49 protein-coding genes (1 of these 49 only partly in view) are annotated in these 57671 nt (G+C 39.1%); 24 read left to right on the forward strand and 25 right to left on the reverse strand.

The window, feature by feature from the left end; genetic code table 11:
* The 3 genes from J678_RS12945 to J678_RS12955 form a co-directional block, all read right to left on the reverse strand.
* On the reverse strand, window positions 1–152 hold the 5' portion of the coding sequence (locus tag J678_RS12945) for a GNAT family N-acetyltransferase (protein ID WP_017392947.1). Its footprint begins 133 nt before the window's first position; only the first 152 of its 285 coding nucleotides appear in the window; the start codon lies at window positions 150–152; its stop codon lies off the left edge, out of view.
* A gap of 143 nt (window positions 153–295) precedes the next feature.
* On the reverse strand, window positions 296–1255 hold the full coding sequence (locus tag J678_RS12950; protein WP_017392948.1) for a response regulator transcription factor: 960 nt from the start codon (window positions 1253–1255) through the stop codon (window positions 296–298).
* On the reverse strand, window positions 1252–4716 hold the full coding sequence (locus tag J678_RS12955) for an ATP-binding protein (protein WP_025466114.1): 3465 nt from the start codon (window positions 4714–4716) through the stop codon (window positions 1252–1254). The genes J678_RS12950 and J678_RS12955 overlap by 4 nt, the downstream gene beginning before the upstream one ends.
* 195 nt (window positions 4717–4911) lie before the next feature.
* Between J678_RS12955 and J678_RS12960 the strand changes: the two genes are divergently transcribed.
* Entirely contained in the window at window positions 4912–6528 is a 1617-nt protein-coding gene (locus J678_RS12960; RefSeq protein ID WP_004709366.1) for a purine-cytosine permease family protein, read from the forward strand.
* Window positions 6529–6584: 56 nt separating this feature from the next.
* Here the strand turns inward: J678_RS12960 and J678_RS12965 are convergent, their stop codons facing one another.
* A complete protein-coding gene (locus J678_RS12965; protein WP_017392950.1) occupies window positions 6585–7040 on the reverse strand; it encodes an Lrp/AsnC family transcriptional regulator in 456 nt (151 codons plus the stop codon).
* 156 nt (window positions 7041–7196) lie between these two features.
* On the opposite strand from J678_RS12965, the gene J678_RS12970 reads away from it, so the two are divergent.
* Window positions 7197–7808: a LysE family translocator gene (locus J678_RS12970; RefSeq protein ID WP_017392951.1), complete on the forward strand. Its 612-nt coding sequence runs from the start codon at window positions 7197–7199 to the stop codon at window positions 7806–7808.
* A gap of 72 nt (window positions 7809–7880) precedes the next feature.
* On the opposite strand, the gene J678_RS12975 is transcribed toward J678_RS12970, so the two are convergent.
* Window positions 7881–8492: a LexA family protein gene (locus J678_RS12975; protein ID WP_002048408.1), complete on the reverse strand. Its 612-nt coding sequence runs from the start codon at window positions 8490–8492 to the stop codon at window positions 7881–7883.
* Between the two features lie 282 nt (window positions 8493–8774).
* Here J678_RS12975 and J678_RS12980 point away from each other — a divergent pair, with 282 nt between their 5' ends.
* Window positions 8775–9011: a hypothetical protein gene (locus tag J678_RS12980; RefSeq protein WP_004709372.1), complete on the forward strand. Its 237-nt coding sequence runs from the start codon at window positions 8775–8777 to the stop codon at window positions 9009–9011.
* Window positions 9012–9073: 62 nt separating this feature from the next.
* Here the strand turns inward: J678_RS12980 and J678_RS23940 are convergent, their stop codons facing one another.
* A complete protein-coding gene (locus J678_RS23940; protein ID WP_032027342.1) occupies window positions 9074–10372 on the reverse strand; it encodes a KGG domain-containing protein in 1299 nt (432 codons plus the stop codon).
* A gap of 485 nt (window positions 10373–10857) precedes the next feature.
* Here J678_RS23940 and J678_RS12990 point away from each other — a divergent pair, with 485 nt between their 5' ends.
* Both J678_RS12990 and J678_RS12995 read left to right on the forward strand, forming a co-directional pair.
* Window positions 10858–11259: a DUF6367 family protein gene (locus J678_RS12990; RefSeq protein WP_017392953.1), complete on the forward strand. Its 402-nt coding sequence runs from the start codon at window positions 10858–10860 to the stop codon at window positions 11257–11259.
* A 141-nt stretch (window positions 11260–11400) separates the two neighbouring features.
* Complete coding sequence (locus J678_RS12995) at window positions 11401–12279, forward strand: SDR family oxidoreductase (RefSeq protein ID WP_017392954.1); 879 nt, start codon at window positions 11401–11403, stop codon at window positions 12277–12279.
* Window positions 12280–12335: 56 nt separating this feature from the next.
* Here J678_RS12995 and katE read toward each other — a convergent pair whose 3' ends face one another.
* Both katE and J678_RS13005 read right to left on the reverse strand, forming a co-directional pair.
* Window positions 12336–14480 carry a catalase HPII gene (katE, locus tag J678_RS13000; protein ID WP_079378179.1) on the reverse strand — a complete coding sequence of 715 codons (2145 nt, stop codon included), beginning with the start codon at window positions 14478–14480 and terminating at the stop codon, window positions 12336–12338.
* 52 nt (window positions 14481–14532) lie between these two features.
* Window positions 14533–15942, reverse strand: coding sequence for an iron-containing redox enzyme family protein (locus tag J678_RS13005; protein ID WP_032027344.1), 1410 nt, complete (start codon window positions 15940–15942; stop codon window positions 14533–14535).
* A 315-nt stretch (window positions 15943–16257) separates the two neighbouring features.
* Between J678_RS13005 and J678_RS13010 the strand changes: the two genes are divergently transcribed.
* From J678_RS13010 to surA1, 3 genes are all read left to right on the forward strand, one after another.
* Complete coding sequence (locus J678_RS13010; protein ID WP_004709389.1) at window positions 16258–16737, forward strand: CinA family protein; 480 nt, start codon at window positions 16258–16260, stop codon at window positions 16735–16737.
* 275 nt (window positions 16738–17012) lie between these two features.
* The gene (locus J678_RS13015) at window positions 17013–17234 is read left to right on the forward strand and encodes a hypothetical protein (protein ID WP_000108365.1); all 222 of its coding nucleotides are present in this window, start codon (window positions 17013–17015) and stop codon (window positions 17232–17234) included.
* A 105-nt stretch (window positions 17235–17339) separates the two neighbouring features.
* Window positions 17340–17657 carry a surface antigen protein 1 gene (gene surA1 / locus J678_RS13020; RefSeq protein WP_002048358.1) on the forward strand — a complete coding sequence of 106 codons (318 nt, stop codon included), beginning with the start codon at window positions 17340–17342 and terminating at the stop codon, window positions 17655–17657.
* Between the two features lie 69 nt (window positions 17658–17726).
* Here surA1 and J678_RS13025 read toward each other — a convergent pair whose 3' ends face one another.
* The 3 genes from J678_RS13025 to J678_RS23675 all read right to left on the reverse strand — a co-directional run bounded on the left by J678_RS13025 (window position 17727) and on the right by J678_RS23675 (window position 18877).
* A complete protein-coding gene (locus tag J678_RS13025; RefSeq protein ID WP_002048363.1) occupies window positions 17727–17948 on the reverse strand; it encodes a hypothetical protein in 222 nt (73 codons plus the stop codon).
* Window positions 17949–18034: 86 nt separating this feature from the next.
* Window positions 18035–18463 carry a hypothetical protein gene (locus J678_RS13030; protein ID WP_031950626.1) on the reverse strand — a complete coding sequence of 143 codons (429 nt, stop codon included), beginning with the start codon at window positions 18461–18463 and terminating at the stop codon, window positions 18035–18037.
* 270 nt (window positions 18464–18733) lie between these two features.
* Window positions 18734–18877 carry a hypothetical protein gene (locus J678_RS23675; RefSeq protein WP_004887681.1) on the reverse strand — a complete coding sequence of 48 codons (144 nt, stop codon included), beginning with the start codon at window positions 18875–18877 and terminating at the stop codon, window positions 18734–18736.
* 963 nt (window positions 18878–19840) lie between these two features.
* Between J678_RS23675 and J678_RS13040 the strand changes: the two genes are divergently transcribed.
* Window positions 19841–20131 (forward strand): hypothetical protein, encoded by a 291-nt coding sequence (locus tag J678_RS13040; protein WP_004709395.1) that lies wholly within the window; start codon window positions 19841–19843, stop codon window positions 20129–20131.
* 1 nt (window position 20132) lies between these two features.
* On the opposite strand, the gene J678_RS13045 is transcribed toward J678_RS13040, so the two are convergent.
* Window positions 20133–21038 (reverse strand): LysR family transcriptional regulator, encoded by a 906-nt coding sequence (locus J678_RS13045; protein WP_002048352.1) that lies wholly within the window; start codon window positions 21036–21038, stop codon window positions 20133–20135.
* Window positions 21039–21149: 111 nt separating this feature from the next.
* On the opposite strand from J678_RS13045, the gene J678_RS13050 reads away from it, so the two are divergent.
* A complete protein-coding gene (locus tag J678_RS13050) occupies window positions 21150–22388 on the forward strand; it encodes an SGNH/GDSL hydrolase family protein (RefSeq protein WP_017392957.1) in 1239 nt (412 codons plus the stop codon).
* 45 nt (window positions 22389–22433) lie between these two features.
* On the opposite strand, the gene J678_RS13055 is transcribed toward J678_RS13050, so the two are convergent.
* From J678_RS13055 to J678_RS13070, 4 genes are all read right to left on the reverse strand, one after another.
* Complete coding sequence (locus tag J678_RS13055) at window positions 22434–23717, reverse strand: DcaP family trimeric outer membrane transporter (RefSeq protein WP_079378141.1); 1284 nt, start codon at window positions 23715–23717, stop codon at window positions 22434–22436.
* Between the two features lie 243 nt (window positions 23718–23960).
* Window positions 23961–24632 (reverse strand): class I SAM-dependent methyltransferase, encoded by a 672-nt coding sequence (locus J678_RS13060; RefSeq protein ID WP_004709403.1) that lies wholly within the window; start codon window positions 24630–24632, stop codon window positions 23961–23963.
* 71 nt (window positions 24633–24703) lie between these two features.
* On the reverse strand, window positions 24704–26398 hold the full coding sequence (locus tag J678_RS13065) for an AMP-binding protein (RefSeq protein WP_017392959.1): 1695 nt from the start codon (window positions 26396–26398) through the stop codon (window positions 24704–24706).
* A 110-nt stretch (window positions 26399–26508) separates the two neighbouring features.
* Entirely contained in the window at window positions 26509–27126 is a 618-nt protein-coding gene (locus J678_RS13070) for a TetR/AcrR family transcriptional regulator (protein ID WP_000120687.1), read from the reverse strand.
* 144 nt (window positions 27127–27270) lie between these two features.
* Here J678_RS13070 and J678_RS13075 point away from each other — a divergent pair, with 144 nt between their 5' ends.
* Genes J678_RS13075 through J678_RS13095 form a run of 5 tightly spaced genes read left to right on the forward strand, consistent with a single transcriptional unit; the run spans window position 27271 to window position 33784 of the window.
* Window positions 27271–28443, forward strand: coding sequence for an isovaleryl-CoA dehydrogenase (locus J678_RS13075; RefSeq protein ID WP_017392960.1), 1173 nt, complete (start codon window positions 27271–27273; stop codon window positions 28441–28443).
* A 24-nt stretch (window positions 28444–28467) separates the two neighbouring features.
* On the forward strand, window positions 28468–30069 hold the full coding sequence (locus J678_RS13080) for a carboxyl transferase domain-containing protein (RefSeq protein WP_001072769.1): 1602 nt from the start codon (window positions 28468–28470) through the stop codon (window positions 30067–30069).
* Between the two features lie 9 nt (window positions 30070–30078).
* Entirely contained in the window at window positions 30079–30882 is an 804-nt protein-coding gene (locus J678_RS13085; protein WP_017392961.1) for an enoyl-CoA hydratase/isomerase family protein, read from the forward strand.
* 11 nt (window positions 30883–30893) lie between these two features.
* Window positions 30894–32885, forward strand: a complete 1992-nt coding sequence (locus J678_RS13090; RefSeq protein ID WP_017392962.1) for an acetyl/propionyl/methylcrotonyl-CoA carboxylase subunit alpha — start codon at window positions 30894–30896, stop codon at window positions 32883–32885.
* Entirely contained in the window at window positions 32882–33784 is a 903-nt protein-coding gene (locus J678_RS13095) for a hydroxymethylglutaryl-CoA lyase (protein ID WP_017392963.1), read from the forward strand. The genes J678_RS13090 and J678_RS13095 overlap by 4 nt, the downstream gene beginning before the upstream one ends.
* Before the next feature lie 251 nt (window positions 33785–34035).
* On the opposite strand, the gene J678_RS13100 is transcribed toward J678_RS13095, so the two are convergent.
* A complete protein-coding gene (locus J678_RS13100; protein WP_017392964.1) occupies window positions 34036–34977 on the reverse strand; it encodes a LysR family transcriptional regulator in 942 nt (313 codons plus the stop codon).
* Window positions 34978–35183: 206 nt separating this feature from the next.
* On the opposite strand from J678_RS13100, the gene J678_RS13105 reads away from it, so the two are divergent.
* On the forward strand, window positions 35184–38666 hold the full coding sequence (locus J678_RS13105; protein ID WP_017392965.1) for an indolepyruvate ferredoxin oxidoreductase family protein: 3483 nt from the start codon (window positions 35184–35186) through the stop codon (window positions 38664–38666).
* Between the two features lie 60 nt (window positions 38667–38726).
* On the opposite strand, the gene J678_RS13110 is transcribed toward J678_RS13105, so the two are convergent.
* A complete protein-coding gene (locus J678_RS13110) occupies window positions 38727–39530 on the reverse strand; it encodes a thioesterase family protein (RefSeq protein ID WP_017392966.1) in 804 nt (267 codons plus the stop codon).
* 196 nt (window positions 39531–39726) lie between these two features.
* The gene (locus J678_RS13115) at window positions 39727–41529 is read right to left on the reverse strand and encodes an acyl-CoA dehydrogenase C-terminal domain-containing protein (RefSeq protein WP_017392967.1); all 1803 of its coding nucleotides are present in this window, start codon (window positions 41527–41529) and stop codon (window positions 39727–39729) included.
* A gap of 320 nt (window positions 41530–41849) precedes the next feature.
* Between J678_RS13115 and J678_RS13120 the strand changes: the two genes are divergently transcribed.
* Window positions 41850–42284: a PaaI family thioesterase gene (locus J678_RS13120; protein ID WP_017392968.1), complete on the forward strand. Its 435-nt coding sequence runs from the start codon at window positions 41850–41852 to the stop codon at window positions 42282–42284.
* A 20-nt stretch (window positions 42285–42304) separates the two neighbouring features.
* Here the strand turns inward: J678_RS13120 and J678_RS13125 are convergent, their stop codons facing one another.
* Genes J678_RS13125 through J678_RS13150 form a run of 6 tightly spaced genes read right to left on the reverse strand, consistent with a single transcriptional unit; the run spans window position 42305 to window position 48760 of the window.
* Window positions 42305–43522 (reverse strand): MFS transporter, encoded by a 1218-nt coding sequence (locus tag J678_RS13125; RefSeq protein WP_017392969.1) that lies wholly within the window; start codon window positions 43520–43522, stop codon window positions 42305–42307.
* Window positions 43523–43540: 18 nt separating this feature from the next.
* The gene (dcaP, locus tag J678_RS13130; RefSeq protein WP_017392970.1) at window positions 43541–44857 is read right to left on the reverse strand and encodes an outer membrane trimeric porin-like protein DcaP; all 1317 of its coding nucleotides are present in this window, start codon (window positions 44855–44857) and stop codon (window positions 43541–43543) included.
* Window positions 44858–44894: 37 nt separating this feature from the next.
* Window positions 44895–45548, reverse strand: coding sequence for a 3-oxoacid CoA-transferase subunit B (locus J678_RS13135; RefSeq protein ID WP_000116037.1), 654 nt, complete (start codon window positions 45546–45548; stop codon window positions 44895–44897).
* A complete protein-coding gene (locus J678_RS13140) occupies window positions 45548–46216 on the reverse strand; it encodes a 3-oxoacid CoA-transferase subunit A (protein ID WP_002048307.1) in 669 nt (222 codons plus the stop codon). Before J678_RS13140 ends, J678_RS13135 begins: the two co-directional genes overlap by 1 nt.
* A gap of 47 nt (window positions 46217–46263) precedes the next feature.
* A complete protein-coding gene (locus J678_RS13145) occupies window positions 46264–47547 on the reverse strand; it encodes an MFS transporter (RefSeq protein WP_002048335.1) in 1284 nt (427 codons plus the stop codon).
* Window positions 47548–47605: 58 nt separating this feature from the next.
* A complete protein-coding gene (locus tag J678_RS13150) occupies window positions 47606–48760 on the reverse strand; it encodes an acyl-CoA dehydrogenase family protein (protein WP_002157175.1) in 1155 nt (384 codons plus the stop codon).
* Between the two features lie 312 nt (window positions 48761–49072).
* Between J678_RS13150 and J678_RS13155 the strand changes: the two genes are divergently transcribed.
* From J678_RS13155 to J678_RS23095, 7 genes are all read left to right on the forward strand, one after another.
* Window positions 49073–49861: an enoyl-CoA hydratase gene (locus tag J678_RS13155; RefSeq protein WP_016805020.1), complete on the forward strand. Its 789-nt coding sequence runs from the start codon at window positions 49073–49075 to the stop codon at window positions 49859–49861.
* 29 nt (window positions 49862–49890) lie between these two features.
* Complete coding sequence (locus tag J678_RS13160; RefSeq protein WP_002048283.1) at window positions 49891–50652, forward strand: SDR family oxidoreductase; 762 nt, start codon at window positions 49891–49893, stop codon at window positions 50650–50652.
* A gap of 61 nt (window positions 50653–50713) precedes the next feature.
* On the forward strand, window positions 50714–52237 hold the full coding sequence (locus J678_RS13165; RefSeq protein WP_017392971.1) for a 3-hydroxyacyl-CoA dehydrogenase: 1524 nt from the start codon (window positions 50714–50716) through the stop codon (window positions 52235–52237).
* Window positions 52238–52251: 14 nt separating this feature from the next.
* Window positions 52252–53457: a 3-oxoadipyl-CoA thiolase gene (locus tag J678_RS13170; RefSeq protein ID WP_014206435.1), complete on the forward strand. Its 1206-nt coding sequence runs from the start codon at window positions 52252–52254 to the stop codon at window positions 53455–53457.
* Between the two features lie 109 nt (window positions 53458–53566).
* On the forward strand, window positions 53567–54409 hold the full coding sequence (locus J678_RS13175; protein WP_000081482.1) for an IclR family transcriptional regulator: 843 nt from the start codon (window positions 53567–53569) through the stop codon (window positions 54407–54409).
* Between the two features lie 689 nt (window positions 54410–55098).
* Window positions 55099–57012: a hypothetical protein gene (locus tag J678_RS13180; RefSeq protein ID WP_017392972.1), complete on the forward strand. Its 1914-nt coding sequence runs from the start codon at window positions 55099–55101 to the stop codon at window positions 57010–57012.
* Between the two features lie 298 nt (window positions 57013–57310).
* Window positions 57311–57472: a LysE family transporter gene (locus J678_RS23095; protein ID WP_017392973.1), complete on the forward strand. Its 162-nt coding sequence runs from the start codon at window positions 57311–57313 to the stop codon at window positions 57470–57472.
* Window positions 57473–57671: the final 199 nt, after the last annotated feature.

The following is a 57671-nucleotide window of genomic DNA, read 5'->3' on the forward strand; positions in this document are numbered from 1 at the left end:
CCTTGTCCGCGATAATTTTCATTCACATCTGTCGAATCAATAATCAGCATGCTTTCGCCTGCCCATGTATAAGTCATTTCACCTGCAACGGTTTCACCATCAAGTAAGCTAAAGCTGCCGTGTTTTGTATCATCTTTTTGTTGAATATTCACAATGAATTCCTCGTATTACGACTCATATTTATTTAGAAATGACTTTGTATAATCTTTATCTATAAGAACAAATTTAACTGTAAAAAAATAGCCTGTTTTTAGCAGCGAGTCTGTATGCTTTTTAAATACAATCTTCAATTTACTTAATGAAACTCTTGTACCAAGCTATTAATGTGGGCAACAGCAGCAGTTCGGTTTTCAACGCAAAGTTTTTCAAAAACATGCTCTAAATGTTTGTTCACCGTCCGTGGGCTAAGCTCCAAAATTTCTGCAATATCCTTATTGGTTTTCCCCAACAACAACCAGTGCATGACTTCTGCCTCACGTTGAGTCAACTGTGGGCAATATTTCAAAATATCAGCCATTTCCAAAGCTGGTGTAGAAGTTTTTATCTGGATAAGATAATTTTTAGCCACACTTGGCTCGGTCTCCCACGGCGTGAGCAATAAAAGCTGTAATTGCTGAGATGGTGTTGAATAAGAACAGCTGGTTAATTTTTTGGGGTCTTTTTCTTGCTCTAAGTCTGAAAACCAAGCTTTTAAACCTGCCTCAAAACCCTCTAATTCAGGTAAATATTGATTCAGTAAATCGCTGGCTTTTTGAGTTTTCCACACAATTTTACCGTGAACATCTAGCGCGAGAATGGCTGTTTCAGTTGCATCAATCACCTGTTTTTGTTGTTGCAATAATTTGGCATGTGCCAAATGTGTTTTTACCCTTGCTAATACTTCTTCAATATTTAAGGGCTTGGTTACATAGTCCACTCCACCGACCTGAAAACCACGCACGATATGTTCTGTCTCAGACAAACCTGTCATAAAAATGACGGGAATAAACTGCGTAATTGGGCTCGCTTTAAGCTGTATACAACTTTCAAAACCATCCATATGTGGCATATTGCCATCGAGTAAAATCATATCCGGTAAGCATCGGTGTGCAATTTCAATAGCACTTAATCCATCCGTTGTAACAAGCACTCGATAACCTGCCTGATCCAGACTTTCATGTAACAAGCCCAAATTTTCCGGCACATCATCCACAATCAGGATAACAGCCTGCTCGTTTGGCGAAGCTTGCTGAAAAGAAACATGTTGCGTACTCATTGCTTATCCTGAATCAATCGTTGCGCGTGTTTTAAATCAAACTTTTGAATAGCCTGTTCAAGCTGTTCCCATAACTCGTTATGATCTGGAAAATTTTGACGGCATTGCGTTAAAGTCTGTTGAATTCCACGAATATAACCCTGCCCAATCAAATCATTTAACTGTTGCAAGCTTTGTGGTAAATCAAACAGATCATTATTTTCTGGTTGTTGGATTGGCGTATGAACAACAGCTTGCTCCTGCTTAAACACCTTTACATCAAGTGCTTGAACTTCATTATTTTCAAGGAATGTCTCTGATTTAGAATCAATCCACACCAAGCCTAACTTGTCTCCAATTTTACTGAGCAACAAATTCAGATCGATTGGTTTTAGCATAAAGTCTTCACTTAAGACCGCATCTTGTGGATTGACTTCACGCTCACCTGCATTGGCTGAAATAATTAAGATCGGCACATTGGTAATATTATTCTGACGTAATAACCGCGCTGTTTCCCAGCCACCCATCAAAGGCATATTTAAATCCATCAAAATCAGATTAGGCTGAAAAATAGGTACACGTCTTAAACAGTCAATGCCCGACTCGGCTTCTTCAATTATAAATCCCAATGGTTTTAGAAAATTAGCGACTAAACCTCGGTCCACCGCTTCATTATCGACAACCAAAATTCGTTTTCGCTCGCCTTGATAACCCGTAATCTGGTTGGAGTAAACATTAGAAATTGGATGAACTACTTCTTTTGAAGGTAAATAAAACTTAATCTTAAATTGTGAGCCCTGATTGAGCTGACTAGTCACAGATAGCTGTCCGCCGAGTAAATCGACCAATAATTTTACAATTGGTAGTCCAAGCCCTGTTCCGGTAAATCCGCCTTGTACTACATTACTGCCCCGTTCAAACGGGTTAAAAATTCGTTCTAAATCTGCCTCTGCAATACCACAGCCCGTATCTCTAATTTCAAAATACGCCGTTTGAAAACGGTACTCGACTTTTAAAGTAATTGTACCGCTCGTTGTAAACTTTAAAGCATTGCCCAGCAAATTGATGAGCACTTGCTCTAAGCGTTTTTTGTCGGTACGCACATAATGCGGTAGGTTCTGTCCAATTTCATAAACAAACTGTAAATTCTTCTGTTCAAACTGCGGCTGGAACATTTGAATAATCTGTTCAATAAAATTGGGGAAATGAACGTCTACTGCATTTAAAGAAATTTTACCTGTTTCAATTCGTGCTAAATCGAGTAAACCGTCAATGAGTGAAGTCAAATGCTGTCCACTACGGCTAATTACTCCGAGCGCCATTTTGCCTTGTTCTGAAAGTTGCTCTTGTTTTTGAAGTAATTGGCTATAGCCCAAAATACTATTTAGAGGTGTCCGTAGTTCGTGACTAATACCAATGACATAACGGCTTTTTGCATCATTTGCCCGTTCTGCAGCTATTCTGGCATCTTGTAAGTCTTTTGAAGTGACTTCATGGGCAGCAATTTCGTCAATCAATAATGCTGTTTGTTGATGTGTCTCAATTTCAGCATTACGACGGCTTTCATCGTTTAAAACTAACCACCACGCAGCAACGCTCATCAATAAAAATAAAATCGTGTAAATTTTGACAAATAGCGTAAATAACTGCGGAACGGCTGCAGCATTAATGGTTTCCAAATAGGTTTTTTCTTGGATATAAACCAGACTTAAACTCACTGCCAGAACAATAGACAACCCCAGAGTCAGTAATAAATACAAACTGACCCTGCTATTTAAACGGCTAGCCCAACGTTCTGGTAAATAGTGCCAAATGGCTTTTTTGAGTTGTACTGACCAACGTGCATCGGGTTTACATAAATCGTGACAGCGTGCTTCAAGTGAACAGCATAGAGAGCAAATCGTACCGTTATAAGCTGGGCAGCCCGCCATATCGGCAAGTTCATAGTCCCGTTCACATACCACGCAGTTAGCAACCGAAGTTGCCTGAATTTTTTCAGGTTGGCGTGCAATGTAATATTTGCCTTTGGTTAAGTAAGCAATAACAGGCACACATAACACCGCACTTCCTAGAGCAACAAAACTCGCCAAACCTTTCGCCATGAGTCCAAAAAAGCCCAAATAACTCAGCATCGATAGCACTGAAGCAATCAGTAAAGCACCCACACCTACGGGGTTAATGTCGTATAAATAAGCACGGCGAAATTCAATTCCTTTCGGGCTTAAGCCTAAAGGCTTACAGATAATTAAATCGGCGACAACGGCACCAATCCATGCCAAAGCGATATTGCTATATAGTCCCAAAATGCGTTCAACCGCATGGCTAATGCCCATTTCCATCAAAACAATGGCAATAAACACGTTAAAAAGAAGCCAGACAATTCGTCCCGGATGGCTATGAGTTAAACGGGCAAAAAAGTTAGACCATGCCAATGAACCAGCGTAGGCATTGGTCATATTAATTTTAATTTGCGCCAAGCAAACCAGTGCTAGAGTCAATATTAACGCTAGCTGAGGATTTGGAATAAATTGTTGATAGGCAACCCAATACAGATAAGTCGGATTGTCTAGTTCAGATACAGGAATAAATAGCTGAAAAGCCAACACCATCAGCAGCATGCCCATCAAGACTTTTAGAAATCCAAAAATAATCCAAGATGGGCCACCTAAAAAAACGGCAAAACGCCATGCGGTTCTGTTCTTTTCTTTTTGCGGTAAGAAACGTAAATAGTCGGCTTGCTCACCAATTTGGATCACAAATGAAAAAATAAGAGTGCACGCCGCACCAAAGTAATACAGGTTAAAATCGGTCGAGTTTGAAACTGCCCCAACAAAATGCAGACTACTACTTAAAATTTGTGGTTGTTTCCAAAGTACAAAAAACCACGGTAATAACAGCAATAAGAGCCAGATTGGTTGTGTGATCGCCTGAACTTTATTAATAAAACCAATGCCTTTGACCACTAAAGGCAAAATGACTAATGCAGAAATTAAGTAACCAATAACTTGCGGAATGCCTAAGGCAAGCTCAAGTGCCATCGCCATAATGGCGGCTTCAAACGCAAGCAGAATAAAGGTAAAGCTGGCATAAATCAGAGACGTAATGGTCGAGCCAATATAGCCAAAACCCGCACCACGAGTAAGCAAATCGACGTCTACATTATATTTTGCGGCGTAATAACTAATCGGCCAACTGGTCAAAAATATGATGGTACATACGACAACTGCTGCCCATAACGCATTGCTAAAGCCATATTGCCAAAGCATGGTCGCCCCAATGGCTTCCATCGCCAAAAAGCTGACTGTCGAAATTGCGGTATTGGTCACCGTCCAAGGTGACCATTTACGTACTGAGGTGGGTGCGTAGCGGAGCGCATAATCTTCGATACTTTCATCTGCTACCCAAATATTATATTCACGGCGTGTTTTGATCACACGTTGTGGCGCTTGTTGGGGGCGTGAAGAATCTGGCATAACACTCATGTTTGGCATGTGGCTGCATTAAACCCAGCAATCCTTATGCCAAAAGTCATTTATCATGGCGATTTTTTCTAATACGCACATATACGCAAAATAACGTATTTTCAATTTTTCCCAAAAATCACACACTCAAAACCATCAAAAAACAATGATCAATATTTGTGTTGATTGACCGAAAATAATTGGGAGATTGATGTTATGAGTGTATCTGAACATCCAAATCTGGACACTGTGCAAGGTACAGATTCACAAAAAGCAGTGAATGAAACCTTAGAAGATTATACTTTACGTTATGCTCCACACAGCTTTCGGCGCTGGAGTCCCAAAGTTGTCGCTATTACTGCACTTGGTGGTATTGCCTATCTTGCTGACTTTTCTATTGGTGCCAGTATTGGTATGTCTTATGGAACAACCAATGCTGTTTTCTCCATTTTATTTGCAGCGATTATTATCTTCTTAACTGGCATTCCTTTAGCCTACTACGCAGCGCGCTATAACATCGACCTTGACTTGATTACCCGCGGTGCAGGTTTCGGTTATATTGGCTCGGTTCTTACCAGTATCATTTTCGCCAGTTTCACATTTATTTTCTTTGCCCTTGAAGGTTCAATCATGGCGCAAGGGTTATTACTCGGTTTAGGCATTCCGCTATGGGCAGGTTACCTCATCTCAACCATTATGGTCATTCCACTGGTCATTTACGGTATGAAAGCTTTAAGTAAATTACAAGTCTGGACTACCCCACTTTGGCTCGTTCTAATGATTGGTCCTGTAGCCTATCTGATTTACCAAGAACCTACCTTAGTTAGCCAGTTTGCAACGTTTACAGGTCATGAAGGTTTTGCACCTGTAGATATGGCAGCGATTATGCTTGGTGCGGGTATATGTTTATCTTTAATCATGCAAATTGGTGAGCAAATTGACTACCTACGCTTCATGCCTGCAAAAACAAAAGAAAACAGCAAGGCATGGTGGGCTGCGGTTATTTCAGCAGGTCCGGGTTGGGTAATTTTAGGGGCAATCAAACAAATTATTGGGGCATTTTTAGGATTCTATTTACTCACTAAAATACCGGGCGTAAACAGCACAGAACCTGTTCAACAGTTTAATGCAGCGTTTCATGACATGCTTCCGGGCTGGGCTGCTTTAACACTTGCGGTTATTTTAGTGGTTATTTCTCAAATTAAAATTAATGTGACCAATGCTTACTCTGGTTCCCTTGCATGGACAAGTGCCTACACTCGTATTAGCAAACATTATCCGGGGCGTATTGTCTTTGTGATCGTAAACTTGGCAATTGCGCTTGCCTTAATGGAAGGCAACATGTTTGCGGTATTGGGTAAAATCTTAGGGTTCTATTCAAACTTCGCGATTGCTTGGGTGGTGGTGGTTGCAACAGATATTTCAATCAACAAATATGTTTTAAAACTTTCACCAAAAGAACCGGAATACCGCCGTGACATGCTCTACAACGTAAACCCTGTTGGTATGGTTGCGTTCCTTGTATCAGCAGGCTTATCAATTGCAGCATTCTTCGGCTTACTGGGTAGTTTCCTAGCGCCTTACTCTCCAATTATTGCGCTTGTACTTGCCTTTGTATTAACACCAATCATGGGCCTACTAACCAAAGGAAAATACTACATCAAGTCACACGATGACGGCGTTAAAGAACCACGTTACGATGCTGAAGGTACACCAGTAGCAACTGTTTATCACTGCCGTGTATGTGAGCAAGGCTATGAGCGTCCAGATATTATGTTCTCTCACAAACATAACGGTACGATTTGTTCTTTGTGTAAAACACTCGATGCTTAACCCCCTTTACCAATAAAAAAAGAAGCTTTAAAGCTTCTTTTTTTACATCTGATGATTTAGCCAATCGGAAATAAACGCTCAGGCACCACATCTTTCATCACAATAGTTGAGATGAGCCGTTGCACACTTGGAATAGCAGATAATTTTTCATCGTACAAACGCTGAAAAGCCGGTAAATCTTTAGCGACAACATGTAGCAAATAGTCAGGTTCACCAAACAAACGCTGCGCCTGAATAATTTGCGGAATCTCCATAACGGCATTTTCAAACTTCTCGACTGCCTGTTTATCGCCTTCTTTAAGCGTAATAAAAACAATCGCTGAAAACTCAAAACCGACTAAATTCGGGTCGAGCTCTGCCCGATAGCCTTTGATAGCTCCCGACTCTTCTAAAGCCTTCACTCGTCTGTGACAAGGTGAAATGCTCAAACCAACTTTTTCTGCCAACTCAGTGATAGATAATCGGCCATTTAATTGCAATTCAGCAAGAATCTTTTTATCTGTGCGATCCATTTAGAAAAATTTACCCCAAATGCATGTGATATGAGCAAACATTTAAAAGCACATTCTAAATACATGAGCATATTATTTTCAACAAGCTCGCATAAATAGGGATTTTTTCTAAACCACGAGCGAAACCTTCGAAAAATAGTTTGCCGAGATAAGCATATGGCTTTTAACATTTTTATTGCATTTTGGAGTGTCTCTATTCTTTTTATTATTACGCCAGGGGCAGACTGGGCCTACGCCATTTCCGCAGGTATTAAGGGTAAAGTCGTCGTCCCCGCTGTTGCAGGTATGCTATTTGGGCACTTTATTACGATTTTATTGGTAGCGGCTGGGGTTGGCCTACTGGTAGCAAATAACCCAACTGCTCTGATGATCCTTACTGTTGCGGGTTCTGCTTATTTATTATGGATGGGAATAAATTTATTACTCACCCCTCCTACTCCGAACGAGTCTGGTTCTGAAAAGACTCAGTCATGGTTGAGATGGGCTACCAAAGGCGTTTATGTGAGTGGATTAAACCCGAAAGTTTTTTTACTCTTTTTAGCTCTGCTTCCTCAGTTTATTGATACTACTGCTTCATGGTCAGTGACAACGCAAATTCTTGCCTTTGGTGTTGTCCATATGATTAGCTGCGCCATTATTTACTTAATGGTGGGTTATGGTTCAGAAGCCATTTTGAAAACCAGACCGCAGGCAGCACAGTTAGTCGGCCGTTTTTCAGGTGGTTTGATGGTCGTTATCGCTACCTGTCTATTGATTGGGCAAATTTAAAAAGTCATTCAACGAAAAGTTACTGGCCTCTATTTCAGGTCAGTAACATGAATAATAAAATATAAGAAAAATTTATCTCATACGTTTGAGGTTATACGTCACAACGCCCCAGATGACCAACTCCTGTCCATCTTCAATATAAATATTTTGATAATCAGGATTTTCTGCTTTTAGCCAGACTTTAGGTGGATGAAATTGAGTATCAATCATTAATCGCTTAACAGTGAAATCATTGTCGATAAGTGCAATCACTATATCGCCCGATTTAGCTGGAATACTACGGTCCACAATAAGCGGATCATCAATATCGATTCCGGCATCTAACATGGACAACGAATTGGCTTTGACAATAAAGGTGGCATTTTCATTTCTAATTAAGTACTCATTTAAGTCGAGTGCTTGTTCAATATCATCTTGTGCTGGCGATGGAAAACCCGCAGCCACACGTTCTGTCGCCAAAGGGATATGGTAAATTTTATCGTTGTTCGGATGCACCTGCTGTATTTTTAGTTTTGAGGTGAAATCTGTCTGGTTATCGGTTTTGACATTATTCAGTAACCAATTTTTGATAAAATTGACTTGAGATTCTGGAACACGAATCACTTTGGTGGGTTCATTGAACTGTGCTTTACGGCCAGCGTTTTCTCGTGCACCGCCATGCTCGAATTCTTTCTTCTTTGGCATATCGCCTCCATTTCACCGTTCAAATCCTACACAAACAATGTAACTTGAAAAAGTTACATTTTCAAGTTGACGAAATATTTTTTTTGCATAACAATAAATTTCATGATCAGATTTTAATCCATTTTGCTTTTAACAGGGATGTTAAAACGGAAATGGTAATTTGAAGAGAATCAAAACCTATTGTGAAATAGTCCTTATTACTGACTGTTTTGATTTTTATCAATGAAATTCTGAACACTTAAATATGAGTTAGATTCAGTTTTTGGTATGGAGACATGCGAAATGAAAAATCAACGTGATGCAGTTTTAGGTTATGCGAATGAACAACATGCCTACTATATCCGTCTTATTGAAAATGATGCGGTATTAGGCGAAAGCTATGGAATTTTCTGTGAAAATCCGGAAAGTGAAGCAGCCGAAAGTATTATGACGACATTATTTTTAAAGAAATCTTTTTGGATAAACGGCTCAGAATTTACAGATATTGTAAAAGGCCTACACCCTCTTACTCATTCATAAGTTTAAAAATAATAAAAAATAAAGGAGGCATAATGCCTCCTTTATTCTCAAAAACTGGTTGCTTAAGACGTAAAGCGCCCATAAGCATCGCGTTTTTGATTACGAGAGTTTTGTCCACGGCCATCTGAACGACCACGGCGATCATCGTCGTCATCGTCATCATAACGGCTACGGCCACGACCTCGGCCACCTGAACGGCCACGATCATCGTCTTCATCGTCGTCATCACGGCTGCGACCACGACCTCGGCCACTTGAACGGCCACGATCATCATCTTCGTCGTCGTCATAACGGCTGCGACCACGACCTCGGCCACCTGAACGGCCACGATCATCATCTTCATCATCATCGTCACGACGGCTGCGACCACGACCTCGGCCACCTGAACGGCCACGATCATCGTCTTCATCGTCGTCATCATAACGGCTGCGACCACGACCTCGGCCACCTGAACGGCCACGATCATCGTCTTCATCGTCGTCATCATAACGGCTGCGACCACGACCTCGGCCACCTGAACGGCCACGATCATCGTCTTCATCGTCGTCATCATAACGGCTGCGACCACGACCTCGGCCACCTGAACGGCCACGATCATCGTCTTCATCGTCGTCATCATAACGGCTGCGACCACGACCTCGGCCACCTGAACGGCCACGATCATCGTCTTCATCGTCGTCATCATAACGGCTGCGACCACGACCTCGGCCACCTGAACGGCCACGATCATCGTCTTCATCGTCGTCATCATAACGGCTGCGACCACGACCTCGGCCACCTGAACGGCCACGATCATCGTCTTCATCGTCGTCATCATAACGGCTGCGACCACGACCTCGGCCACTTGAACGACCGCGATCGTCATCTTCATCGTCGTCATCATAACGGCTACGACCTCGGCCTCGGCCACCTGAGCGACCGCGATCATCATCTTCGTCATCGTCATCACGACTGCGACCACGGCCTCGGCCACTCGAACGACCACCGCGATCATCATCTTCGTCGTCATCGTAACGACTGCGGCTACGGCCTCGGCCACCTGAACGACCGCGATCATCATCTTCGTCATCGTCATAACGGCTGCGACCACGACCATTGCGATCATCATTCTTATGACTTAAAGCACCAGCTTCACGAGCCTCTTCCGAGGTAAATTCATGTGCATTACCACTAGCGTGTGCAGCTCGACCAGCTTCACGAGCTTCTTCTGAAGTAAATTCATGTGCATTACCACTTGCATGCGCAGCACGCCCACCTTTACTGGCTATTTCTCTTACTCTTTCAGGATCCATACTTGCAAATCCACGATTTGAAGTACCTGAACTATTGTTATCGTGATCTTCATATCTAGTATTAGCCATAGTTATATCTTCCTATATTTAAATTATAGTAGCTACCGCTTTTGTTGAACGGATAAATTTAAGATAAGAGATTTAAAATATTTTTATACCTATGCTATGTTTCAACCTTTTTAAATGTATATAAATTAAAATACGCAAAAAACTCTAAGATGATTATTTAAATAAAGATTTTATCAATTAAAATATTTATAAAATATTCTATAGTTTTACTTTTTAAATACTGGCCATACTTATTATTACTCAATCCTACATAATAATATATTTTTACAAATGCCTTTAAAAGATCAATGTGAATAACATAAACTTTCACAATGTACAAATCAATAATAAACAAAAACATCTTAACAATTGAAGAAACAAATAAAAAATACAATTAAAATTATTTAAAAACAATAACATAATCAATTACTTTTTCAGAAAAAATTTACTTGAGTGAGCAAAATCAAGATTTAAAATTAAAATATAATATTTATGAGAGATGAATCATGCAATTACCTCAAACTCAGTCATCGCTACAATACATTCATATTTCTGTACCTGAAATTTTACTTAGCAATATACAAATTAAAAATATTTGGCAAGATTATAACCAAGAATGGAGCTATAGATTAGATCCACCTCATGCAAGCCATCCTTTCCAAAGAGATTTACATATTATTAAATCAAAAAACATTGAGAAAGAAGATATAAAAGAACCATTTGATAATTTAGTAGCTAAAAATAAACCAGAATTAAAATCTATAGTAGAAGCAGAAACCGTAATAAAAGAAATTTTATATTTATCGGATTATATATCTATAGAAAATTGGTTAGAGGATACAGGTAATCGATCAATTATTGAAAGTATGATTGATAAAAACAAGGTTAAATTATTGGATATTATTTAATAAAAATTTAGGTGTTATATTTTTTTACATCCTTATATATAAAATAACAAAGACAACTTTTTAAAAAAGACTATTTACTTATATTCACGTGCAGATTAATCACTATAAAGGGACTGAAATTTAAATAGAGGTAGTCTAGACATGGAAAATACAACAAATGAGTATCCATCAGCAGTTCCAGCACAAGTTCAACCTCATCAGCCAGGCGATCAGGAGAAGATGCATCCTGAACCAGAAATCATTAAAGCATCTCATAAAGGTAGTGAGAAACTAAAAGGTAAAGTTGCTGTGATTAGTGGTGGTGATAGTGGTATAGGCCGTTCCGTTGCCGTATTGTTTGCCCGTGAAGGCGCCGATATTGCGGTACTGTATCTTGAAGAGGATCAAGATGCTGAAATCACCAAACAACTTGTTGAAAAGGAAGGACAGCACTGTCTTCTATTAAAAGGTGATATTTCCGATGCAGACCTTGCAAAACAAAATATTGATAAGGTTTTACAGCATTTTGGAAAAATTAATATTTTAGTAAATAATGCTGGAGTTCAATATCAGCAAAAAGAAATTGAAAGTATTAGTAATGAACAATTAGAAAAAACATTTAAAACAAATATTTTTGCCATGTTTTATTTAACCAAAGAAGCGATTCCTTATATGGAAGAAGGTGATAGTATTATAAACACCACCAGCATTACCAGTTATCAAGGTCATGATGAGCTCATCGATTATGCGAGTACTAAAGGTGCGATTACCTCTTTTACTCGTAGCTTGTCGAACAACTTAATGAAACAGAAAAAAGGTATTCGCGTAAATGGTGTGGCACCAGGGCCAATTTGGACTCCTCTCATTCCAAGCAGTTTCGATGCAGAAACGGTTGAGAAATTTGGTAGAGATACCCCAATGGGTCGCATGGGTCAGCCAAGTGAAGTCGCCCCTGCTTACCTTTTTCTTGCTTCAGATGATGCAAGTTATATTACGGGTCAGGTAATTCATGTAAATGGCGGTCAAATTGTTAATGGCTAAGCGCTAACGTCATTTAGAAAAAGCCCTGAAAGCTTCAACTTTCAGGGCTTTTTTATTTAAGCCGGTACGTGTGCGGCTATTTGTTCTCGTGACCAAACACGATGAGTTTTAATCAGATTTTTAAATTTTTCTGCAATATGCTGGAACTCATCCTCAACCAAAGTTCCTTCATCTGCAACTAAACCGAGTGGTTCAAGCAAATCAGATTTATTGCCTAAAAATGCAATTGGTTTTAAATGCTTATAAGCTTCTAGTACATAATGGCGCGCTACACCATCTTGCATCACTGCATTTAAATTATCGCCATCTGGAACAATTACAGCATCATAAGCAATTGAAGGTTCAGCCATTTGCATACCATCAGCTACAATAATATTGTCTTTATGGTCTTTTACTGGAGCCAAGCTCGGCGCTAGTAAATGAACAACTACACCTTCTTTAATTGCCCAATTTTTAATTGCTTCAAGTGTATCTGACTTCACAAGATTATGAATAAGCACAGCGACTTTTCTACCTTGAATGTCTTCAGGAGGGAAAGCTAAAAAAGACAACTTGGCAGATTTTTCAATTGCTGTTTTCTTATAATCTAAGGTTAAATCCGGCACTTCAATACCTAAATTCGCACCGACTTGACGTGCCAGATCGAGGTCGATATTTGCCAAAATTTGTTGAACTTGGCGCTCACGAATATGTTTTCTTTGAACTTTACTTAACTCAAAAGTATAGGCATCGACCACATGTTTTTGCTCATGCGGCGCAAGGCTTTTGTAATAAAGTCGAGGCTGTGAGAAATAATCAGAGAATGTCTCACTTCTTTGACGAAGTTTATGTCCACTAATTTTTTCAGGATAACTTTCAAAACCACCATTTGATGCTGCTGGCGGTGTCTCAACTGGCCAATTTCCATCGATCGAGTTTGGTTGATATGAAGCTTGACCTTTATGAATGGTATGTTGATGAATGCCATCACGTTGATTGTTATGGAATGGACACACAGGTTTGTTAATCGGAATTTGGTGGAAGTTTGGTCCACCTAAACGGCTTAACTGGGTATCTGTATATGAAAATAGACGCGCTTGTAAAAGTGGGTCATCTGTAAAATCAATACCAGGCACTACATGACCCGGACAGAAAGCCACCTGCTCTGTTTCAGCAAAGAAGTTATCTACATTTCTGTTTAAAACAAATCGACCAATTGGCGTAACAGGGACTAATTCTTCAGGAATAATTTTTGTTGGATCAAGCAAATCGAAGTCAAAGTTCATTTCATCTTCTTCTTCGACAATCTGCACGCCGAGTTCCCATTCTGGATAAAAACCTTGCTCAATCGCTTCATAAAGATCACGACGGTGGAAATCTGGGTCTTTACCAGCAAGTTTTTGAGCTTCGTCCCATACCAGCGCACTTAAACCTTGTTTTGGTGTCCAGTGAAATTTCACAAAGTGTGATTTACCTTCGGCATTAATTAAACGGAAGGTATGCACACCAAACCCTTGAATTGAACGTAAATTACGTGGAATCGCACGGTCTGACATTGCCCAAATTACCGCATGTGCAGATTCAGGTACTAAAGACACAAAATCCCAGAAAGTATCATGTGCAGTTGCACCAGTCGGGATTTCTGTATCTGGTTCAGGTTTTACTGCATGGACAAAGTCCGGAAACTTAATACCGTCTTGCACAAAAAAGACTGGGGCGTTATTACCAACTAAGTCGAAATTACCTTCTTGGGTATAAAACTTAATTGCAAAACCGCGAATATCACGGACAGTGTCGGCTGAACCACGCGGCCCTTGCACTGTTGAAAAGCGTACAAAAATTGGAGTTTGAATGGTTGGGTCTGTTAAGAACCCAGCTTTGGTCAAACGTTCATTTCCTTCATAAGCCTGAAAATAACCATGCGCCCCTACACCACGAGCATGCACAATACGCTCAGGTATACGCTCATGGTCAAAGTGGGTGATTTTTTCTCTTAAGATAAAATCTTCCAACAAGGTCGAACCACGAATACCCGCTCTTAAGCTATTTTGGTTATCAGCTATTTTAACACCTTGATTTGTGGTTAATGCCTCATTGGTTGCATCATCTCTTACTGTGTCTAACTGTTCAGTTTTCTGGGTAGTATTGGCTTTATTTGCTGCATCGGCGCCAGCCATTTCACTTGTTTTATTAGTTAATTTAGTTTTGTCGTTCATGTCCATTACCTATGTTTTGAAAGTTAAACTTGGGTTGAAGTTGAAAACGTTTATCAAACTAGTTTTTAAACGTCCCTAAATAAGGAAAAAGAAGTTCTACGTATTTACGAGTACTCCAAAGACCAATACTTTTATGATGAGAATCAGGGGCTAGAAACGGAGTAAGTTTGCATATTTTTATTGCAAGATCGCTTGATTGCAGCACGCGCTCTTGCAGTGCATCAAGCTCACCATCAGAGATATAGCTAAACAGATAATCTTGAATACGCTGGCTATTCTTTAGTTCTCTGCTGTACGCCAAGAAGTTAGAAGAATGATCACTACCAGCGATCCAGTCATGAATAATTTGACGCTCTACAGGGTTAAATACCCCAAACATTTTTCCATTTTCTTCATTAATCATCCGCCAGAACACGCTCTGTTCAGGGTCGGTATTAAACTTAATCCATTTCTGTTCAGTTAAATGATTGATCAATCCTGCAATATCATCGGGGTTTGATAACCATTGATTAATAGTTTTGCAGCCAAACTGTCTGGTTTCGTTATGAATTAACTGACCGACAAGTGCTTTTCTTTTCAAAATTTTATGAACAAAGTCTTCAAGACTTAAATTCTTTATAATATTTGAAGAAGATTCACCACGGTTATTCAAGGCAAAACCTTGTTTTAACTTGGTAAAGAAGAGCTCTTTATCCCTGTATTTATTGTAAATATCTTCAATAACCTTAATCGCTTTATAAGCATGACCATTGTCAATATTGTCGATAGTAATGTGTAAATTAAAGTATTTAGAATCGATACCTAATTCAGCAAGCTCATAATTTGAAATTAAAAGATGCAGAGGAAGCTGCTCATAACCTAAGTTAAAACCAACAATTTCTGGAATAAACTCAGGCGGTGCATACCCTAGTGCAAGCTGTACTACGGCTTGATGGGAATAATCATCTTCTAAAAGCAGGTCGAAACTGTCGAGTCCAAGACTACGTAAAAGATCATCATAGATACACACATGATTCGCTTTCGGTTCACCTAATCCAAGCTCTTCTAGATAAGTAATAATAAGTTCATGAAAGACAGGATCATTCCAGTAATGTACAGAGCTATATAGCCAAGCACCATCTACTTTTTTGGTCGGAGATACCTTTATTAAAAACTCAAACGCCTGAGCAACATTCTGAAAATACTCTCTACCATGACCATCTTGTCTACGATTTAAATATGCCTGAAATTCCTGACAATTTTTTTTATTATCGTTTTCACACCATTCTTTAATCGAATCGATACTTGAAGGAAAATCTATTTCCGTCATCTCTAGTTTATCTATTTCTTTAATAAGAAAATCTCTTGCCTTTTTCTCTTTCTCAAAACTTGAAACATCAGGGTCAAGAAAAAAAACAAACAATTCATAATAATTTTGTTGATTATCTTGTAATAAGTCTAATAATCTTTTTTTCACTACAACAGGCATTTTCATTCTCCGTTTGTGAGATATCAATTACCATACGTCACCCTAACTATAATCAAGTTTTAACTTTGTTATTTTGCGTTATTAAAAATTAAGATCAAACCTAAAAATTAAAATATTTCAATAACATAGTTACTAACGCAAAATTACATTTAAACTTTTAGAATTATTTAAGCTGCTGTTTTTATATAAAATTTGCAAAACTTAATCTAAACTTACATTAGTTTCACCATCAAAATTATAAACATTAAAAAAATAACAAAGCAAATAGTTATATATTTTTATAACATTTTAAAAACAATTTAAGGGAGAATTAAAATGTTTAATTCATGTTGTAAATTATTAGCTAAGGAAAAAATTAAAATTGCTTTTTTTGAAAGTGCTTCTGCCGGCTATCTGGCTTACCGCTTCTCTTTGAGCCCTTATTCGGGGGATATATTGATTGGAAGCCTTGTGAGTTATGATCTTCGTGTCAAAGAAAATACCCTACATATTTCAGAAGAACTTATTGAAAAATATACAGCAGAATCAATGCAAGTAACTGTTGAAATGATTAATAAAGGAAAAGAACTTTTACATGCAGATATGTATGTTGCATGTACGGGTCTACTCAAAAAAGGGGGTTCCGAAACACAAGAAAAACCAGTAGGAACGTTCTTTTATTCAATATATTATCAAAATAATTTTTATAATTTTAGGCGTGTATTAAAAGGACCAGCTTTTTTAAAGCTTAGAAAGTTGACTTACTACATTACTCAAGATATAAAATTTATTATATTAGATAAAAAAACACCTTAACCTATATAAAAGATAACAAATATACATTTAGACATATTTATTATCTTTTTTAAATGTTGTGTACTGAAATGTAATTTATTAAACATTCATATTAATAATGTTTATTCTAAAAAATTACTTATATTAAAAATCAGCAATTTATTCAAATTTTAAATTTACAGTTAAATATAGGGTAACACCCCTACCCTACACATTTAAAATCTACATGTTTTAATAAACCTATCTGAAGCTCTCAGATAAAACACATCGTCATAATTGATATGAGGTATTAAAAAATGAGCACTACTAATAATCAAGCAAATCAACGTAATAATCAGCAGCAACAACAACAGCAAAATGACAACCGTAATCAACAGCAACACGGTAACCAACAGCAAAACGATCAACAGCAACAAAATAATCAGCAGCAACAGCAAAATGATAACCGCGGCCAACAACAAGGATCTAACCAAAAAGATTCTGGCCAACAAAACTCAAATAACAACCAACAACGCTAATCGTTTTTAGTTGTTCTTTGATGCGGTCAATCATTTAGGAAGGTGAAAGCACCTTCCTAAATCAAAATATAAACATAAAATTCAATAAAATATGAGGGAATTCTGATGACAGATCAAAATACAGATCATGCTCAACTGGTAGCTGGCGATCATAACTATTCTGACTCTCGCTGGCGCGAAAGCTATCTTACTCGTCCTTATTATCAAGAAGCGCAATTAACTACACCAGATCTAGATTATGATCGTGATTTTTCTGCAGCTTATGAACTTGGTCATCGGGCTCGTTCTGAATCTAAAGAAGGAACTCAGTTTGAAGATATGGAAGGTAGCTTAAAGCAAAAATGGGAAGAGCTAAAAGCCGAGTCCCGCCTTAAATGGGAACACGCTAAACAAGCGATTAAAGATGCATGGGATGATATGTAACATTCTCAAGTGGTCCAAAGCTATAAGCTTATTTCCTATTGGCCCTGGGAAATAGGCTTTTTTATTGTTTTAAAAATATGGTGGCATATTAAAATTATGATTAAGGTACTGATTTGCTAAATTTGGATCATCAAAAACTTCTTTCTTAAATTGTACGCTCACGGTTGTAGTGAGTACATGAGTCGGCTTAATAGTCACTTCCACTACATATTTATTTTGCTCGTGCTTAGCTTTTACGCCATAAATTTCAGAATCATTAATGCAAGTTCCATCTGTAAAATATACAAACATACGTACTACCTTAAATATCACTAAACATAAAGGTTCTATCAAACATAAAGCCTGACTCAGTTAATCTGGTCAGGCTTTCCTCAAAATCAACTTTGATTTTTTTTAAAATATTCAATTATTTCTTCCCCATTATTTACAGGCTTTTTCTGCGAGGGGTAAGTTTCTTCGTAGGCATAGGCGGGGAAAGTAATTTTAGCTCGAATTGGGGGTAATTTCTCTTGGCCCCCTGTAGTAATTCGCTCAATAAAACCAGCAAGCCAAAGTACAAATTCTTGAGTATTCTTACTTTTAGGAATAAGACTTAAATCCAATTTAATTTTTGACTCTTGCAAGGGCTTAATAAGTATTTCGGCAAAATCAATATAATTATATAAAAGCTTTAACTTTGTCCCCTTTATTTCTTGTCTGAGTTCGATCATCAAGTTGTTAAGATCTTCCATCGGATCATCTGTAAAACCTTTTTTTTCTTTAACATTTTGATATATTTTCTCAGCTATTTTTAAATATTGGGGCATATCCTTACCTTTATAGTTCATTATTACTAAAATGAATTTTGGATGAATATAAGTAAGCTATTGTGTTTGTTTTATTAACTTTTTGAAAAGATATATTCATTTTACAACAATTCAGTAACACTAAAAATTCTAGTCATTTAAACAACATAAATTATTGATTTATATTTTATTTTAAAATATTTGATTACTTGTTAAGTTATATTCTTTAGATAAAATAACGATAAAAAAAGCCCACTTATAAAGTAGGCTTTTTTAGTAAAAACTAATTTATTACGAGTTTTTATTCATATCATGAGAGGTCGCTGGATCACTTGCTCCATGCATGCCATCATTTCTTGAATTACGGTCTTGGCAAGCACTCATGCCCATAGCAATTGCCAGCACCATACTTACTGCACAAAATATTCTTACCATTTAAATCACCTTTATAAATATTAAAATGTAGGTTTATGAATAACATTATCTTATGTTGGCCTACCGCAGTGGTTCTCTTAACTTTTGTAGATTATGCAAGCTTTTGTAAAAACCCAAAAATATGATTAATAAAATTACATTTCTTGCAATTGAAATTTTGGTGATTTTTTGGCATGCAGTGTTTATACTACATCGTCTAGGTTATAAAAATCGAATTATTAAATAGTTTAGCCAAACGATACATCTAATTAACGACATTGACATACTATACAAATAAACAATTAATAAATATTTGATATATAAGATTAAAAAACAACTCCAAAGGTGAAATAAAAAACAGTTATATACACATTATATTTTTTAATTTTTCTATTTTCTAAATAAAAACAGGCAAATATTTATATCAAATTATATAAATCAATCTTTTATTTTTGCAATTGACCCACCCCAATGCTCAGCTTATGATGCTCGCGCTGACCAATTTTGTCAGTCGGTTTTAGCAGACCGTCTACCTAAGTGCACTAAAAAACACGTTTTTTGGTGTGATGCCCCTCGTGCCTTTGATGGAGGAACGAGAGTGGGACACCTTCGGGTGTGCTGGTTTCTTAGGTATCAGTCTGCTAACCCTCTTTCGTTTCGCCACCATAATGATTAGCAATGAGTGGGCATAACTTCTTTTAATCAAGGAGTCACTCATGACTATTATTCTATATTTTTTACGTACTTTTATTGATTTTACTTACATTCGGCATTTTTTATTTGTTCAAGCATTTTTAGAGATCGTACCCATTTCTCAAAAATAAAAACTTTCTATAGAGTTCAAAAATCGTTTACTTAAATCTTTTTTCTACCCTTTTTATATAAGTTTGGGTTAAAAGTTTTAAGTATTCAAATACCATATAAAGATTAGAACTTCTATCAACATCACTTAACGATAACAACAACCTATGCAGAGTAACAACAATGTTTTTTCTCTATCGTTTTGTTTTGGTGAGCCTTGTTACACTCAGTGTTTTAAATCTGATGGGCTGCAGACCCATGAGTAAAAATGAATTTAATACACGTTGTGTTGGGGCGGGACATGACCTTTCACAGTGTAATTGTATCTATAGCTCGTTAGAGCAGCACTATTCACCACAATTTGTAGAAAGCTTACCAAAAGTGAGCTTGCAGAATATTGATACTAAAATGAACTTTGTAGAAACAATGAATAAAACTATGCAACAGTGCCAATTTAGTGCAAGGAAACAATGAGTTACTGTATAGGAGCATGCTCTACCAAAAAATCTAAAAATGCGCGAACACGATTTGGAACATATTTATCATGACCAATCCAGACAGCATGGAATTCTTCACAAGCATGAATATTCCAGTCTTCAAGAATCTTGATGAGTTGCTTTTGCTGTATTGCTTTTTGAATTTGAAATTCATTCAGCTGAGCAATACCAACGCCTGCCAGTGCTAACTGTAAAATTGCTTCACCCTGATTTACTTTTAAAACTTTAGATGGCGTTAAGTTAATTTCCTGAGTTGCTTTTTTGAATAACCAGGTTTTGTTCTGGCGTTGATAACTTACATCTAAAAGCCGATGTGCATGTAGCTCATCCGGATGTTTGGGACAACCATACTTTTCAATATATGTAGGTGAACATACATAATATTTATGTGTACTCCCGAGTGAGCGAGCTACCAAATTGGAGCTTTTCAAAGGTCCTGTTCGAATCGCCACATCAATTCTTTGTTCAACTAAGTTAATTACTTCATCACTCAAATGAGCTTCTAATTCAATTTCCGGGTAGCGTTGATTAAACAAACTAATGCAAGGTAATAAAAAGTGAGTCCAATATGAAAAGCTGGTATGGATCCTAATTCGCCCTTGCGGTTTATGGTGAGCAGTAACAGATTGTTCAAGTTCATCTAAATTATTGAGTATTTGAAGGCCTTGCTCATAAAACTGACACCCTTCACTGGTAAGCTGAAACTGACGTGTTGAACGGTTCAATAACCTGACACCAAGTCTTTTTTCTAAACGGGAAATTAACTTACTGACCGCAGACGGCGTCATATCACATGCTCGTGCTACGGCTGAAAAACTTCCAAGCTCGACTACACGTATAAAAATTGCCAACTCGCCAGATCGATTAATATCAAAATAAGACATAACAAAATTTATTTATGAATTGTATTCACAAATCTTATTCCGCTTAGCCCGCTATAACAAGGCATCAATTTATTTCAAGATAACTTTAATTCGTTTCAAAGAGTTCACGAGATGAAACTTTCTCAAGCTACCCTATTTTCTCTGGTTTTATTTACGAGCGTTGTACAAGCAGAAGTACCAAAGAACCATTGGATTACCACTTGGTCTGCCAGCCCCCAAAAAGTCTGGAATAAAGATTTCGTTTTTCCGACACTCATTCCAGAGCAAATATCCAACCAAACAATTAGGCAGGTAAGCCAAATTAGTTTAGGTGGTGAAGCTGTTCGGCTTGTTTTTACCAATCAATATGGCGAGCAACCGCTTTATATTGATCAAACAACGATTGGTTTAGCGAACGCAGTAACTCCAAAATCTAAGAGCACCTATTCCGTTTATTTTTCTGGTCAACTTAAAGCAAAAATTTTACCTGGCAAACAACTAGTGAGTGATCCAATCAAGTTAGCTGTTCCCGATCATGCTCAATTGGTGGTGAATAGCTTTATTCAAAAGCCTACAACGTTTAAAACATTTCATTGGGATGCCAAACAAACCAGTTGGCTCATTAGTGGAAATCAGACAACAAATTTAAATGCGCCTACGAATGCAAAAACTACAACAGCACGATTATTACTGTCTGCAATCGAGGTAAAACCCAAAGAAAAAGCTCAGGTGGTTGCTGTTATTGGAGACTCAATTACCGATGGAGCGACTGCAACCTTAGATGCGAATACGAGATGGACCGATTTTTTGGCTAAGCGTTTATCTCCCCATCAAGTAGCGGTAATTAATAGCGGAATTTCAGGAAATCGATTGCTTACCGATGGTATGGGCGATAGTGTTTTAAAACGTTTAAACAATGAAATATTTCAATATACAGATGTTAAAACTTTAATCGTTTTAATTGGTATAAATGATATTTCATGGCCCGGCACAGCGTTTGCTCCTAAACAGCAAATACCTTCTTTTGAAGCCTTAACTAAAGGTTATCAACGTGTTGTAAATGAAGCTCACAAGCAAGGTATTCAGGTAATTGGTGCAACCTTACTTCCGTTTTCTGGTGCTTTACCCAATACCCCTTTAGATAATTACTATCAACCCAACAAAGATCAATTACGTCAGCGCATTAACCACTGGATAAGAACCAGCCATACATTTGATGGTGTACTTGATCTTGATGAAGGCTTAAAAGATCCAAAACATCCCAATCGATTAAATCCAATTTATGATTCTGGAGATCATTTACATCCTAATGATCGTGGTAATCAACATATGGCGGAATTGGTAGATTTAGATCAAATTACTAAAAATTAATGATTGCCCCATCAGGTGAACCTTTCATCTGATGGGAATAGCTATTTAGAAATCATAACTTGCTATCATGTTGAAGCGGTTATCCACCCCGTTTCGACCATCGAAAGTTTCTCGTTCGCCATATACATATTCAACACCTAAGGTAATTGGCTTGTATGGGTTATACATCGTATTTGCCCAGCCCTGCCAAAGCTGTTTGTTTTGAGTCGTACTATTATGCTGTAATTCGGCAAAACGGTTATCGTCTTTAGCTTTCATATAGCCATAAGCTAAAGTCGAGCGAATTTTTGGCGTGAATTGATGAGTTACTCCCAAAGACACCGTATCAAATTCATTGCTATGCATGTTGTTCTGCTCATCTATTGCATAGCCACTGTTGCTCCATAACAAGAAACGTCCATCGCCTTTGACATGGTAATAATCGGCTTTAAGTAAAGTATCGGGGGTAATCTGATATTTACCGCCTAGGCCTACGCCCCAAGCCCACTCACTATCATTATTAGTTCTTTTTTCAGCGACAAAACTACGCCCCGAAAGCATCGAACCATTAGCAAATTTATGATTTAAACGCCCGACTAAAGCGGGTAAACGCATTTTATTATCTGGATCTGTTGCAGCAGTATATTTCGGGTCTTCAACTGAAACTGCAAAACTTGTATTTGCCGTTAAATTATCGCTATAGCGAACCATTGGCGATCTAAGTAAAGCACTGCCTACAAATGTTCCTGCATCGATTGTTTCTGGGTAATATTCAGGGGCAATGAATGTCGACCATGTTTGACCAATCAACCATTTATCAAAAGTTAAATAAGCATGGCGTATACGGAACTGATCACGAGTAGCCGCCCCAAAAAAGTCCATTTCTAACTTTCCACCCACATCACCAGCAGTTGTTGGTGTTTTAAAATTCAATCCGAAACGAGTCACATAAACCGTACTGTGCAATTGGTCTTTTTGTGCAGATTCTTCTGGCGTATGTTCAAGTGGAACTCCACTAATATTGTTATACATCGTAGATGCACCCTTAATTTGGTAAGAAGCATCTGCTCGTATATAACCATATAAGTTAAATTCTGTACCCGATTTAGTTAATACTTGTTGTATGGATTGTGGAGCTTGAGTAGCCACAGGAGCAACTTGTTCTACTTTTTCTTGGCTTAAAGATTTTTGAGTTTGTATATCTGCCTGTAGCATTGCCCGTAATTCGTTTACTTCTTGGCGAAGTTGCTCTATTTCAGGGTTTACTTGACCAGCAAAAGCAGAAGGCATAAGTAGAGTCACAGAAACTGCCAACAAGTTTTTTTGAACCGTTGTATTTAAAACTTTCATCATGAAATTTTCCTTTAGACCTTTAAGTAGTCTTAAAAGTCTCGACATCCTTTTTGTTATGTACCTATCTAAAATAGATCCTTAAAAATTTGCCTTTCTTTCACAAGAAAGACCCTCCCTCATATTTTTTAGCCGTATCCTCCCTAACGCAGCAAAAGCAACTTTTTAATTTTTCATTTTTTATATTCTCTTCCACATTGAGAATATTCAGTTTTAACCCCTTATTTATATTCCCCAATAGTATTATTTTTTTGCAATAAACCCCTGATAAGTCAAAATTTGCGTATAAGGCTGTACACTTTCAAAGCCCGTCTTTTCCAAAAGTTTTATATATCCTTCAGTCGTTAAGCTAAAAAAGTCCTCCGCCATACGCTCCAACATTTTTTGACATTGTTCTTCTGTTAACCCTTGAGCCAAGCACAAATAACGCAATGCTTGAAGCTGCTGTGGATTTACACAAGTCATGAGGTCATAAGTAAGTAAAGGCGCCTTTTCTTTTAAGCGATCATAAATATCCTTAAAGAAGGTTGGTTTTATGTCATCTGCAATAAAATGCGCCACAAGAATAGACAATGCAGCATCGAAACATGGTTCCAAAGGCAGTGCTGAAGTATCACCATGTACAAAAGTGACTTGGGTAGATTTACCTAAAAGTTCAACCTGCTCCTGAGCTTTTTGCAGCATGGTTAAAGATGGATCGACTGCTGTAAATTGCCAGTTTGGATGTCTTTTAAGTAAATATTCGAGTTCATAACCCGTACCACAGCCCACAATTAAGACATGAGCATCTGGTGGCAACACCGACTGTAAAATGGCATCCACCTGTAGATGGATGACTTCATAACCCGGAATTAATTTACGAATATGCGCATCATATCCTTCAACTACTTTAGGGCTATTAAAGTCTTTTGCCATTTTGTTTTATCCTTTTTTAAACTACCTTTCGGTTTATCATTTTCTGCACTTTGAACGAGCTTTTAACTTATTTAGTCAAAGACATTGCCCGTTAAATTAAGTTCAGCTCGCATAATTTCCTGCAATTTAAACTTTTGCGCTTTGCCAGAAGCAGTCATTGGAAACTCATTAAAGAATCGGACATAGCGCGGCACTTTGTTATGAGAAATATGCTCTTTGCAAAATTGGCGAATGCTGTCTTCATCGACTTGGTGATGCTCATGCAAAATAATGCATGCACAAAGTTCTTCACCATATTTCGCATCTGGCAAGCCAATCACCTGTACATCGCTTACATCTGGATGGGTATATAAAAAGTCTTCAATCTCTTTTGGAAAGAGGTTTTCTCCTCCGCGAATCACGACATCTTTAATGCGGCCTTTAATTTTAATAAAACCGTCTTGATCCATCTCGGCAATATCACCCGTATGCATCCAACCAGCAGCATCTATCACTTCACGGGTCTTTTCTTCTTCACCCCAATAACCGGCCATCACTGAATAACCACGAACGCATAACTCACCTAATGTGCCTTGCGGAACAATTTGCCCTTCTAGATCGACAATTTTAATTTCAACATGCGGATGAACATGCCCAACTGTGCTTACCCGTTTATCGATTGAATCGTTTACCGAGCTTTGTACACTCACTGGCGAGGTTTCTGTCATGCCATAACAAATGGTAATTTCCGACATATGCATTCGGTCTATGACACGTTGCATAATTTCACGTGGACAAGGACTGCCTGCCATAATGCCTGTTCTTAAGCTCGACAGATCAAACTCATTAAACTGTTCATGCTCTAAAGTGGCAATAAACATGGTTGGTACGCCATAAGCTGCCGTACAACGTTCTTGATGAATCGCTTTTAAAGTTTCTAAAGGATTAAATACAGCCGATGGATAGACCATGGTTGCCCCATGCGTTACACACGCTAAATTCCCCATCACCATGCCAAAACAATGGAACAATGGCACAGAAATACAGACTTTATCTTGAGCAGTTAAACGGATGCCTTCACCGACAAAATAACCATTATTTAAAATATTATGGTGGGTTAACATGGTCCCTTTCGGGTTACCTGTTGTACCTGAGGTAAATTGAATATTAATGGTTTCATCAAACTGGAGCTGTCTGGCTAATTGTTTTAATTGTTCTAGCTGTTCAGAAGTTGGTGTGGTGACTAAATCACTAAAACGATAAATACCCGTATGTTGTTGGTCATCAATTTTAATGACAAATTTTAAATGCGGCAGTCGCTCTGAACTGAGCACTTTATCTTTACAGGTGGTTAACTCAGGGGCAATTTTTGTGAGTAATTCTTGGTAATCCGTCGTTTTAAATTGAGATGCAATAATCAATCCTTTGCACGAGACTTTATTCAACACATATTCAAGTTCATGACTTTTATAAGCTGTATTCAGGTTAACTAAGATAATCCCTGCTTTAAAAGCTGCAAATTGGGTTACCGTCCATTCCACACAGTTAGGTGACCAAATCGCTAATCGATCTCCTTTTTTTAATCCCAATTTTAAAAGGCTACACGCAAAAGCGTTTACTTCATCCTGTAAAGCTTTATAGGTTAATCGTCTGTTTTGATGAAAACTAACGATTGCTTCCTTTTCAGCATATTGCTGACAGGCCTGATCAAATTGTTCACCAATCGTCATACCCAATAAGGGTTGTGTACTTGGTCCCGAGGCGTAGCTTAACCGTTCTTGTTGCATTGAATCATTCTCCTTGATTCTTCTAATTCTCTTCTTACCTGATCTAATTGTTGTTACTGCAACTACTTTTCCAAACTACTTATTTTGTGTCGTTTTATCCTTTATATGCCCTATTTCTTTTGCACAGCATCTACACAAAAGTCAGCAATCTGTTTTGAAAAATAGTCTTTGTGCGCATGATCAAACTTTGTATTTTGAGCTGGGTCTAGAGGTTCAACGACCACATAGGTCATAGCACCGACTACACAAAGTGCTGCTGTGTTTAAATCATCCAAGACAAACTCACCACTTGCATTTCCATCCGCAAGTATTTTTTTAATACTTTGTTTAATCAATTGCTTCACACGAAAACGTTCATGTTCAACCGTGGAATCGACAGGTTCAAACATGAGTGAATACGCAAGCTGAGGACTATTCAGTGCCCGTTTTACAAAAGTTGCCACCGCCTTGTGTAATTTCTGCTTTGCCGATAAGTCACTTTCGGTAATCGAATCGATGACCAATAGCTCTGTATTAATGGCATCAGACAAAACTTCTATTAGCACTTGGCTTTTATTATCGAAGTAGCGATAAACCAGTCCACTAGATACACCTGCTTGCTCTGCAATTGTTTGTATTTGTGCGTCCTTAAATCCTCCTTCTGAAATTATTTTTCTAGCTGAATTCAAAATCGATTTACGATTTTGCTCCATCCGCTCTTGCATTAAAGATGATCGTTTATAGCTCATAATTTATTCTCTAACAAATAAAATGAATTGTAAATCATTTTATGAATCCGTATTCACTTTTTCAAAAAATCATTGTATGTTACTTATCAAATACCCACAAAATATTTTATGGACAACAAATATAACCAATAGGATGAAAATATCATGAACCTACGCAGCTTGAATTTCGGTCTAGATGAAACTTTAATTGCGCTTCAAGATTCGGTAGCCGCATTTTGTGCAAAGGAAATTGCACCAATTGCCCAACAAGTTGATCAAGACAACAAATTCCCTGCACATCTCTGGAAAAAATTCGGAGATATGGGCCTTTTAGGCATGACGGTTTCTGAAGAATATGGCGGTGCCAATATGGGTTATTTAGCTCATATTATTGCCATGCAAGAAATTTCTCGTGCTTCGGCAGCTATTGGCTTGTCATATGGTGCTCATTCTAATTTATGTGTAAACCAAATTAACCGTAACGGTAACGAGCAGCAAAAACAAAAGTATTTACCAAAATTAATTTCCGGTGAATATGTGGGTGCCCTTGCCATGTCTGAGCCAAATGCCGGCTCTGATGTGGTCAGCATGAAATTACGCGCCGAGCAAAAAGGTGATCACTTTGTTTTAAACGGTTCAAAAATGTGGATTACCAACGGCGGTGATGCAGATGTACTGGTCGTTTACGCTAAAACTGATCCACAAGCTGGCCCTAAAGGCATGACCGCATTCTTGATTGAAAAAGGTATGAAAGGCTTTAGTCACGGCAACCACTTAGATAAGCTCGGTATGCGTGGTTCTAATACTTACCCACTGTTCTTTGACAATGTAGAAGTTCCTACTGAAAACGTACTCGGTGGTGTGGGTAACGGGGTTAAAGTACTCATGAGTGGTTTGGATTATGAACGAGCAGTTTTAAGTGCCGGACCTTTAGGCATTATGGATGCTTGCTTAGATGTCGTTATTCCCTACTTACATCAGCGTGAACAGTTTGGTCAGGCTTTAGGTGAATTCCAGCTTATGCAAGGCAAACTTGCCGATATGTATTCAACATGGCTTGCATGTAAAGCTCTCGTTTATGCTGTTGGTGCTGCCTGCGACAAAGCGGATCATGACCGCAGCTTACGCAAAGATGCCGCAAGTGCCATTTTATATGCTGCCGAAAAAGCAACATGGATGGCTGGTGAAGCCATTCAGACTTTAGGTGGCAACGGTTATATCAATGAATTCCCTGCTGGCCGTTTATGGCGCGATGCCAAACTTTATGAAATTGGTGCGGGAACTTCTGAAATTCGCCGTATGTTGATTGGCCGCGAACTTTTCAATGAAACCAAATAATAATTATAAATAAGGACGCATCTTATGAACCAATTACAAAGCAAGATTAATGTTCGAAGCGAAGACTTCAAAACAAACCAGCAAGCCATGCAAACATTGGTCACAGATCTCAAACAAGTTGCCCAGCGTATTGCTTTAGGCGGTGGTGAAAATGCCCGTCAAAAACATTTGGCTCGAGGTAAACTTTTACCTCGTGAACGTATTGATCAACTGATTGATGTCGGCACGGCATTTTTAGAAATTGGTCAATTGGCAGCGTACAACGTTTATGAAGATGATGTTCCTGCTGCGGGTGTGATTGCAGGTATTGGTCAAGTCAACGGCGTAACTTGCATGATCGTTGCCAACGATGCAACGGTTAAGGGTGGAACATATTATCCCCTAACGGTTAAAAAGCATTTACGCGCACAAGAAATTGCTGAACAAAATCACTTGCCTTGTATTTATTTAGTAGATTCAGGCGGTGCTTATTTACCAATGCAAGATGAGGTTTTCCCAGACCGTGATCACTTTGGGCGTATTTTCTATAATCAGGCACGCATGTCGAGCCTAGGTATTGCCCAAATTGCTGTGGTAATGGGTAGCTGTACCGCAGGTGGTGCTTATGTGCCTGCCATGTCTGATGAAACCATTATTGTCCGCAATCAAGGTACGATTTTCTTAGGCGGCCCTCCTTTGGTAAAAGCTGCAACTGGCGAAGTGGTAAGCAGTGAAGATTTAGGCGGGGGCGATGTACACACACGTCTTTCAGGTGTAGCTGACCACTTAGCTGAAAATGATGAACACGCCATTGCGATTGCACGAAACATTGTTGCTAACTTAAATAAAAAGCCAAATGAGTTAAATAAGCAAATTGATGAACCATTATTTGATGCATCGGAACTCTATGGCGTGGTGCCAAGTGATGCGCGTAAACCTTTTGATGTACGTGAAGTGATTGCGCGTATTGTAGACGGCTCTCGTTTTGACGAGTTTAAAGCCCGCTTTGGCTCAACACTTGTAACGGGTTTCGCTTCTCTCTACGGCATGCCAGTCGGGATTATTGCCAATAACGGAATTTTATTTTCCGAGTCTGCTCAAAAAGGCGCGCACTTTATTGAGCTGTGCACACAGCGCAATATTCCTTTGTTATTTATACAAAACATTACTGGCTTTATGGTTGGTCGCCAGTATGAAAATGAAGGGATTGCCAAACACGGCGCTAAATTAGTGATGGCAGTTGCCACCGCAAATGTACCTAAACTCACCCTGATTATTGGTGGTTCGTTTGGTGCAGGTAACTATGGTATGTGCGGCCGCGCTTATTCACCACGCTTTTTATGGACATGGCCGAACTCTCGTATTTCAGTGATGGGCGGCGAACAAGCAGCCAGCGTACTTTCGACTTTAAAACGTGACCAGATTGAGCAAAAAGGTGCCGAGTGGTCAGCGCAAGAAGAAGACGAATTTAAACAACCCATTCGTGAACAATACGAGCGCCAAGGCCATCCATACTATGCGTCTGCCCGCCTTTGGGATGACGGTGTAATCGACCCAGCTCAAACCCGTCAGGTACTTGGTTTAAGCCTTGCTGCTGCCATGAACGCTCCAATCCAGCCAACCAAATTTGGCGTGTTCCGCATGTAAGAGGTGTATATGAGCTATCAATTTTTACAACTCGAACAACAAGGTCAGGTTGCCTATATTTGGCTGAACCGCCCTGAATTACACAATGCTTTTAATACGACAGTCATTGAAGAGCTGCATGCCTGCTTTAAGCAAATCAATACACGTGATGACATTCGTGTTGTGGTTTTAGCAGGTCGCGGCAAAAGCTTTTCAGCAGGTGCCGACCTCAACTGGATGAAACAGGCAGGTCAGGCATCTTCAGCAGAAAATGAAGCAGATGCATTAAAACTTGCGCAAATGCTTGATGCACTTGCAACACTTAAACAACCGACTATTGCCCGCGTGCATGGCATTGCCTTTGGCGGCGGTATGGGCTTAGCGTCGGCATGTGATATTTGCATTGCCAGCACTGATGCCAAGTTTGCAACCTCTGAAGTTCGTTTAGGTCTTGCTCCATCTACCATTAGTCCTTATGTGATTCGTGCGATTGGTGCAAGACAAGCTTCCCGTTACTTCTTAACTGCCGAACGGATTTCAGCACGTGAAGCCAAACAAATTGGCTTGGCCCACGAAGTAGCAGATGCCGAAGACTTAGATAAAAAAGTTCAAGAAATTATTGATGCTCTATTACTCGGTGGCCCGCACGCTCAAACGGCCTCCAAACAACTCATTCAAATGGTGAGCAACCAGACCATGAGCAATGACTTGCTGCAACAGACAGCACATCATATTGCTCAAGTTCGTCAAGGCAGTGAGGCAAAAGAAGGTCTGAGTGCCTTTTTACATAAACAGCAGCCTGCTTGGGTTTCTAACTCGAATAACAACAATTAAGGACGATCATCATGTTTGAAAAGATTTTAATTGCGAACCGTGGCGAGATCGCCTGCCGCGTAATTCGTACAGCTAAAAAATTAGGTATTAGAACGGTTGCCGTTTACTCAGATGCAGATGCAAATGCACAACACGTCAAACTTGCAGATGAAGCGGTTTATATTGGTCAGTCCCCTGCCACGCAAAGCTATTTACAGGTTGATCGAATTATTCAAGCTGCCATTGATACAGGTAGCCAAGCGGTTCACCCAGGTTACGGCTTCCTTTCTGAAAATGACCAGTTTGCACTCGCTTGCCAACAACACAACATTTGCTTTATTGGCCCGCCAGTGGATGCCATTTTAGCGATGGGCTTAAAAGCAACCTCGAAAGCTTTAATGGAAAAAGCAGGTGTCCCTTTAACGCCGGGCTATCACGGAACTAACCAAGATGCTGACTTTTTAAAGCAACAGGCAGACCGAATTGGCTATCCTGTTTTAATTAAAGCCAGTGCTGGCGGCGGTGGTAAAGGCATGAGTCTGGTTGAACGCAGTGAAGATTTTCTGCATGCCTTAGCCTCTTGTAAACGTGAAGCCAAATCGAGCTTTGGTAATGATGATGTCTTGATTGAGCGTTATGTGATTCAACCGCGCCACATTGAAGTGCAAGTGTTTGGCGATACACATGGCAACTACGTACATTTGTTTGAACGTGATTGTTCGGTACAACGCCGTCACCAAAAAGTGCTAGAAGAAGCCCCTGCTCCACAAATGCCAAGCGAAAAGCTCGAGGCAATGCGCCAAGCTGCAATTGATGCTGCACGCGCCGTAAATTATGTTGGTGCAGGTACGGTCGAGTTTATTGTAGAACAAGACGGTACGGCGTATTTCATGGAAATGAATACCCGTCTGCAAGTCGAACATCCTGTTACTGAAATGATTACAGGTGAAGACTTGGTCGAATGGCAACTTCGTGTGGCTTATGGTGAACCTTTGCCTAAACTACAAAACGAATTACGCATTCACGGACATGCGCTCGAAGCACGTATCTACGCTGAAGAACCTGAAAAAGGCTTTTTACCTGCAATCGGTAAAATTGACTATCTGCACTACCCAACGCAAAACCAATATGTGCGTGTAGATAGCGGTATTGTTGAAGGCGATGAAATCACGACCTATTACGACCCAATGATTGCCAAACTCATTGTATGGGGTAAAAACCGTGAAGCTGCGCTTATTCAAATGCAAAATGCTTTGAGCCAATTCCATGTCGATGGCTTAGGCAACAATATTGCTTTTCTTGAAAAGATTGTACGTAGCGAATCGTTTAAACAAGCTAAGCTTGATACCAACCTGATTCAGCGTGAACAAAACTTCTTGTTTAGCCCTGAAGAGATCAAACCTGAACTGGTAGTAGCAGCGGCATTTATTGAGTTTTTAAGCCAACTTAATAACAACAGCTCAAGCCAAAAACAGCTTTGGCAAGCTCAGCCACTTTGGCGTTTAAATATTGCTTATCAGCACAGTATTAAACTGAATTATTTAAACCAAAATATCCAAATCAAATTTGCCTCAAATGAAGATGGCTTCACCGCAGAATATAACGGTCAAAGCTACCCGATTTCTGGCCAATTGATTAATACGCATACTGCCTCTGTTCAAATTGGTGGAACTCAGCAAAAGCTGTCTTTTAACCAAAGTCAGCAAGGCATTACCTTGTTCCAAAATGGACAAAGCTATAAGTTTGCTTATATTCGCCAAGACTTTAATCAGGCAGATAGCCAAGCCGATGAAGGTCACTTAAAAGCTCCAATGCCGGGTGTGGTCACGCAAGTGCTAGTCAGTGCAAATCATAGCGTGAAGAAAGACGATATTTTAATGACGCTTGAAGCAATGAAAATGGAATATACCATCCGTGCTCCTAAAGACGGCGTGATTGTAGATTCCTACTTCCAAGTTGGTGATCAGGTCAAAGCTGGCGATGAGCTTGTGGAATTTCAACCTGCACAGGAGGAAGTTGCATGAGTGAATTTGTCAAAATCGTGGAGGTTGGTCCCAGAGACGGCCTCCAAAACGAAAAGCAGGCTTTAACTGTCGAACAGCGCTTAAATTTCATTAATGACCTAATCAGTGCGGGCTTAAAATCGATTGAAGTCGGTTCATGCGTTTCGGCAAAATGGGTGCCGCAAATGGCTCAAAGTGATGAGCTATTTAAGCTGTTACCCCAAACAACCGATGTGCAATTTAGCCTGCTCACTCCAAATATTAAAGGTTTTGAAACTGCTCAAGCCGTAGGATGCAAAGAGGTTGCGGTGTTTACCGCAGCTTCTGAAAGTTTTACCCGTAAAAATATTAACTGCTCAATCGAGGAAAGCTTTGAAAAATTTAGTGATGTCATGAGTGCGGCAAAAGCCCATAACATCCGTGTGCGAGGTTATGTCTCTTGTATAGTCGATTGCCCTTATGAAGGCGCAATTGCCCCTGAGCAAGTCGTAAAAGTGGTTAAACGACTCTATGACATGGGCTGCTATGAAGTGTCTTTAGGTGAAACCATTGGTACCGCAACACCAGATCGCGTCCAAAAGGTATGGCAAGCCTGCCTTGCTGAACTCGACAGCAAGGTTTTAGCCGGCCATTTCCACAACACCTATGGTATGGCAATTGCCAATATTTATCAGTCTTTACAACAAGGTATTCGCGTTTTTGACTCGTCTCTTGCAGGACTTGGGGGTTGCCCTTATGCCAAAGGCGCCTCAGGTAATGTATCGACCGAAGATTTGTTTTATTTACTATCCCACATGGGTTTTGAAACTGGCATTAATTTAGAAAAACTGATGCAAGCCAGCCAAAATATTAGCAATGTATTAAACCGAAAAAGCTTGTCGAATTATGCAAATGCTTACTGGCAAACCAAGTGTGCCTAGTCATCAATTAAAGTAGCTCAGCATCTGGTATAAAGCTGAATATTAGGTGAAATACCAGATCATCCTATCTCATCTTTATCTCATTCTGTTCAGGAATTGGGACTCAATCCCTCATGCAATTTTTTTAAAATCTGTTATTTATCTTTGTATTAAATGCCTCTTTCAAAAGAAGCATTTTCTACCCTATTTTTATTCTAATCCGTATTATTCTTCATCCTTTTTCAATTGTAATCCTTAAAAAATTTATCTCATTATTTATAAAAATAAGATGCATCCATTTCAATTCTTGGAGAAATATATTCTTCTACCCAATCTAACCATGCACGTGTTTTGGCATCAATAAAATGGCGTGAAGGCAATAAGGTATAAACCCCGATATCAGGTGAACGCCACTCTGGCAAGATATGACATAATCTTCCATTCTGAACTGCATCTAAAGTCGAAAACATCGGCAATAATGCGATGCCCATATCCTGTTGTACCACATCTAATAATAACTCAGGGTTATCTGCAATGAGTTGCCCACCAATGTCGATTTGGTAAGACTCACCACTTGTATTTAATAAGTGCCAATCTGGTGTAATAGACGGATTTACCAAGCGTAAACAGGCATGATTTTTTAAGTCTTCGGGGGACTCAGGTACCCCATGTTTTTCTAGGTAAGCAGGTGATGCACATAAAACAGAAAAAATAGTGCCAATTCTGCGTGCAACAAACCGTGAGTCTGTTAATGATTCAGTCAGATAAAGGCTAACATCGACCCCTTTTGCCAACAGGTCCGGAACGTATTGTGAAGTCGTATATTCCACGGTTAATTCGGGGTAATGTTTACAAAACTCGGCCATCACTGGAAAAACATAATGATGCCCAAAGCTACCCATACTTAATACGCGTAAACGGCCTTTGGGTTTAGAAGCCGTTCCGGTGACTTCTGATTCTGCTTCATCCACCATTGAAATGACTTGGCGACAGCGCTCTGCATAAGTCGCACCAATATCAGTGAGGGCCTGCTGGCGTGTTGAGCGTTGTATTAATTTTGTACCTAAGCGTGTTTCTAGCTCGCTGATAAGACGTGAAACCTGTGCTGTGGTCAGATCCATCTGCTCAGCTGCTGCTGTGAAACTCCCGCTATCAATCACTTTCAGGAATGCATGCATAGCATGCAATAGTCCACCATCGAGATTTTTGCGCATAACGTAAATATGTTTTCCTAAATTACGGATTGTTGCACCAGTTTAGTTCAACCACAATGACTAAATGTACATACATTGGCACCAATTCTTTTTTAAGAAGAGGAACCGATCTTTTTTTTATTTCGTATGTCACTTGCTCCAAATATTCAACTGGATGTTGAAAAAAGAAAGTAGTCCGAGCTACTAAAAATTCTAAGGAGATATAAATGAATATAGCTACAAAAGTCACTCCAAATATTATTGCAACAAAGGATGTGTCACTTGAAGATAAATATGTAAGTGATAACGGTACAGCATATATGACCGGCATTCAGGCACTTGTTCGCTTGCCTCTTGCCCAAACTCGCCGTGACGCGATTAATGGTTATCATACTGCTGGTTTTATTTCTGGTTATCGCGGTTCTCCTGTTGGTAACTATGATAGTTTCCTTTGGCAAGTTCAAGGATTACTTAAATCCCATAATGTTGTATTTCAACCTGGCGTAAATGAAGACTTGGCTGCTACCGCAATTTGGGGTACCCAACAAGTTAACCTTTCAGGTCAAGGCAAATATGATGGAGTGTCTTCATGGTGGTATGGTAAAGGTCCGGGTGTTGACCGTTCAGGCGATGTACTCCGCCATGCTAACTTAGCTGGTACCTCTGAACGTGGTGGTGTCGTTGCTTTATTTGGTGATGACCACTCTTGTAAATCTTCTACAATTCCCCACCAGTCTGAACATGTCATGATTGGTTGCGGTATTCCAATTTTCTACCCAACATCCGTTCAACAAATTTTAGACTTTGGTGTTCACGCCATTGCTGTTTCACGTTTTTCTGGTCTGTGGACTTCAATGAAGCTGGTCAGTGAAATTGTAGAAACTTCAGCTTCTGTTCATGTCGATTTAGACCGTGTCACTCCTGTTATACCAAAAGATGTCAATTTCCCAGAGGGTGGCGTTAATATTCGTTGGCCAGATCATGGTATTCAACAAGAAGAACGTCTTTATAAAAATCGCTTACCTGCTGTTTTGGCTTATGCCCGTGCGAATAAAATCAATACCGTAACATGGCCTTGTGAAAATGCCCGTATTGGTATTGCTGCAAGCGGTAAAGGTTATTTAGATACCATTGAAGCCCTACGTATTTTAGGTATTGAGGATGAAACAGCCCAACAGCTTGGGTTACGTGTTTATCAAGTTGGGCTGATTTGGCCTCTAGAACCACAAGGTCTACGTGAATTTGCCGAAGGTTTAGAAGAGCTAATTGTTGTTGAAGAAAAACGTCCAATTCTTGAGACACAAATTAAAGATGAGTTGTACTCACTTCCTGATGACAAACGTCCTCGCGTTATTGGTAAAGCGATTGATGGCAAAGGTGAATGGAGTACCTCTATTGAAGAAGCACCACTCATTGGTCACTATGAGTATCAGCCTGAACCGATTGCAAAAATGCTGGCTGCTCGCTTCTTAAAACTAGATATTCCAGAAAGCTTAAAAGTACAAATTCAAAGCAGAATCGACTTACTGCTAAAAGCAGAGCAAGAATCAAAACGTGTGATTGACCTTGCTGAACGTAAACCTTATTTCTGTAGTGGTTGCCCACATAACTCATCAACAGTCGTCCCTGAAGGTAGCCGTGCACTTGGTGGTATCGGTTGTCACTATATTGCCGTTTCACTTGACCGTGGTACCGAAACGTTCTCTCAAATGGGGGGTGAAGGTGTAAGTTGGGTGGGTGCATCACCATTTACCAATGAAAAACACATTTTTGCAAACCTTGGTGATGGAACCTATTTCCACTCTGGTTACTTAGCAATTCGTCAATCTATCGCTGCAAAAACAAATATCACCTACAAAATCCTCTACAACGATGCGGTCGCTATGACAGGTGGTCAGCATGTAGATGGGCATTTGAGCGTTGCACAGTTAACTCGCCAGCTCGCTGCCGAAGGTATTAAAAAACAAGTGATTGTCACTGATGAAGTTAAATTATTAAATGAAGAAGACGGTATTGCAGCGGGTGTAGAAATTCGCCACCGTAATGAGCTTGATGCAGTTCAACGTGAGCTACGTGAAGTTTCAGGTGTAACCGCTTTAATTTATGTACAAACCTGTGCCAGTGAAAAACGCCGTCGCCGTAAACGTGATGCCTACCCTGACCCAGCTGAGCGTTTATACATTAACAGTGATATTTGCGAAGGTTGTGGTGACTGTTCTAAAAAATCAAACTGTTTATCTATTGAACCTGTAGAAACAGCTTTAGGCACTAAACGCCAAATTAACCAAAGTAGCTGTAATAAAGACTTCACTTGTGCCGAAGGGTTCTGCCCTAGTTTTGTGACTGTTCATACACGTGATATGAAACGTCCTGCTAAATTTGAAGGTATTGGTGCAGGCTGGCCAACATCACCCGTTATTCCTCAGTTATATGACGTTCCAAGTCGTATTATGGTCGGTGGTATTGGTGGTACAGGTGTTGTGACTATTGGTGCACTGCTTGGTATGGCGGCTCACCTCGAAGGTAAAGCAACACGTGTTATGGACATGGCCGGCCTTGCCCAAAAAGGTGGTACGGTTTATTCATACGTTCAACTTGCAGCAAGTGATGAGCAAATTTCTTCTACCAAAATTCCGGCGGGTCAATGTGAATTACTCATCGGTGCAGATGCAGTAGTCGCTGGTGGTAGCGCTGCTCTATCTCGTTTAAAAGATGATGCTTTGGTTATTGTGAATGAAGACAGTACCCCTACTTCTGAGTTTATTAAATCTCGTGACTGGTATGCGCCTATTACCGATTTAATTGACCGTCTTCGTGGTCGTGTTCGTCAAGGGCAACTGGTTTCTCTGCCAGCGGCTCGTATTGCAACACAACTCTTAGGTGATTCAATTTATACCAATCAGTTATTACTCGGTATGGCATGGCAATCTGGTCGCATTCCGCTATTACGTGAAAGTATTGAAAAAGCAATTCGCCTAAATGGTACGGCTGTTGAAAAGAACCTCGAAGCTTTCCGTGTAGGTTGTCATCTTGCAAGTGACCCGACTTTAGCTGCTCGTTTACTTGCAGCAATGCCAAAAACCAAAACTCCGCAAACTTTAGCTGAACTTATTGAAGACCGTTCTGCTCGTTTAACAGACTACTGGAATGAAGCTTATGCAGCTAAATACCGCACGCTTGTAGAATTGGCAGCTAAAAAGTTACCAGAAGAGTTAACAGGTACGATTGCAACTCAGCTTTACAGAGTTATGGCTTATAAAGATGAATATGAAGTTGCACGTCTACTAACAGGTAAAAGCTTCAAAGAATCGATCGAAACCCAATTCGGTAAAGGCTTACGTTTAACCTATCATCTTGCTCCACCAGCGTTACTCGGTGGTCTGAAAAATGTCCGTAAACGTGCGTTTGGTTACTGGATGCGTTTCCCGATGATGATGCTCGCTCGTTTACAATGGCTTCGTGAAACTTTCCTTGACCCATTTGCGCGTCAAGAAGAACGTCAACACGAACAAGCTTGGCGTGACCGTTACATCGCATTTGTTGAAGCACTTGTTGAGGCACCAGACAATCATAACTTGGCAGTTGCTGAACAAATTGCAAAATTACCGGCAGAAGTCCGCGGTTATGGTCATATCAAAATAAAAGCAATGGACGCTGCAAAACAACGTTGGGATGAGCTTACCCCAACATTGCTAAAAGTACGTAACTAACAATTAAATCTCAATAAAAAAGTCATCCTTGGGGATGACTTTTTTTATTGGCTCAAAAATTTATTTAGTCATTTTACGTAAAGTCAAAATCTGCTCGCTTCGTCCAAATGGACCATACACATCATGTAAAACTGCACTGGTTAAACCAATGCCATCCGAACCATATTGCTGAACAGTTTCCAGACCCAACCATTTACCTTGCGGATAACGGTGCATGTGGATTTGTAAATCAAGATTTGGAAAGCCCCAAGTAAATTCTCCTTCTTGTCTTGGGACAATGCCGTTTGCGGTATCTACCATGCCAATTAAATGCGCAAAATCTGTGGTCGGCTGGCCTTCAACCATTTCTTTATCATTGTTTAGCCAAACAATGCCTTTACCTGCGCGATGCTGATCATCAGTTTTAGTGACTAATGTCTGGATAAAACCACCCGGCCATCTTTTCATACCCGTCCATTCGGTAAAGGTATCAGGATGATGAATTGGTTGATCTTCAAGCCCCGCAATCTCGGAACTGTCTTGAGTGCACATGCGCCATGCTCTAGCCACAATACAAGTTTTACCTTGTGCTTGTAGTTCTGCTTCAATCAATTCAATCGTTTTACCGGCACGAATGACATGTGTTTTAATCGTAAATTCACCAAATGCAATCAATCCAAAAATATCAAAACTAATTCGACCAATTCGCATATCTTGTCGTGGTGAAAACTGTTCTAACTCTACTGCGATCACGCCACTTGCAGGCGCCATATGCTGTTCATGAGGGTTCCAAGCACCTTGTGCATGAACAGTTGAGCAATAATGAGCAATCACTTCACCTTGAGGACCAATTGTTCTATTCAGTAATTGATAATAAGCATTCATGATTTTCTTTCCTTAGTCCTTGTCCAACATCAATATTTGATGAAAATTCACGTTTTAATGCTTATGTTAACCCTCTATTTATTTGACTCAACTGGTTTTTCCTACCAAAAACTGATGAGTCTAAAATTACAAATTTAATCACTAGGTAAAATTTCGCATGTCAATTTCACCCAGTGATTCTAAAAATTACTAGTTGCTAAAATGCAAAAGCATCTTGATCGAGCTCCATCACAGGATCAGCTCCAGACTCAATAGAAGCAGCATGGCTCTGTGTACGATGTAAAAGTTTTTGATAGAAAAACTTAGCAGTCGTTAATTTTGCTTTATAAAAAGCTTGCTCTTGTGTACCCGATTCTAATTTTTCATGGGCAACTTGTGCCATTCGAACCCACAAATACGCGAACACGACGTAACTAGAAAAATAAAGATAATCCACTGAAGCTGCCCCTATTTCTTCTGGGTTGTGCTTGGCTTTCTCTGCAATAGATTTGGTCAGTGACAGCCATTGCTGCTTAAGCTCAGCTAATTTTTCTAAATAAGGTTTCAGCACTTCATTTGATTGGTACTGGCTAATAAACTGATCAATCAAATCGGTCATGTTCTTTAGAAGTTTGCCTTCCGACTTGAGGACTTTACGTGCGAGTAGATCTAAAGACTGAATCTCAGTTGTACCTTCATACAATGTCGAGATACGTGCATCACGTACAATTTGCTCCATGCCATGTTCAACAATAAAGCCATGACCACCAAATACTTGAACACCATGCTTTGCAGACTCATTACCCGACTCTGTTAAAAAGGCCTTAGCAATCGGCGTTAAAAAAGCCAGCAATTCATCGGAGTGTTTTTGCTGTTCCTGATCGTTTGAGCTTTCGACAATATCGACATGCTGAGCTAGAAAGTAAGCCAGTGCACGGCCACCTTCAGAAAACGCTTTTTGTGTCATTAACATTGAACGTACAGCGGGATGCACAATAATTGGATCGGCATTTTTCTCAGGATATTTAGGACCAGATAACGAACGCATAGCGAGACGCTCTTTAGCATAACTTAACGCGCCTTGAAATGAGATTTCAGAAGCAGCAAGCCCTTGTACGGCTGTTCCAATACGTGCGGTATTCATAAAGGTAAACATACAATTGAGCCCGCGATTTTCAGGACCAATTAAATAACCTTTGGCACCATCAAAATTCAGCACACAGGTCGCATTTCCATGAATCCCCATTTTATGTTCAATCGCACTACAAACGACTTTATTACGGTCCAACACCTGACCGTCATCACTCACATTAAATTTAGGCACAATAAATAAAGAAATACCTTTAGTCCCTGCAGGCGCCTGAGGCAAACGGGCTAAAACAATATGAATAATATTTTCAGAAAGATCATGTTCTCCTGCTGAAATAAAAATCTTTTCACCTGTAATGGAGTAACTACCGTCCGGATTTGGCTCTGCTTTTGTTCTAATTAAGCCAAGGTCTGAGCCTGCATGTGATTCGGTTAAACACATGGTTCCGGTCCAAACACCGCTAATGAGTTTAGTCAAAAACTTCTGTTTTTGTTGCTCGGTCCCATGGTGCTCAATTGTTCTCATTGCACCATGAGACAACCCCGGATACATTGCCCACGCCCAATTGGAACCACATAACATTTCAGAAATCGCAATTCGTAGCAATGTCGGTAAGCCTTGCCCACCATATTCCGGATCGGCGGTTAAAGAGGTAAATCCAAGCTCGGCATATTTTTGGTAGGCTTCTTTAAAACCTTTCGGCGTTGTCACCACACCTTGATTTAAATGACAGCCTTCTTGATCGCCATTTTGGTTAATCGGTGCCAATTCATTTTCACAAAAATCTGCTGCTGCCTCTAAGTATTGATCAATTAATTCTCGATTTACGCTTTCCTGATATTTGCTTAAACCTTGATAGTTCTGTTCTGTTTGAAGCATTTCATGCAGTACAAATTGCATATCGCGTAATGGAGCTTTGTATAAAGGCATAGTTTTTTTCCTTTCACCTCTCTGCCTGTGTCATGGGCAGATAACGTTTTTCCTTAAAATGGACTTTTATTGTTTCAATCTCATCAAAATATCAAAAAATTTCTTATAGCAAAATATATTTTCACTAATTTAATAAAATTATCCTAACTTAGCTATAGAGATAAAATATAAACATATGTTTTTAAATATAAATTTAATATAAAAAGTAGTTAACCTCTCTTAACTAGAATAAATTTATATTTTGTATTGCAAAATTTTATTCCGTAAAAATTCAATTTATAGTATGGTGATTAGACTGCTTAATCATGCAAGGATGATTTATGGAAAGCCCGAAATACACAGGTCTTGAGTTTTTAACCGCTTTAAAAAATGGTGAAGTTTCACCATCACCTATGGCTCACACCATACCGATGGAACTCGTTGAAGTTTCCGAAGGTAAAGCAACTTATAAAGTTACCCCTCGCAAAGAACATAGAAATATACAAGGCGGTGTACACGGCGGCTTTTGCGCTACAGCTTTAGATACAGCAACAGGCAGCGCAGCTCATACCCTACTTGAACATGGCGTTGGTTATGGAACTATTGATTTAAATGTAAAAATGATTCGTCCTATGCAAGTTGATACGTCTTACTATGCGACAGCCGAGTTGATTAATGCGGGCCATAATATTATTAGTACCCAAGGTAAAATCGTAGATGAAAACGGCAAGGTGTATGCTTTTGCTTCGGCAACCTTAATGATTATTCGCAAATAATAAAATTTTAAAGCTCCTGTTTATGGAGCTTTTTCTTGCTTGGTAATCTTACCCATTTCATAAAAATCTAAGCGATCAATCACGAAACTTGTTATTGCCATTGCTAAACCTAAAGCAGCACATGCTTCCCATCCCCAGTGTTTCCAAGCATACACCGCAATAAAAGAACCTAAGGCGGCTCCACCAAAATATAAAGTCATATAAATTGAATTAATACGGGAACGTGCCTCGGCCGAAATCCGGTAGACCAGATTTTGGTTGAGTACATGAAATGCTGACAAACCAAAATACGCCATAATCACGCCAACAGCGTAGGCAACCAAAGACTGCTGTGCAAAAAATAGTGGTATCCATGCACTCATTAATAGTGCCATACAAACCAATGCAATCCTATTTTCAAGGCCTGCTGCAATTTTCTTGCCTGCCCATGGGGTCGCAAACACGCCAGCCAATCCAACAATTCCAAATAAACCGATCTGGAAATCGTTAAAATGATAAGGCTCATTCGCTAAAATAAAAGTCATGGTGGTAAAAATGAGAGTCAAAATACCAAAGCCAATTCCGCCAGCAAAACCACGGCGCAGCAAATGAGGCTGATGAACAGCTAATGAAAATAACGAACCATAAATCTGTAGAATATTGAGTTGATGGGATTTTCGCGCCACTGGTAACTTTACCCACATTACCCAAGCAAACACCAAAATGACAATTCCGCTAATTAAATAAACCGCATGCCAAGACCAAACTGTAGAAAGTAAGCCTGCAATAGAGCGCGCCAATAATATTCCTAAGAACAAACCACTCATGAGGGTGCCTACAACTTGAGGGCTTTTTTTCGGGCTGGCTAAACCTGCGGCAAAGGGAACTAAAACTTGAGTCGCAATCGAAAAGAATGTTGCTAAAAAGGTAAAGCCATATAAAGCTGGCAAAGTTTGACTTAAAGATAACCCCACTTGTGCAAGGCCCGTACAACACATGAGCAAGCAAATATAACTACGTTTTTCAAAGAAATCGCCTAAGGGAACCAATATAAAAAGGCCAAGTGCATATGACAGTTGGCTAATCACAATAGTTAAGGCGACTTGTTCGGCATTGACTTTTAATGCTTCTGCAATGGAATAGATTAAGGGCTGATTATAATAGTTTGAACCCGCACAAATTCCACATGTCATTGCCATGATAAAAATAAAGCTTTTTGACAGTATATTTTCTGCATTGGGCTCAACTATTTTTTCCATTTTTAATTACGCCCTATTTTAGAATTTATACATTGATACAAAGTTTATGCGTGACACATCAGCGGTTCGGCCATCGAACACTTCTCGTTTGCCTTGGTGATATTCCATTCCAATATCCATTTGCTCAATTGGTGAATAAAAGACGTTAGCTGCGTAGTCCGTTAAGCGTTTATTGGCATCTGGGTTGAGTTTGGCATAAGCCGTGTCATCATCATAATCAAACATTGAAGCCGATAAGTTCGCACGCCATTGCTCATTAAATTTATATGAATAACCAATATTGATACTATTCAACTTATTCATCACCAAATCTGTTTTATCTTCGTTTAAAGAAAAATCACCCGCAGCATTTAAACTTGTTGAATTTGCCAAACCACTTTGGGTGGTATACGGCATAAATTTTTGATCACCGACAATATATTGATAATTCGCTTGTACCGATTGTTGTGGCGTGAGTTGATATTTTAAGCCGCCTCCTGCACCCCAGCTTACTTTCTTCACCGTGGCAGTTGCGACATCTGCGGATTTTTCATTTATAAAGCCTTGAGCAAGTGCTGTTAAAGGACCTTGTTTAAAGGTATAGCGACCCGTTAAAGTTGGAAATGCCGAGACTCTCGAACCTGTATATTCCAAAGCTACTTTTAAATCATTATTGGCATCAATTTTCCAGTCATAGCGAATTTGAGGAGTACGCGTATAGGAAGTTCCCACAAATTGGGTGTAATCAACAGCTTCTGTACGGGTTTCCATGTTAGACATGAGTGACCATGTTTGTCCAAAGGTCCAGTCTTTATAGGTAAAAAATGCATGACGGATACGGAATTTACCATCCCCCGTTCCCATGTTAGAGCTATCAAAGAAATCGGCTTCAATATTTCCCGTCACAGCTTTATTTGGGCTATTAAAATAAACACCGAGTCGGCTTGCATTAATCATGGCATCCGAACGCGCATGATTCGAACGTTTTTCACTTTCAAAAGGTGTTCGGTACAGACTGCTGGTCGTTCTACCGCCCGAGTCTGGTGATGACTTAAAATCAACCGCTGCATCAATACGGGCAATACCATAAACCTTAACGTTATCCGTCCAAGTAACCCATGAAGGAGCAACAGGCTTTTCTGTTACCGTTGCTTTAGTTTTTTCAATGTTCTCTTCGATCTTAACCTGTTTGACCTGTAAATTATTTTGAGTTTGTTTCTGAGCAGCAAGTTCTGCTTTTAATTTTTGCAGCTCGGTTTCTAGCAAATTAATTCTTTGTTCTGTGGTATCTGAAGAATTTGCAAAAATAGTCCCTGAAGCCGCAGCGCAAGCTGCAGCTAAAATTAATTTTTTCATCTTTTAATCCTTAAAGAAGCGTTTTTTCCGTGTGTATTTAGGCTACACGTGCATCGATTAGTTCACAGTCAGTGACTGCCTGTAATTCATCAAAAGTTAAGCCGTCTACCATTTCCTTGACGTAAGCTTTTTGGTCCTTGAGTTCAATAATGCATAAATCGGTGTAAATACGGTTTACACACTGCTCACCCGTTATTGGATAACTCAGTTCTTTTACAATTTTGGGCTCACCTTTTTTAGTCACATGCTCCATATAGACATAAATCGTTTTTGCACCCACTGCCAAATCCATAGCACCGCCGACTGCTGGTACATCATCTGCTTTACCGGTATGCCAGTTTGCCAAGTCTCCATTGACCGCAACTTGGAATGCACCAATCACGCAAATGTCCAAATGACCGCCACGCATAATGTCAAACGAGTCGCCATGATGCATAAAGCATCCACCGTCTAACAAAGTGACAAGTTCTTTTCCGGCATTTACCAGATCTTCATCTTCCTCACCCGGTTGTGGTGGAGGCCCAAAAGCCAAAACACCATTTTCCGAATGTAAAAAAATTTCTTTGTCTTTTGGCAAGAATTTAGCAACGTTGGTCGGTAAGCCAATGCCTAAATTGACATAAGAACCTTCCGGAATGTCATTGGCAATGAGTTTGGCAATATCTTCACGAGAACGCTTTTGAACTGACATTAGATATCTCCTACTTTTACAACGTGCTGAACAAAAATTCCCGGTGTAATAATGCACTCTGGGTCAAGCGTTCCTAGCTCTACGGTGTCATTCACTTGAACAATCGTGGTCTTGGCGGCTTTTGCCATGATTGGACCAAAATTGCGGGCCGCTTTGCGATAAGTTAAATTGCCCCAGCGGTCGGCTTTATCGGCATAAATCAGTGCAAAATCAGCTTCAAGTGGATATTCAAGCACATAGTTTTTACCGTTAATGGTTCGGGTTTCTTTGCCTTCGGCAATTTTAGTGCCATAACCAGTCGGAGTAAAAATAGCACCGAGACCAGCTCCTGCGGCTTGAATACGACATGCCAAATTACCTTGCGGAACCAGTTCCAACTCAATTTTTCCCGCTCTATATAAGTCTTGAAAAACAGTGGATCCTGCAGATTTCGGAAATGAGCTAATCATTTTTTTAACACACCCGGCAATAATCAGCTTGGTTAGACCACGGTCACCCGAAGCTGCATTATTGTTTACAATGGTGAGTTCTTTTTTTCCCAAATCGATTAAGGCTTCTATTAATTCAGCAGGTTGCCCCGTCACACCAAACCCGCCTGTCATGATGGTTGCTCCATCAGGAATAGCTTTTAAAATCGGTTCAATGTCACTGGTGATTTTATTTATCATCTCACTTGTCCCTTTTCATCCTTAATTTAAGGTGACAGATTGATCTGTCACTCTGCCTTTTGCGGGTTAAATAGTCGGTCTTTAATAAATAACAATGGAATTACACCGCAGATAAAATAAGCCGCAGCCATCACCAAAAGTCCTAAGCCAATAGAACCGTTTTGCGATAGATAACCAATTGTTAATGGAGAGAAAATTGAAAGTACTTTGCCAATGTTATAAGCGCCGCCCACCGCCGAACCTCGAATAGAAGTCGGGAAGCTTTCTGTCATATAGGTGGCATTAATTGCATATGGAATACCGTAAAGGAAACCGAAAAACAGCATCATCCATAAAATGTTAGTTGGTGTATTTAAGTAAACAATGACTGGAATAAATAAGGCTGTACCAATGGTTCCAAAAGCGAATACAGCGCGGCGTCCTAATTTATCGGCAACAATTCCTGCAATTACTTTGGCGAACATCATAATCAGGAAAGTACCGACCATATACATGGCCATTTCTTTAAACTTGATGCCTAGATCAGACTCTAAATAAGCCGGTAACCAGTTACTTACGCCGTAATAACCAAACTGTAGTGCACCAGTACTAATAATCCAAAGTACAAACATGGTGCCATGCTTTTTATCTCTTAAAATCTCAAGATATGGATTTTGACGTTTTTTAGGTTGGCTACTTTGAGCTATTTCTAACGCTTTTAATTGACGCGCTTTTTTCCATGACTCAGGTTCAGGTACACATATGTGCATCAAAATTGATAACACTACAGGCGCAATTGCAATCCAGTAAAGGAAACGCCACCCGTGTTCAGGAATAATGTGTCCTGCTAGTAATGTCGCGAGTAAAGAACCTAAGGTATAACCTGTCATCAGCGTTGCCAAAACGGTAGAACGATGTTTAGTCGGAACCATTTCTGACATTAAAATATTACAGGCAATATAAAGTGCACCTAAACCCATCGCTCCAAAAGTTCTTAAAACTGCAAATTGCATATAAGAGTGTGTAAAGCCTAGCGCACAGGTTAAAACTGAAGAATAAGCAATAAAGAACACAATAATGCGAACCCGACCAAAACGGTCACATGCCCAACCACCAATGAGACCGCCCACGGCCGAGCCAAATAGAGTCAGGCTTCCTAATGTTCCAGCTTGCACACCAGTTAAATGAAATTCTGTTTTAAGACTAGTGAGGCTTAATGCCAAAAAACCTAAATCTGCCCCATCACATAAAAGTGTAAAAAAAGCGAATATAAATGCAGTAATCCAAATCTTTTTGGGCGTTTGAATAGCTTCAGTGCTACTCATATTTTCTGTCACAGTATTTGTTGTCATGTCCATATCCTCAGAAGGAACATGAGGCATCCCATGCCTCATGGCATTTGATTTTTTATTAGGCTGTAGCTTCCCTAATCATGTTTTTGGCAATAATAAGTTGTTGAACTTGCGTCGTTCCTTCATATAAACGGAACAAACGTACATCACGATAAAAACGTTCAATGGCATATTCACTGATATAGCCTGCACCACCATGAATCTGTACACAGCGGTCAGCAACGCGTCCGCACATTTCCGTCGCAAACATTTTTGCGCAAGAAGCTTCTGTGCTAATGTTTTCGCCATTATCACGGCGGCGAGCTGCATCTAAAACCATACATTTAGCGGCATATATTTCGGCTTTTGAGTCGGCAAGCATGGCTTGAATCAGCTGAAAGTTCGCAATAGGCTGACCAAACTGCTTACGCTCAATCGCATAATGCAATGCGTCGTTTAGCATGCGTTCAGCAACCCCAACGCTATAAGCACCAATGTGCAAACGTCCTTTATCCAGCACTTTCATGGCCGTTTTAAAACCGACACCTTCTACCCCACCAATCAGTGCAGAAGCAGGTACACGGCAGTTATCAAAAATTACATCACAGGTGTGTGAACCCTTTTGACCCATTTTTTGGTCAATTTTGCCCAAGGTAATACCTGGCGTATTCGCCTCAACTAAAAAAGCTGAAATCCCTCCCGACCCTTTAATTTCAGGATTCGTTCGAGCCATTACAGTAAAAGTCGCAGCGTGGGGTGCATTGGTAATAAAACGTTTGGTACCGTTTAATACATAAAAGTCACCATCTTTTACTGCGCTGGTTTTTAAAGAGGCAGCATCAGAACCAGACTCAGGCTCGGTTAAACAAAATGAACCAATAATTTCGCCACTTGCATAACGCGGTAAATATTTTTGCTTTTGCTCTTCTGTGCCATCAATCAAAATCGCACTTGAGCCAATACCGTTATTGGTTCCAATTAAAGAACGGAAAGCCGGTGAAGTTTGCCCAAGTTCAAATGCAACTCTGACTTCTTCTTCCATGGTGATGCCTAAGCCACCATATTCTTCGGGAATTGTGAGTCCGAACAAACCTAGCTCACGCATTTGCTGCACAATGTCATCTGGAATTTTGTCTTTCTCTACCACTTCGTTTTCACGAGGGATCAATTCATTTTTTACAAAATCTCGAATTGTTGAAAGTAACTGCTCCAACATCCCTTCATCACGGATCATCTGTGATCTCCCTTTTTATATATTTCCATCGTATCCATCAGCCATTTCCAGCTGGTCTGGATACCATGCTTTTAAATCTTGTTTACTGCGGATGTGTTTCATAGTACGAGAACAAAAATACAAATTTCAAGCTTTTTTGAAAATTAATTTCGTTTAACGAAATTTAAATTTAGACCATTACCTAATATCAATAACTTATCTATTTTAAAAGATGATACCTACGCTATTAAGAGAAATAAGACTTGAAATAAATTCCAAAATAAGCATCATAAAAGGAATATAGTTTTGATATGCGAAACAAGGAATTCAAAAATGAGTGTGTCAACAGGGAATAATTTCGTAGAAGTCGACTTTTCTATTCAAAAAATAGCAGTTGTTAAAATTAACCGCCCAGAAGCAAAAAATGCTTTAAACAGTGAAGTTCGCAAACAACTAGCACAAGCTTTTACCGAGTTAAGTTTTAACGATGAGATCAATGCGGTTGTGCTCACAGGTGGTGAAGAAGTCTTTGCCGCAGGTGCAGATTTAAAAGAAATGGCAACCGCAACTTCCACAGAAATGTTATTGCGTCATACCGAACGTTATTGGAATGCAATTGCCCAATGCCCTAAACCCGTGATTGCTGCTGTAAATGGTTATGCATTAGGTGGTGGCTGTGAACTTGCAATGCATGCTGACATTATTATTGCAGGTAAAGGCGCAACCTTTGGCCAGCCGGAAATTAAAGTCGGTCTAATGCCAGGTGCTGGTGGTACACAACGATTATTCCGTGCAGTGGGTAAATTCCATGCCATGCGCATGATTATGACAGGCGCCATGGTCAACGCCGAAGAAGCTTATTTGATTGGTCTTGTTTCACAAGTCACAGAAGATGACCAAACTATTCCAACTGCGATTCAAATGGCACAAAGCCTCGCCAAAATGCCTCCTATTGCCCTGCAACAAATTAAAGAAGTTGCACTAATGAGCGAAGATGTTCCATTAAATGCAGGCTTAACTCTAGAACGAAAAGCATTCCAGTTGTTATTTTCTACCGAAGATAAAAATGAAGGCGTTCAAGCTTTTATCGAAAAGCGTAAGCCGTCGTATCAAGGTAAATAATTTAAAACCATAATAACAAAGGAATGAAAATGGCCAGAAAAGTATTAATTAGTGCAGGTGGTTCAGGGATAGGACGATGCATTGCCGAGGCATTTTTAAACAATCAGGATGAAGTTTTTGTTTGTGATATCAATGCTAAAAGCTTAGAACAATTTCAACAAGATTATCCAAAGCTACACATATATACCTGTGATTTAGCCGACCATGAACAAATTAAACTCATGTTTAGTCAAGCCATTCATAAACTTGGCGGTATTGATATTTTAGTCAATAACACAGGCATCTCAGGCCCGACCGTTGCAGCAGATGAGCTAAGTTTTGAAGATTGGAACACGGTGATTAATTTAAACCTGAATAGCACTTTTTTAATTACCCAGTTAGCCATTCCCTATTTAAAGCAAGCACAGGCAGGCGTGATTATTAATATGTCGTCTATTGCAGGCCGCTTAGGCTATCCATACCGATTAGCCTACTCCACTTCAAAATGGGGACTGATCGGTTTTACCAAAACGCTTTCTATGGAACTCGGTGCAGACAATATTCGAGTTAACGCTATTCTTCCGGGGGCAGTCGATGGTGATCGGGTTCAACGTGTATTACAAGCCCGTGCCGATGTAGCGCATACCTCACTTGAAGAAGTGACTCAAAATGCACTGAAAAATCAGTCGCTCAAATATTTTGTCAATCCAAAGCATATTGCAGATTTATGCCTATTTTTAGCGTCAGATAGTGGTCGCTCAATTTCAGGGCAAATCTTACCTATTGATGGTGATAAACAATGCTTAAGCTAAATCACCCAACCTTATTTTTCCGTTTAATTTCAAATATAGATTAATCATCAGGATGATCGACATGACTTATGATATTAAAAGCATGGCTGTGATTGGTGTAGGTGTCATGGGCAGTGGTATTGCTCAAATTGCTGCGCAGTCAGGTCATACCACTTATTTATATGATGCCAAAGCAGGCGCCGCAGAACAGGCCAAAGAAAAACTAGCTGCTACATTTCAAAAGTTAGTCGAAAAAAATAAGATTACGCCTGAGCAAGCAACAGCGGCAAATAACCATTTAATTATTGCCCATCAAATTGAAGATTTAAAAAATTGTGACCTCATTGTAGAAGCAATTGTTGAACGTCTCGATATTAAACAAAGCTTGATGCAACAGCTTGAAGACATTGTTTCGGATACTACTATTTTAGCCTCAAACACTTCTTCTCTGTCTATTACAGCCATTGCGGCAAATTGCAAGAAGCCTGAGCGTGTTGTGGGTTATCACTTTTTTAACCCAGTTCCACTCATGAAAGTGGTTGAAGTCATTCGTGGTTTAAAAACAGATCCACTTATTATTGATGCTTTAAACGATCTGTCTCGTGCATTTGGTCATCGCCCTGTTGTAGCAAAGGACACCCCTGGATTTATTATTAACCATGCGGGTCGGGCTTATGGAACTGAAGCGCTCAAAATTTTAAACGAGAATATCTGTGATATTAGTGAAATTGACCGAATTTTACGTGACGGCGTTGGTTTTAGAATGGGGCCATTTGAATTAATGGATTTAACTGGCCTTGATGTCTCGCATCCTGTGATGGAGTCGATTTATCACCAGTACTATGAAGAAGCCCGCTACAAACCAAGCCCGCTGACCAAGCAAATGCTAGATGCCAAGCAACTTGGACGTAAGGTTAATCAAGGTTTTTATAACTATGAAACCGGTTCAAAAACAGGTGAACAACCTGCTCAGTTTATAGAGCGTCTAGCGCAATATCCAAAAGTTTGGATCGCTGCCGATTTCTTGGACGATAAAAAACAACTCGAAGATTATTTAACTCAGCAAAATATTGCCCTAGACACCAATTCTGAACCACAAACAGATAGCTTATGTTTACTCGCTTGTTATGGTGAAGATACAACTCAAGCAGCTACTCGCCTAGGGGTTAATCCAAAGCGCACTGTTGCGATAGACATGCTTTATGGCATTGCAAAACATCGCACCTTAATGCCATCACTTGTTACCAAACCTGAATATCGTCAAGCAGCTCACTCTATTTTCAATCTAGATGGAAATATGGTCAGTATGATTAATGAAAGTATTGGCTTTGTTGCACAACGCGTTTTAGCCATGGTCATTAATTTAGGCTGCGATATTGCCCAGCAAAATATTGCCACAGTAGATGATATTAATGCTGCAGTACGTCTTGGCTTAGGCTATCCATTTGGACCAATTGAATGGGGCGATCAAGTCGGTAGCGAAAAAGTCTTACTTATTCTGAACCGTATAACAGCACTTAGCCATGACCCGCGTTACCGCCCTAGCCCGTGGTTACAGCGTCGTGTCGCACTTCATTTACCTCTTACTTTTACTCACGAGTCTTGAAAAGGAATTTCTCAATGTTAAATGCATATATCTATGATGGTTTACGTAGTCCATTTGGCCGTCATGCGGGTGAACTTGCCTCAATTCGCCCTGATGATTTAGCAGCAACCGTTATTCAAAAATTACTTGAAAAAACTGGTGTACCAGGCGCGGATATTGAAGATGTGATTTTAGGCGATACCAACCAAGCGGGTGAAGATAGTCGTAATGTGGCACGAAATGCATTATTACTTGCGGGTTTGCCTGTTACTGTACCGGGCCAGACGGTAAACCGCCTATGTGCTAGTGGTTTAGGTGCCGTGATTGACTCGGCACGTGCGATTACTTGTGGTGAAGGCGAGCTCTATATTGCTGGTGGTGTAGAAAGTATGTCACGTGCACCCTTCGTGATGGGTAAAGCAGAAAGTGCTTATAGCCGCGATGCAAAAATTTATGACACCACGATTGGCTCTCGTTTTCCAAATAAAAAAATTATTGCTCAATACGGCGGTCATTCAATGCCTGAAACGGGCGATAACGTTGCAGCCGAGTTTGGTATTAGCCGTGAACAAGCTGACTTATTTGCAGCCCAATCACAAGCCAAATATCAAAAAGCGAAAGAAGAAGGTTTCTTTGCCGATGAAATTACGCCAATTGAGGTTTTCCAAGGCAAAAAATTGCCACCTAAGCTCGTTTCAGAAGATGAACACCCTCGCCCAAGCTCAACTGTTGAAGCACTTACAAAGTTAAAACCACTCTTTGAAGGTGGTGTGGTCACTGCTGGTAATGCCTCAGGTATTAATGATGGTGCAGCAGCCCTGTTGATTGGTTCAGAAGCAGCGGGTCAAAAATATGGCCTAAAACCAATGGCAAAAATCTTGTCAGCAGCAGCAGCTGGTATTGAGCCACGCATTATGGGTGCAGGCCCGATCGAAGCCATTAAAAAAGCAGTTGCGCGTGCGGAGCTTACTTTAGATGACATGGATATTATCGAAATTAATGAAGCTTTTGCTTCACAGGTTTTATCTTGTTTAAAAGGTTTAAATGTTGATTTTAATGACCCACGTGTGAACCCGAACGGTGGTGCGATTGCAGTTGGTCATCCACTTGGTGCATCTGGCGCTCGTCTTAGCTTAACAGTAGCGCGCGAGTTAATTCGCCGTAAAAAGAAATATGCTGTGGTGAGCCTATGTATTGGTGTAGGTCAAGGTCTTGCGATGGTGATTGAAAACGTTTCATAACCATTGAACCCAATATCCATTCATCACAACAGCGCAGTGATGAATGGATTTATTTTGCAGAGCGAAATATAATGGCAAAACTATTGCTTTAATTATATTTGAGGATCGAATGTCTCAAAACACGGAAACTGAAAAACCAATAAATTTTGATGAGATACGTTTAGATCCTATTTCGCATATACATCGGGAAAATAACCCGCAATTTATTGCTTCTTTAGCACGCGGTTTAGAACTTTTAAGATGCTTTTCTGCAAATAATCAGGTTCTTGGCAACCAAGAATTAGCAAAAATGACAGGTTTACCTAAACCGACCATTGCACGTATTACCAATACCCTTGTGTCATTAGGTTATTTAAAACAATTGCCTAACTCGACCAAATATACATTAGATATTGGTGTCTTATCTTTAGGATATGCAGCTTTATCTAACATCTCGATTCGTAATATTGCTCATCAATATATGGAAGAGATGAGCCAGTATGTTCAAGCGCCTGTAGCGATGGCAACGCGTGATCGCTTAAATATGGTGTATATCGATGTTGTGCAAATTGAAACTGCATTAAACATGCGCCGTCCAATTGGTTCAACTTTACCACTGCATAGCAGTTCAATGGGCCGAGCATGCTTAGCTGCGACCCCTGAACGTGAACGCAACTTTCTACTTGATGCACTAAAACAAAAGAACCCCGAAAACTGGCCAGCCATAAAACGCTCTTTAGAACGAGCTTTCCGTGATTATCAAGATTATGGATATTGTTTGTCGTTAGGTGAGTGGCATAAAGAAGTGAACTCGGTGGCTGTACCTTTGGTTAGTTCTAAACACGGTCTTTATGTTTTTAACTGTGGTGCGCCAAGTTTTCATTTAAATCCGGAAAAACTTGAAGGTGAAATTGGACCACGTTTAATCCACATGGTGCACAATATTCAAGATGCTTTGAATGAAACACATTAATGATGTATAAATTTATTTTATCGTCTTTATTGTATAAACTTCTATAGTTTACTTTCCATTAGCTATCTAAAGTTATAGTTATATGATGAAGCATAACCCAACTCAATTTATTAATTTTAGTTGGGTTTTTTATAAAACCAAATAAAACTACGCCCTTTCCAAAAGTAAAGCAGATTGAGTAATTATAAGAATTAATAAAATCTTATTTAAACGATTTACCCCCTATAGAAAAATTTTTTAAGTTTTTTCAAAAATACAACAGCACAAAATACTACTTAATTGTTTAATTTTATTAATAACACCTATAAAGAAAATTAATATATTAGAACTTTTATTATTAAAAACAATCTACCCACAAGGTATAATTAATAAAATTTAAAAAAATCACACAATGAAAAATATATTTAAATTCAACTTAATATTTAATATAAATTAAAAAATAAATTCAATATTTTAATTTTATATAAAATATAAATATTTTATATAAAAAACTTGAAAAATTAAAAAAAAACACAGTATTTTCAGTAATCAAAAATTAACCTATATCATTACTAAAAAATTCATTCCCCAAGGAGGCAGAATAAATCCTTTTACATTACAAAGTGAAAATTTTAATAATCATTTCTTCATGTATTGGTTTAAAACATGGGGATTCTTAACAAATAAAGCTACTACATTGAGTATCTATAATGGTTAAACTTTATCAGGAAAAAATTAATAATACAGAACCTACATTTCTTCCTATTCCGAATACTATATTAAAAGATATACATCTTAAGGATCGTCAATGGTTCACTAAGTTAGTTCATCTTGAGGAAGTTTATCCATATCTAGAAATTATTTGGAAAAATCTAGATTTTTTATTTTCAAAAGAGATTAGAACTACGCATAACAATCTATTATGTGCTATTTCTGAAAATCAGTTTACTAATGATAAAGATTTACTAAGAAAACCAAGTGAATATATAAATTTATTAAAAAATAAAGCTTATTATCAATTTTTTTATACTCAATTTAGCCCTTTATTTAAGACAATTGGTAGTTGGCTTACAGGTATCTCCTCAATCAATTATGCATGGAAAGAAGAAGGTGGAGTATTGCTTAAAATTCATGCAGATATGGTTGGGAGTGGAAATATTTCTCATGGTTTGTCTCATCAATTTGAGTTAGATGCCAGTACGGTAGACTTAATTTTCCCTGATGTATTTAATAATACTTTTACACAAAATCTTAACATTCAGGAGTATGCATTTAATCTACCAGTATTCCTACTCAGTATTGCTCAATTTCCTGAAAAATTATATCCAGAGTCTTTAGGCGTTAATTTAGCAATGGCCCAATATTTAGATAAATTAAGCTTAATTAACCAATATGAAAAAAGTATTTTTAGCAATTTAAAACATAGAAATTTTACTAAAATTTCCATTTTAGCAATTAATCAATATATTAAATATAATAACACATTAGACAAGATTAATAATGGCTACAATACAACCATTAATATTATTAGAAAATTTGAAGATTCTCTATTTTCAGATTTAGTAGATTCTAAAAAATTTAGCAATAATACAGCCATGTTATCTTTAATACAGAAGCTAGGAAAATATGGTCATGGATACCATAAGCGTGGCAAGATATCTGACAAACCAATTGACGATTGGCTTATTTCAGATAACTTTTCTCCAAACCAACTTCTTAATGCTTTAGCTTCTTCCAGATATATATCACCTGGACAACCTGATAAAAGTACTTTTGTAAAACTTATCAAAAATCCTAAAGGTGCAATGTTTGGTGTATTTTCAGAACAAGATATTGAGATAGTAGAAACATGGATTAAAGATTTAGCTAATCAAGATATTACACAAACTAATTTTCTTGTTAGTAATAGTAATAACAAGATTAATTCGGTACCTATTAAAGATTTGGATGAAAAAATAATAGCTCAAGCTAATCTTAAAGCTTTAGATAAATACAGTAATTTTACTCTCCAAGAATTGTATCCACTATTTTTACATGCTGGATGTTATCCCGATATATTACCTACAGCAAAAAATTTTGCTCAAAATTGGCTTGCAGCACATAAACAAGCTTTAAAACAAGAGGGACTACCATTTTATCCATATAGTCATGAACGATTAGATAAATGGCTAGATGTTCAACATCTACATCAAGTGAATAGTTATATTCCCTTAGAAGGAATACCAAAAGAAAGCCGAGAGGATATTATTAATGATGCTATAGCCTTAGCACCATTAACCCTAATTGATGGGGCATGGCTGCGTAATGCCTCAACTCCTGCAAGGGTCAGTACGTATATTGGAGGATTACAATATCGGACACTTCTTGATGAACTCGGAGGTGGAGATATAAATCTCCACCATGGAAATATCTATAAACAACTATTAGAAAGTATGGGAATAGATATTGGGAAATTTACTGATAAAAAATTTGCCACTTCTATCTTATTTGATGAAGACGATTTCAAAGTTCCAACTTTCTGGCTAGCCATATCTTTATTTCCACATTCCTTTTTACCTGAGACTCTTGGATTGAATCTGGCAATGGAGCTTTATGGTGTAGGTGGAGAATATCGTCGATCTTGAGACATTTTAAGTTATTACGGTTTTAGCTCACTTTTCACCAGTCTTCACAATACTATCGATAATGTAGTCACAGGACATTCAGCTTGGGCTATAGATGCTATTAAGCATCACCTCGACAATATTTTCAACAAGGTGGTGAACAAGCGAGAGAACAACACTGGGAACGTATATGGACAGGTTATCGTTCGCTTAACCATCCACCGAAAGAAAATTGGTTCCGAAGCGGTATGAACCATCTTCTACATCGTACTTTCAAAAAAGCATTTAATGGAAAAGCACTTAATGAAAAGGTTAAGTAATGAATTATAATTTTTTATCTTTTGTTCTCACAGCATTAGTAATTAATTTAGCGCCCGGCCCTGCTATGTTTTATGTAATGAATCAATCATTAAAATATGGAGTAAAAGCTGGGTTAAAAGCAGCGGCAGGAGTTGAATTTGGCGTATTCTTCTATGTTTGACATGAATGAACTTTTAAAAGATTCTCCAGCATTTAAAGACACAATTTTTGTTGACCGAGTACATTTTAATGACCTCGGTAATGACCAATTAGCACAAATTATTTCAACAAAAATATATAAATGACTTACAAAGGAGATAAAGATGAGAATCATCAAAAATATTTTGAGTCTATTTAAACGCAAGAAAAAGAAAAAAGGA

The sequence above is a fragment of the Acinetobacter sp. 1424608 genome (genome assembly GCF_000588255.1).
Classification (GTDB): domain Bacteria; phylum Pseudomonadota; class Gammaproteobacteria; order Pseudomonadales; family Moraxellaceae; genus Acinetobacter; species Acinetobacter nosocomialis.

Coding starts and splice junctions, on each gene's coding strand:
- J678_RS12950 (WP_017392948.1), bottom strand. CDS start 1,255: ATGAGTACGCAACATGTTTCTTTTCAGCAAGCTTCGCCAAACGAGCAG.
- J678_RS12955 (WP_025466114.1), bottom strand. CDS start 4,716: ATGAGTGTTATGCCAGATTCTTCACGCCCCCAACAAGCGCCACAACGT.
- J678_RS12960 (WP_004709366.1), top strand. CDS start 4,912: ATGAGTGTATCTGAACATCCAAATCTGGACACTGTGCAAGGTACAGAT.
- J678_RS12965 (WP_017392950.1), bottom strand. CDS start 7,040: ATGGATCGCACAGATAAAAAGATTCTTGCTGAATTGCAATTAAATGGC.
- J678_RS12970 (WP_017392951.1), top strand. CDS start 7,197: ATGGCTTTTAACATTTTTATTGCATTTTGGAGTGTCTCTATTCTTTTT.
- J678_RS12975 (WP_002048408.1), bottom strand. CDS start 8,492: ATGCCAAAGAAGAAAGAATTCGAGCATGGCGGTGCACGAGAAAACGCT.
- J678_RS12980 (WP_004709372.1), top strand. CDS start 8,775: ATGAAAAATCAACGTGATGCAGTTTTAGGTTATGCGAATGAACAACAT.
- J678_RS23940 (WP_032027342.1), bottom strand. CDS start 10,372: ATGGCTAATACTAGATATGAAGATCACGATAACAATAGTTCAGGTACT.
- J678_RS12990 (WP_017392953.1), top strand. CDS start 10,858: ATGCAATTACCTCAAACTCAGTCATCGCTACAATACATTCATATTTCT.
- J678_RS12995 (WP_017392954.1), top strand. CDS start 11,401: ATGGAAAATACAACAAATGAGTATCCATCAGCAGTTCCAGCACAAGTT.
- katE (WP_079378179.1), bottom strand. CDS start 14,480: ATGGACATGAACGACAAAACTAAATTAACTAATAAAACAAGTGAAATG.
- J678_RS13005 (WP_032027344.1), bottom strand. CDS start 15,942: ATGCCTGTTGTAGTGAAAAAAAGATTATTAGACTTATTACAAGATAAT.
- J678_RS13010 (WP_004709389.1), top strand. CDS start 16,258: ATGTTTAATTCATGTTGTAAATTATTAGCTAAGGAAAAAATTAAAATT.
- J678_RS13015 (WP_000108365.1), top strand. CDS start 17,013: ATGAGCACTACTAATAATCAAGCAAATCAACGTAATAATCAGCAGCAA.
- surA1 (WP_002048358.1), top strand. CDS start 17,340: ATGACAGATCAAAATACAGATCATGCTCAACTGGTAGCTGGCGATCAT.
- J678_RS13025 (WP_002048363.1), bottom strand. CDS start 17,948: ATGTTTGTATATTTTACAGATGGAACTTGCATTAATGATTCTGAAATT.
- J678_RS13030 (WP_031950626.1), bottom strand. CDS start 18,463: ATGCCCCAATATTTAAAAATAGCTGAGAAAATATATCAAAATGTTAAA.
- J678_RS23675 (WP_004887681.1), bottom strand. CDS start 18,877: ATGGTAAGAATATTTTGTGCAGTAAGTATGGTGCTGGCAATTGCTATG.
- J678_RS13040 (WP_004709395.1), top strand. CDS start 19,841: ATGTTTTTTCTCTATCGTTTTGTTTTGGTGAGCCTTGTTACACTCAGT.
- J678_RS13045 (WP_002048352.1), bottom strand. CDS start 21,038: ATGTCTTATTTTGATATTAATCGATCTGGCGAGTTGGCAATTTTTATA.
- J678_RS13050 (WP_017392957.1), top strand. CDS start 21,150: ATGAAACTTTCTCAAGCTACCCTATTTTCTCTGGTTTTATTTACGAGC.
- J678_RS13055 (WP_079378141.1), bottom strand. CDS start 23,717: ATGAAAGTTTTAAATACAACGGTTCAAAAAAACTTGTTGGCAGTTTCT.
- J678_RS13060 (WP_004709403.1), bottom strand. CDS start 24,632: ATGGCAAAAGACTTTAATAGCCCTAAAGTAGTTGAAGGATATGATGCG.
- J678_RS13065 (WP_017392959.1), bottom strand. CDS start 26,398: ATGCAACAAGAACGGTTAAGCTACGCCTCGGGACCAAGTACACAACCC.
- J678_RS13070 (WP_000120687.1), bottom strand. CDS start 27,126: ATGAGCTATAAACGATCATCTTTAATGCAAGAGCGGATGGAGCAAAAT.
- J678_RS13075 (WP_017392960.1), top strand. CDS start 27,271: ATGAACCTACGCAGCTTGAATTTCGGTCTAGATGAAACTTTAATTGCG.
- J678_RS13080 (WP_001072769.1), top strand. CDS start 28,468: ATGAACCAATTACAAAGCAAGATTAATGTTCGAAGCGAAGACTTCAAA.
- J678_RS13085 (WP_017392961.1), top strand. CDS start 30,079: ATGAGCTATCAATTTTTACAACTCGAACAACAAGGTCAGGTTGCCTAT.
- J678_RS13090 (WP_017392962.1), top strand. CDS start 30,894: ATGTTTGAAAAGATTTTAATTGCGAACCGTGGCGAGATCGCCTGCCGC.
- J678_RS13095 (WP_017392963.1), top strand. CDS start 32,882: ATGAGTGAATTTGTCAAAATCGTGGAGGTTGGTCCCAGAGACGGCCTC.
- J678_RS13100 (WP_017392964.1), bottom strand. CDS start 34,977: ATGCGCAAAAATCTCGATGGTGGACTATTGCATGCTATGCATGCATTC.
- J678_RS13105 (WP_017392965.1), top strand. CDS start 35,184: ATGAATATAGCTACAAAAGTCACTCCAAATATTATTGCAACAAAGGAT.
- J678_RS13110 (WP_017392966.1), bottom strand. CDS start 39,530: ATGAATGCTTATTATCAATTACTGAATAGAACAATTGGTCCTCAAGGT.
- J678_RS13115 (WP_017392967.1), bottom strand. CDS start 41,529: ATGCCTTTATACAAAGCTCCATTACGCGATATGCAATTTGTACTGCAT.
- J678_RS13120 (WP_017392968.1), top strand. CDS start 41,850: ATGGAAAGCCCGAAATACACAGGTCTTGAGTTTTTAACCGCTTTAAAA.
- J678_RS13125 (WP_017392969.1), bottom strand. CDS start 43,522: ATGGAAAAAATAGTTGAGCCCAATGCAGAAAATATACTGTCAAAAAGC.
- dcaP (WP_017392970.1), bottom strand. CDS start 44,857: ATGAAAAAATTAATTTTAGCTGCAGCTTGCGCTGCGGCTTCAGGGACT.
- J678_RS13135 (WP_000116037.1), bottom strand. CDS start 45,548: ATGTCAGTTCAAAAGCGTTCTCGTGAAGATATTGCCAAACTCATTGCC.
- J678_RS13140 (WP_002048307.1), bottom strand. CDS start 46,216: ATGATAAATAAAATCACCAGTGACATTGAACCGATTTTAAAAGCTATT.
- J678_RS13145 (WP_002048335.1), bottom strand. CDS start 47,547: ATGACAACAAATACTGTGACAGAAAATATGAGTAGCACTGAAGCTATT.
- J678_RS13150 (WP_002157175.1), bottom strand. CDS start 48,760: ATGATCCGTGATGAAGGGATGTTGGAGCAGTTACTTTCAACAATTCGA.
- J678_RS13155 (WP_016805020.1), top strand. CDS start 49,073: ATGAGTGTGTCAACAGGGAATAATTTCGTAGAAGTCGACTTTTCTATT.
- J678_RS13160 (WP_002048283.1), top strand. CDS start 49,891: ATGGCCAGAAAAGTATTAATTAGTGCAGGTGGTTCAGGGATAGGACGA.
- J678_RS13165 (WP_017392971.1), top strand. CDS start 50,714: ATGACTTATGATATTAAAAGCATGGCTGTGATTGGTGTAGGTGTCATG.
- J678_RS13170 (WP_014206435.1), top strand. CDS start 52,252: ATGTTAAATGCATATATCTATGATGGTTTACGTAGTCCATTTGGCCGT.
- J678_RS13175 (WP_000081482.1), top strand. CDS start 53,567: ATGTCTCAAAACACGGAAACTGAAAAACCAATAAATTTTGATGAGATA.
- J678_RS13180 (WP_017392972.1), top strand. CDS start 55,099: ATGGTTAAACTTTATCAGGAAAAAATTAATAATACAGAACCTACATTT.
- J678_RS23095 (WP_017392973.1), top strand. CDS start 57,311: ATGAATTATAATTTTTTATCTTTTGTTCTCACAGCATTAGTAATTAAT.